This is a genomic window from Cupriavidus neocaledonicus (assembly GCF_000372525.1).
In the GTDB taxonomy this organism is placed as follows: Bacteria; Pseudomonadota; Gammaproteobacteria; order Burkholderiales; family Burkholderiaceae; genus Cupriavidus; species Cupriavidus neocaledonicus.
The window spans coordinates 56,163-112,113 of the sequence record NZ_AQUR01000089.1 but is presented as its reverse complement, the minus strand read 5'-3'; the positions used below and the strand labels follow the sequence as shown (position 1 = coordinate 112,113).

Genomic DNA, 55,951 nt, shown 5'->3' with positions numbered 1-55,951 from the left:
ACAACTGCCTGTACGACTACGTGTGGAAGAACAACCGCCGCCGCCACGCCGAGAAGCTGGCGACGTGGGACCTGCTGCACAAGTACACGCCCGACTACAAGATCATCTTCGTCGGCGACGCCACCATGAGCCCGTACGAGATCCTGCAGCCCGGCGGCTCGGTCGAGTACAACAACGCCGAGGCCGGCGCGGTGTGGCTGAACCGGATGACCGAGCAGTTCCCGCACTTCGTCTGGCTCAACCCCGAACCGGAAGGGCTGTGGCAGTACCGGCAGTCGATCACGGTGATCAACCAGCTGATGAAGGGACGGATGTTCCCGGTCACGCTGGCGGGGCTGGAACAGGCGATGAAGGTGTTGTCGAAGTAACCGCTTGGTTTGCTCCCTCTCCCGCGTGCGGGAGAGGGGAGCACCCCGCCCGCGACTGGAACAATTCACTGGTTTCTGCCGCCTCTCACGCGGGCCGCGCCAGGTCCGCCCCCTCCATCACCCACGCCCTGAACGTGCGCAGCGCCGGCAGGTGCTGCTTCTGCTCCGGATAGCACAGGTAGTAACCCTTCTTGGCCAGCACCTGCGCGGGATGCGCCACCACCAGCGCGCCGCTGGCGAGCTCTGCCTCGATCAGGCAGCGCGGGATCAGCGCGATGCCCAGTCCCGACAGCGCCGCCTGCGTCAGCAGGGAAAACTGATCGAAGCGCGCGCCGCTCCAGGCGTCGCGCGTGGGCAGGCCCAGCGTGGCGAACCAGTCGGGCCAGGCCTCGGGCACGGTGGTGTGGTGCAGCAGCGGATAGCGCAGCAACGCCGCCGGCGTCGGCGCGACGCCATCGCGCTCGGACCCCAGCAGGCCCGGCCGGCATACCGGCAGGACTTCGCGGCCGGTCATGTAGTCGGCCAGGCTGCCGGGCCAGACGCCATCGCCGAAGCGGATCGCGGCATCGAGGTCCGGCTCGGAAAAATCGTAGCCCTGCGCATGCGGCACGAATTCCAGCGTCACCTCCGGATGGCGCGCGAAGAACTGCGGCAGGCGCGGGATCAGCCACTTGGCGCCCAGGGTCGGCATGCTGGCGATATGCAGCACGCCGCCCCGACCCTGTCCCGCCATCAATTCCACCGTGGCGGCCTCGAGCTCCTTCAGACTGGGCGCGATGCGCTCGAGGTAGCGCTCGCCCGCACTGGTCAGCACCAGCCGCTGGCGCACCCGCTGGAACAGCTCGACGCCGAGGTAGGCCTCGAGGCTGCGCACCTGCTTGCTGACCGCGCCCTGCGTGACATGCAGCTCACGGGCGGCTACGGTAAAGCTGTTATGGCGGGCTGCCGCCTCGAAGGCCTGCAACTCGGTCAGCGACGGGCACATACGTCGCATACATCACCTCGACTTCACGACCAAATGGAATGAGCTAGGGATTTTATTTCGTTTGCGAGGGTTCTGCTTGCACGAGCAGAATCGTGAAAACGCCTTTGTCTCTTCCTTGATACCTTTCGCCACAAAGATCATGCAACGTCGCCACCTGCTCCGCGCCCTCGCCGCCACCTCGGCCGCCCTCGCCACCGGCCTGTCGTTCAGCGCCGCCGCCCAGTCCGGCTACCCCACCAAGCCGATCACGCTGGTGGTGCCGTTCCCCGCCGGCGGCACCACCGACATCGTCGCGCGCATCGTCGCCGACAAGCTCGGCCAGCAGCTGGGCCAGGCCGTGGTGGTCGACAACCGCGGCGGCGCCGGCGGCAGCATCGGCACCACCTTCCTGTCCAAGGCCGCGCCGGACGGCTACACGCTGGGCATCGCCACGGCCTCGACCCATGGCATCAATCCGGCGGTCTACCCGCGCCTGTCCTACGATGCCACCAAGGACTTCACTCCCATCACGAACCTGGCCTCGGTGCCGAACGTGATGAGCATCCACCCGTCGGTCAAGGCCACCGACATGAAAGCCTTCATCGCGCTGGCGCAGACGCAGCCGGGCAAGCTGGCCTATGGCTCGGCCGGCAACGGCAGCGTCTCGCACATGATGGGCGAACTGTTCAAGCTGAGCAGCAAGACCGAACTGCTGCACGTGCCGTACAAGGGCGTGGGCCCGGCGCTGAACGACGCGCTGGCCGGCCAGGTGCAGGTGCTGTTCGACAACCTGCCGTCGTCGCTGCCGTTCATCGAGGGCGGCAAGCTGCGCGCGCTCGCGGTGGCCGCGCCCAAGCGCGTGGCCGCGCTGCCCAACGTGCCGACCTTTGCCGAGCTCGGCCTGGGCGAAGTCAACGACGCCGCCTGGTTCGGCCTGATCGCGCCGGCCAACCTGCCGGCCGACCTGCAGAACAAGCTGCATGCCGCCGCGGTCAAGGTGCTGGCGCTGCCGGAGGTCAAGGCCAAGCTGGAAAAACTGGGCGCGACCCCGGTGGGCGACACCCCGGCGCACTTTGCCGCGCAGATCAAGAGCGAAGTGGCCAAGAACAAGCGCGTCGCCGCCGCCGCCAAGATCTCGCTCGACTGAACGCAACGCACACCATGACCGACACCCACCGAACCAGCGCGGACAGTCCGTTCTGCCTGTACCAGCCCGAGGGCGAGCCCGCGGCGCTGTTCCTGGACTCGCCGCACAGCGCGACCACCTACCCGACGGACTTCCGCCCCGATCCGGCGCTGCCGCTGCCGCTGCTGCGCCAGGCCGAGGACACCTTCGTCGACGAGCTCTACGCCGGCGCCCCGGCGCGCGGCATCCCGCTGCTGTGCGCGGGCTTTCCGCGCAGCTACCTCGACGCCAACCGCGCGCTCGAGGAGATCGACGAAGCCCTGCTCGACGCGCCGTGGCCCGGCGCGAAGCAGGAGACCGCCAAGACCCGGCTGGGCAAGGGCCTGGTCTGGCGCGTGCTGGACACCGGCGAAGCCATCTACGACCGCAAGCTGAGCGTGGCCGAGGTGCAGGCGCGCATCGAACGCTGCTACCTGCCGTACTACGCGCAGCTGCAGAAGCTGGCCGAGCGCGCCGTCGCCAGCCATGGCAGCGCCTGGCATATCAACTGCCACTCGATGCCCAGCCACGCCGCGCCGTTCGCGACCGAATTCCCGGGCCTCGAGCACCCGGACTTCGTCGTGGGCGACCGCGACGGCACCACCTGCGACAAGCGCTTCACCGACCGGGTAGAAGGCCTGCTCAAGGAGATGGGTTACGAGGTCTGGCGCAACCACCCGTACAAGGGCGTCGAAATCGTGCGCGTGGTCGGACAGCCGCAGGCCGGCCGCCACAGCCTGCAGCTGGAGGTCAATCGCAAGCTCTACATGGACGAGGCCGGTCTCACGCATACCGCCGGCTTTGCCAAGCTGCGGCACGACCTGAACAGCCTGCTCGATGAACTGCTGCGCTTTACCCGCGCAATGCCGTCGCGCGTGGCCTGAAACCGCCGCGGCGCCAGCCCCGGCGGTGCCGCCGGGCCCCGGCCCGGCGCGTTGCCGCGCGCGCCGGGATCACTTCGTGCGGGCGCTGGCGTGTTGGCCTGGCTTTAGAAGAATGGGTAACAAGATTTAGGAACTTTGGCAGATGGGTTTCCTCTATCATGGCAATCCTTTGCCAACCCATCCTGGCTGCGGGCCCCTGGCGCCGGCAGGCAATCCCAGGCAAGCACACACGCTCACAACGCTAACACCGTGATCCGACGAATCTCCGCAATGCTCGGCAGCCGGCTGCGCATGGTGGCCGCCGCCGTAGCCGGTGCGATCGCGCTGGCAGGCTGCGCCAACCTGCCGGACGAGGCCGCCGGCACCGCCGCGGGCCCGGCGCCGTCCCCCGCTGCCGCCGCACCCGCACCAGCCCGCCCCGCCGCTGCCCCCGCCCCGGCAGCCTCCGCTTCGCCCCCGACCAAGACCATCAACCTGCCCGACCGCGGCCGCGTCAGCCTGTCCGAGTACCGCGCGCGCATGCGCGAGCAGCTGATCAAGACCGAGAACGCCAGCAGCGACGTGGCCGACTGCGCCGCCCACGCCAGCTGGGTGGTGCCGCGCTCGGCCACCTACGATGCACTGAAGATCCCCACCGGCGCGCTCGCCGCGGGACAGGCCACCACCGAACCCTGGAGCGGGCGCTTCTCGCCAGGCAAGCAGGCGGTGCCGGTCAGCTCGGTGGTCACCTTCGCCGCCACCGCGCACAAGCGCAACGGCAGCGACGACTGGCAGCCGGTGAAGGTGCGCTGCGGCTACGACGACGGCATGATGCTGGCCTACGAGCTGCTCGACAGCAGCGGCGCCACCATCAGCGAACCCGCGGCCGCGCCGGCGGTGCCCACCGCCACGCGCACGTCGGCCAGCAAGAGCCGCAAGGGGGCGAAGGGGAAGAGCACGGCGTCGAAGTCGGCCAAGGCTTCGGCATCGAAGTCGGTTAAGTCGGGCTCCGCCAAGTCTACGTCGGCGAAGGCGAGCAGCAAGAGCAAGAAGAAGCAGTAGGGCCTTCGCGCTGGCGCTTGGGTTCTCCCCTCTCCCATTTATGGGAGAGGGGTGGGGGTAAGGGCGGGTGTTCCAACGAAGTGCAAGCGCATTCATGCTTGCCATGCGCCTGCCCTCACCCCCTGCCCCTCTCCCGCAAGCGGGAGAGGGGAGACAACCGCCAGCGTGCCGATCAGCCGAGATAATCCAATATCGCCTGCAGCATCGCCGTCCCCAGCAGCGCACTGCGCGCCCCGTTCCATCCGACCGCCGGATCCGGCAGGTCGGCGTTGTCCTTGAACGGCATCTCCAGCGTCAGCGCCAGGCAGCCGTAGGTATGGCCGATGTACTTCGACGCCAGCTTGAGCGCATCGGCGTTGTACTTGCTGGCGGCATAGCCATGCACGTCCTGGAAGTCCGGCGAGGCCCGCTTGAAGGCCTCGATAAAGCGCTGCTGCTCGCGCCGGCGCGCTTCGGTAAAGCCCGGCAGCATCTCGCTGCCGGCGACGAAGTTGTACGGCAGGCCCTCGTCGCCATGGATATCGAAGAACATGTCGCAGCCGCTGGCCTCGATCGCGCGGCGCACGTGGTAGACCTCGGGGCTGGTATCCGCGCTCGGCGCCATCCACTCGCGGTTCAGGTTGGCGCCCGCGGCGTTGGTGCGCAGGTTGCCGCGCGCCGAGCCGTCGGGGTTCATGTTCGGCACGATATGGAACACCGCGCGCTCGAGCAGCTTGCGCGCGACCGGGTCGCCGGCCCACACGCCGGTGCCGGTCAGCCGCTGCAGCACGCCCTCGACGAACCACTCGGCCATGCTCTCGCCCGGGTGCTGGCGCGCGATCATCCAGATGGTGGACTTGCCCGGGCCGGCCTCGCCGATGGTGACGCGCGTCATGTCGCGCCCGTCGACGGTGCTGCCCAGGTGCGACAGCCGCGCCAGCGGCGAGCGCTGGCAGCTCGCCAGCAACGACAGGTGGCGCTCGTCCGGGTACGGCTCGAAATACGCGAACCAGATGCTGTCGTGCCCGGGCGTGACCTCGACGGTCATCACCTGGCCGTCGAAACGCGTCGGCACGCGGAACCAGTTGGCGCGGTCGTACGACGCCACCGCGCGGTAGTCACGCCAGCCGTCCGGATAGGTGCAGTCGCCCGCGTTCAGGAAATGCATGCGGCAGGCTTGCCCGGCCGCGCCCTGCAAGCGGAAGTGGAACCACTGGCGGAAGTCGGCATGCGAATCGGCACGGATGCGCAGGCGGATATCGTCGGCGCGGTCGAGCGCCTCGACCTCGATGGCACCGGAATCGAAATGCGAAGAGATATGCAGCATGGCGGCGGTCTCGTGGCGATGGGTTCAGGACGCGTGGTCAGTCTTCGAGGCGGCGGCGGAATACCCAGCGGGTCGCGTCCGAGGCGGCCTGGTCGAAGGCATAGCCGTCTTCGGCGAAGCGCTTGAGCTTCTCCGGCTCGGTCACGCGGTGCGTCACGGCGTAGCGCGCCATGGTGCCGCGCGCGCGCTTGGCGTGGAACGAAATGATCTTGTAGCGGCCGCCCTTCCAGTCCTCGAACACCGGCGTGACGATGCGCGCCTGCAACACCTTGGGCCGCACCACCTTGAAATACTCTTCCGAGGCCAGATTGACCAGCACCGGCGCACCCTCCTGCTTGAGCTGCGCCATGTCGGCGTTGAGCAGCTGCGTGACATCGTCGCCCCAGAACGCGTACAGGTCCTTGCCGGCGGCGTTGTCCAGGCGCGTGCCCATTTCGAGCCGGTACGGCTGCATCCAGTCCAGCGGGCGCAGCACGCCGTACAGACCGGACAGGATGCGCAGGTGTTTCTGCGCAAAGCCAAGCTCGTCAGCCGACAGCGATTTCGCGTCGAGGCCGTCGTAGACATCGCCGTTGAAGGCCAGCACCGCCTGCTTGCTGTTGGCCGCGGTGAAGCTCGGCGACCAGTCGGCGTAGCGCGTCACGTTGAGCACCGCGAGCTTGTCGGAGATGTCCATCAGCGCGCCCACGTCCTGCGGCGCGAGCCGGCGCAGGCGCTCGATCAGCGCGGCGGAACGGTCGATGAAGCGCGGCAGCGTGTGGGTCTCGATGCGGGCGGGAGTCTCGTAGTCCAGCGACTTGGCGGGAGACAAAACGATGAGCATGGCAAAATCGCGGCATTAGCCAAGGACAAACAAGCCCAGATTGTAGCGAATGCGCCTCGACACCACCGCAACCATCCCGCCCGCCGGCACCGCCGGGGACGCCGGCCGCCCCGCCGGCATCACATCCGCGCCGCGCGTGGTGCTCGACTCCAATATCTGGGTGGACCTGCTGGTGTTCCGGGACCCGCACGTCGAGCCGATCCGCGCCGCGCTGGAAGCCGGCACCATCGCCCCGGTGATCCGCGCCGACTGCCGCGAGGAACTGCGCCGGGTGCTGGCCTATCCGCAATTTGCCCGTTTTGACATCGATATTGGCGCCGCGCTGGCCACCGTCGACCGCCTCGCCAGCCTGGAGGCGGCACCGCCACAGGCCGACTGCGACGCGCTGCGCCTGCCGCGCTGCAAGGACACCGACGACCAGAAGTTCGTCGAGCTGGCCCACTTTGCCGGCGCCGCGTGCCTGGTGTCGAAGGACAAGGCCGTGCTCAAGCTGCGCGGCCGCCTGCGTCGCAGCAGCGGCGTGGAAGTGATGACGCCGCCGGCGTTCGGCGCCTGGCTGGCCGCGCTGGGCCCGGCCGCTGCCACCGATCCGCTTTAGAATGGCGGCTCGCGGCGCCGCCCTGCGCTTGCCGCACGCCTGACTGCCCAACGTTCCTACCGCATTGACTCGCGCCCTATGTCCGCAGACACCACGCTCGCCCCACTGACGCCGCCGCCGTCGCGCCTGCCCGGCGTCGGCACCACCATCTTCACCGTGATGTCGGCGCTCGCCGCCGAGAAGAACGCGGTCAACCTGGGCCAGGGCTTCCCGGACTTCGACTGCGACCCGAGCATCGTCGATGCCGTGGCCGGCGCCATGCGCGCCGGCCATAACCAGTACCCGCCGATGGCGGGGGTGCCGCGCCTGCGCCAGGCCATCGCCGCCAAGATCGCCAGCCTGTATGGCCACCAGTACAGCTGGGACAGCGAGATCACCGTCACCGCGGGCGCCACCCAGGGCATCCTGACCGCGATCCTGTGCGCGGTGCATCCGGGCGACGAGGTGATCGTGCTGGAGCCGTGCTACGACAGCTACCTGCCCGCGATCGAACTGGCCGGCGCCACCGCGGTGCCGGTCGCGCTGGAAGCGCCGGCGTTCCGCGTGCCGTTCGACAAGCTCGCCGCCGCGATCACGCCGCGTACGCGCATGATCCTCGTCAACACGCCGCACAACCCCACCGGCACGATCTGGCGCGCCGGCGACATGGACCAGCTGGCGCAGATCCTGGCCGGCACCGACATCCTGCTGCTGTCGGACGAGGTCTACGAGCATATGGTCTACGATGGCCAGCAGCATGAATCGGTGTCGCGCCATCCCGAGCTGGCGCGCCGCAGCTTCGTCATCTCCAGCTTCGGCAAGACCTATCACGTGACCGGCTGGAAGGTCGGCTACGTGGCTGCGCCGGCCGCGCTGATGGCCGAGTTCCGCAAGGTGCACCAGTTCAACGTGTTCACGGTGAACACGCCGGTGCAGCACGGCCTGGCCGACTATATGGCCGATGCCGCGCCCTACCTGCAGCTGTCGGCGTTCTACCAGGCCAAGCGCGATTTTTTCCGCGCCGGGCTGGCGGGGTCGCGCTTCAAGCTGCTGCCTTCGGACGGCACGTATTTCCAATGCGTCGATTATTCCGCGATCTCTGACCTGAGCGAGGCCGACTTCGCCATGTGGCTGACGCGCGAGATCGGCGTGGCGGCGATTCCGGTCTCGGCCTTTTACTCGCAGCCGCGCGAATCGGGCGTGGTGCGGTTCTGCTTCGCGAAGAAGGAAGAGACGCTGGCGCTGGCGCTGGAGCGGTTGGGGAAGCTTTAAGCAGAAAACGGAAACGCCCGCAAATTGCGGGCGTTCTTGCAGGTGAGGGCTTTCTCAAATTCGGCGGTTTGCTCGCCTCTCCCGCTTGCGGGAGAGGGGCCGGGGGTGAGGGTGGGCGCCGGCATACCAACGGCTCACTTCGTCGACACTCCGGCCCTCACCCCGACCCTCTCCCGCAAGCGGGAGAGGGAGCACACAAGTGGCAAGTCGAGCCGCTTGGTCGAACCTCTTACTTCCTGTTCCGGCTCATCATCAGCTCGGTATTCGCCTTGCGGTCCGCATTGACCTTCTGCACCGACTCGCGCTGCGACAGCGTCTTCAGGTAGTCCTTGACCGGCAGCTCCGCCAGCATGTCGGTGCCGTAGATGATCTTGGTGCACGACGACACCAGCGGCAGGTGCACCGCGGCGGCGCAATCGGCCAGCGTGAAGCGGTCGCCGGCGATGTACGGCGAGAACTTCGCCAGGCTGGCGAAGGCGGGGATATAGCGGCTCAGCAGCTTGTGCTGGCGCTCCTTGACGCCGTCGCTGACCTTGCCGCCGAAGAAGGCCTCCGGGTACAGCTCGCGCGCGGTCAGCTCCAGGTAGAGCTCCAGGAACACGATGATCTCGCGCACCTTGGCCGCCTGGTACGGGTCGGCCGGCAGCAGCGGCGTCTGCGGAAAGGCCGCTTCCACGTATGCGACGATGGCCTCGGACTCGCATAGCGGGCCGGATTCGGTGATGATGTAGGGCACCTTGCCCGCGGGCGTGGCCGCCGGGTCGGTCTCGCCGATCCAGGCCAGCACCTCTTCGAACGGCACGTTCTTTTCCAGCAGCGCCAGCTTCACTTTGTTGTAGTAGTTGCTGGCGGCAAATCCGCAGAGCTTCAGCATGTCGTCTGTCTCCGTGATGGGATGGGTTCCCGCATCGAATCGCGTGGAACGGGGGATTGTGGACCATCCGGCGTCTGCAGTGAACCGGCTGGCCGATCAGCGCACGCGGCCTGCCCCGCCGGTCTGTCGCCGCAGGTGCAAAAAACGTACGATCGTGCTAATTTAACCACAACTTTTGGGACGAATGATGAGCACTTTCACCATCGATACGCTGGGTATCGTCGGCACCGGCGCCATGGGCCGGGGCATCGCGCAGATCGCCGCGCAGGCAGGCCTGACCGTCAACCTGTACGACGCCAACCCGCAGGCGGTGGAAGCCGCGCGCCAGTACCTGCAGGACACGCTGGCCAAGCTCGCCGACAAGGGCAAGCTCAGCGCCGCCGATGCCGAGGCCGCGCTGGCCCGCGTCAGGCCCTGCGGCGCGCTGGAAGACCTGGCCGGCTGCGACATGGTGCTCGAAGCCATCGTCGAGAAGCTGGAGGTCAAGCGCGATTTGATTGCCAGGCTCGAAGCGATCCTGCGCGAGGACGCCATCATCGCCTCGAACACGTCGTCGCTGTCGATCACCGCGATCGCGGTCGGTTCAAAGCACCCCGGCCGCATCGCCGGCTACCACTTCTTCAACCCGGTGCCGCTGATGAAGGTGGTCGAGGTCATCGACGGCCTGTCCGGCAACCCGGCGGTGGGCGACGCGCTGATGGCGCTGTCGCGCCGCATGGGCCATACGCCGGTGCGCTGCAAGGACATGCCGGGCTTTATCGTCAACCATGCCGGCCGCGGCATGAATATCGAAGGCCTGAAGGCGGCGCAGGAAGGCGTGGCCGGATTCGCCGACATCGACAACATCATGCGCGAGCAGGCCGGCTTCCGCATGGGCCCGTTCGAGCTGATGGACCTGACCGGGCTGGACGTGTCGCACCCGGTGATGGAATCGATCTACAACCAGTTCTACCAGGAGCCGCGCTACCGCCCGTCGCCGATCACCGCGATCCGCGCGGTCGGCGGGCTGATCGGGCGCAAGGCCGGTGCCGGCTTCTATGCCTACGCCGATGGCCAGAAGCAGGTTCCGGCCGCCGCCGCGGTGCCGGCCGCGCGCCCGTCGAGCGTGTGGGTCAGCCACGCCAGCGAGCGCGGCCATGCCATGGTCACCAGGCTGCTGGGCACGCTCGGCGTGACCCCGGAAGGCGGCAACCAGCCCTCGGCCGACGCGCTGATCATCGTCACGCCGCTGGGCCTGGACGCCACCACCAGCGCGCTGCAGCAGGGCCTGGACCCGGCCCGCACCGTGGCCATCGACACGCTGCTGCCGTTCGAGGCCACCAGGCGCCGCACGCTGATGACCACGCCGGCCACCAGCGCCGCCGCGCGCGACGCCGCGCACGGCCTGTTCGCCAGCGACGGCGTGCCGGTCACGGTGATCCGCGACTCCGCCGGCTTCGTTGCCCAGCGCGTGCTCTGCTGCATCATCAACATCGCCAGCGATATCGCGCAGCAGCGCATCGCCACGCCGGCCGACATCGACCTGGCCGTGAACCTGGGCCTGGGCTACCCGAAGGGCCCGCTGGCGCTCGGCGACGCGGTCGGTCCGCAACTGGTGCTGGAAACGCTGCGCAACATGGAAGCGCTGACCGGCGACATGCGCTATCGCCCGAGCCCGTGGCTGTGGCGCCGTGCCGGCCTTGGCCTGTCGCTGCTGGCCGAAGAGCAGTAACCGGACCGTCGTCCGCCTCCGCCCCCACCGAGCCCCCGCCCATGCCCGCACAGCTGCTTTCCCGCCGCGTCGATTCGACGCTGGTACTGACCATCTCGAACCCCGAGGCGCGCAACGCGCTGCACCCGGACATCTACGCGGCCTCGCAGCAGGCGCTGGCACAGGCCGCGGCGGATGACTCGCTGCGCGCGGTCATCATCACCGGCGCCGACGGCATCTTCTGCGCCGGTGGCAACCTGAACCGGCTGCTCGGCAACCGCAGCCAGCTGCCCGAAGTGCAGGCCGCCAGCATCGCGCTGCTGAACGGCTGGATCGAGTCGCTGCATGCCTTTCCCAAGCCGATCATCGCGGCGGTGGAAGGCGCGGCCGCGGGCGCGGGCTTCTCGGTGGTGCTGGCGTGCGACTTCGTGGTGGCGGCCAGCGATGCCAAGTTCGTGATGGCCTACGTCTCGGTGGGCCTGACGCCCGACGGCGGCGGCTCCTACGAGCTCGCGCGCGCCCTGCCGCGGCCGCTGGCGAGCGAGCTGATGATGGAAGGCAAGCCGGTCGACGCCGCCCGGCTGGCGCAGTTCGGGCTGGTCAACCGCGTCACCGAGCCGGGCCAGGCACTGGACGAAGCGCTGCGCCTGGCATCGGGCCTGGCGCGGCAATCGCCGCACGCGGTGGGCCGCATCAAGGCGCTGATCAACCACGCCGCCACCGCGTCGCGCGCCGAGCACCTGCTGGCCGAGCGCGACAGCTTCGTGGCCGCGCTGCACCACCCCGACGGCGGCGAAGGCATCAGCGCCTTCCTGGAGAAGCGCAAGCCGCAATACCGCTGATCCGCACTGGCGGATCATCAGCACGGCAAGCCCGCGCAGAGGGGCATGCCGGCTCAATGCAAGGAGACCACGCATGGAATTGCCGCCGTCCTCGCGTCGCCGCATCTACCTGATGCGGCATGGTGCCGTGTCTTACTTCGACGACGCCGGCCGCCGCACCGCCCTGCCCGAGCTGGTGCCGCTGAACGAGACCGGCCGCATGCAGGCCAGCGCCGCCGGCCGCGCCTTTGCCGCGGAACAGATCCGCTTCGACCGGGTCATCGTCAGCGGGCTGCCGCGCACGGTCGAGACCGCGCAGCGCGTGCTGGCCGAGCTGCCGGAGATGGACGGCATCGCCCCCGAAATCTGGCCGGAACTGCAGGAAATCCGCGGCGGCGACCTGTCCGCGATCGCCGGCGAGGACCTGCGCGACGCCTTCGTCGGCGCCTTCGAAGGCGAGGTGCCGGAACACAAGCGCTTCCTCAACGGCGAAACCATCGGTGCCTTCCTGGACCGGGTGCTGCCCGCGCTGGCGCGCCTGCGCGACGACCCCGACTGGGATACGGTGCTGATGGTGCTGCATGGCGGCACCAACCGCGCCATCCTGTCGCAGGCGATCACCTGCGGGCGGCGCGTGTTCTTCGGCTCGCTGCTGCAGACCGCAGGCTGCATCAATGTGCTCGACATGGGCGACGGCCCGCTCGACTGGGTGGTGCGCATGACCAACTACTCGCCGCCGACGCCCGTGCACAGCGGCTCGCGCCATACCACCATGGAAGTGCTGCTGCACCAGTATTTGCGCGGACGACAGCCGACCGGCTGAGGTTGCCCGCCCGCGATCCCCTCATCGAACCCGAACAGAAACCAACGGAGACAGCATGACCAGCAACGTATCGCACTTCGAAGGCACGCGCCCGGTGGCCGACCAGCAGCGTTTCGACACCGCCGCGCTGGAAGCCTGGATGCGCCAGCACGTGGAGGGCTTTGCCGGCCCGCTGACCGTGGAGCAGTTCAAGGGCGGCCAGTCCAACCCGACCTTCAAGCTGGTCACGCCGGGACAGACCTACGTGATGCGCGCCAAGCCCGGCCCCAAGAGCAAGCTGCTGCCGTCGGCGCACGCGATCGAGCGCGAGTACCGCGTGATGGCCGCGCTGGCCGGCAGCGATGTGCCGGTGGCGCGCATGTACGCGCTGTGCGAGGACGAATCCGTGATCGGGCGCGCCTTCTACATCATGGAATTCGTCGCCGGCCGCGTGCTGTGGGACCAGTCGCTGCCGGGCATGGGCACGGCCGAGCGCAGCGCCATCTACGACGAGATGAACCGCGTCATCGCCGCGCTGCACTCGGTCGACTACAACGCCATCGGCCTGGGCGACTATGGCAAGCCCGGCAACTACTTCCAGCGCCAGATCGAACGCTGGACCAAGCAGTACAAGCTGTCCGAGACCGAGTCGATCCCGGCCATGGACGCGCTGATGGACTGGCTGCCGCAGCACATCCCGCAGGAAGACGCCGACCTGACTTCGATCGTGCATGGCGACTACCGGCTCGACAACCTGATGTTCCACCCGACCGAGCCGCGCGTGCTGGCGGTGCTGGACTGGGAGCTGTCCACGCTGGGCCACCCGATGGCCGACTTCAGCTACCACTGCATGAGCTGGCATATCGCCCCGGGTCAGTTCCGCGGCATCGCCGGCCTCGACTTCGCCGGGCTCGGCATCCCCGACGAAGCCAGCTACCGCCGCCTGTACGAGCAGCGCACCGGCCGCCCTATCACCGGCGACTGGAACTTCTACCTGGCCTTCAGCATGTTCCGCATCGCCGGCATCCTGCAGGGCATCATGAAGCGCGTGGTCGACGGCACCGCCTCGTCGGCGCAGGCCACCGACGCCGGCAAGCGCGCGCGGCCGATGGCCGAGATGGGGTGGGAGTATGCGAAGAAGGCGAAGGGCTGAGGGCTGAGCGACCCCATCGCCACGCCCCTGCAAGCCTGAGGGCTTGCAGGGCGTTTTCTTGTCGGCGCAGCAAAGCCGGCATAATCGCCAGAATCTACTGAAACAGCGAAAGCGCAGGATGTTCTGGCTTTACTACTTGCTCCCGGCCGCCATCGCAGCGGCGATGGTTTGGTCAGACTATGGCGCTCTCGCCGGCTTGGCCGCGCTGATCGTGGTACCGGCCCTGCAGTCAGCCTTGCTGTTCTGGGTTTCGGATCGCGTGACCGGCATGTTCGCTACTGTTCCCGCTGAAGAGACACCACGCCCACGGCCTGAAGTGCCACTCGAGGTCGGAGAGAAGGCGCGCTTCAAGCGGCTGATGCTGACGGATGAGGCCGAAGGCCGTTGCGAAGCCACCCGCCGCTTCTATGAAGACCTGATGGCGACGATAGACAAATACGTTGAAGTCGAGTCAGGCAGCGAGGGTTCCGGTGCCGCGATGGTTTCCAGCATGGAACTGGCCGACCAGCAGGAGGCGGCAACGCATGCGGATGATGCGCTCGTGGTGTTCCGCTCGCGTGACCTCGCCTGGTCCGGATTCCGGTTTGGCAACGACAGTTTCCGCTTCCGCTACTGGATAATCTCTGCAGTGTGCTTCACCGACTTCCTTCCGGCCAAGGGCAGCGGCTACTACGAGGTGGCGCTCGAGTTCAAGGTTTCTGCGAGGGACCGGCCGCCGGGCGCGAACGCCGAACTCTATCGGTCGAGCCGGTTCGAGTTGTTGCTCAGGCGTTCAGACTCGCGCTCAGAGGCCATCGCTGCAGCGCTGACAGAGATCGCCCGAGTTCTCGGCGCGCGGTACGAATACCAGAGCTATATGGACGCATAGCCGGGAATGGTCCGATCCGGACGGTGACGACCGGACCGACGCCATCCAGGATTTCGTCCTGGTGACGTCGTGCGCCAGCGGGCCTCGCTCAATCCCCCAACGCCACCCCCTCACGCCGCGGATCCGCCCCCCCGGCCCACACCATCTTCCCATCCGGCCCCTGGCGGCGCACGATGGCCTGCGTGCCGCTGGTCATCTCGATCGCCGTCACCTGGTGGCCGCGCGCCTGCAGGGCCTGCACCAGCCCCGGCGACACCAGCCCCTGCTCGACTTCGGTCGGGCCGTTGCGGCTGCCGAAGTTGCCCATGCCGATCGCCGCCTGCGGGTCCAGGTTCCAGTCGAGCATGCCGACCAGCGCCTTGGATACGTACTCGATGATCTGCGAGCCGCCCGGCGATCCGACGGTTGCCAGCAGCTGGCCGCTCTCGCGGTCGAACACCAGCGTCGGCGCCATCGATGAGCGCGGGCGCTTGCCCGGCTGCACGCGGTTGGCCACCGGCTTGCCGTTTTCGCTCGGCACGAAGGAGAAATCAGTGAGCTGGTTGTTGAGCATGAAACCGCGCACCATCAGATGCGAACCGAAGTACGACTCGATCGTGGTGGTCATCGAGATGGCGCCGCCGCGGTCGTCGACCGCGACGATCTGCGAGGTCGAAACGCGCGGCGGCGAGCGGTCCGGCGCGTAGGCCACCGTGGCCCCGGGCGGCGTGCCGGGCTGGGCCTTGCCCATGCTCTGCTCGCCGATCAGCTCGGCGCGCGCGGCAAGGTAGGACGGGTTGACCATGCCGCTGACGTCGACCGGAACGAAATCCGCATCGGCGACGTACAGGCCGCGGTCGGCGTAGGCCAGGCGGTCGGCCTCTGCAATCGCATGGACGGCATCGGGGTGGGCTTCCAGCTGCGCCGGCGTGTTCACTGCCTGCGGCTTGAGTGCCGCGAGTGCGTATTTGGGATTTTTGGTTTCCAGCGCCTGGAGCGTACCGAGGATCTGCGCGATGGCGATGCCGCCCGACGACGGCGGCGGCATGCCGCAGACCTTGTAGCGCTTGTAGTCGGTGCACACCGGCACGCGCTGCTTGGCGCGGTAGCTGCCCAGGTCGGCCAGCGACAGCGAGCCGGGATTGCTGCCGTTGTTGACCTTGGCCACGATGTCGCGCGCGATCGGGCCGCCATAGAGCACACCCGCGCCGCGCCGGGCAATGTCGCGCAGCGTCTGCGCCAGCTTAGGGTTCTTCAGCACCGTGCCGGCCGGCTTGGGCTTGCCCTGGGCATCGAGGAAGTACGCCGCCATCTCCGGCGAATTGGCCAGGAACTTGTCGGCCGCCACCTGCGTGTAGAGTCGCTGCGAGATCGGGAAGCCCTTCTCCGCCAGGTCGATGGCGGGCTGGAACAGCCTGGCCCAGGGCAGGCGGCCGTGCTTGCGGTGGACCATCTCCAGCGCGCGCATCACGCCCGGCGTGCCGACCGAGCGCCCGCCGATCTGGGCCTCGCTGAACGGCATCGGCTTGCCGTCCGGGCGCATGAACAGGTTTTCGGTGGCGCCGGCGGGCGCGGTCTCGCGGCCATCGAAGGCCTGCACGTTCTTGCCGTCCCAGTACATGATGAAGGCGCCGCCGCCGATGCCGGTGGCCTGCGGCTCGACCAGTGTCAGCACCGCCTGCATGGCGATGGCGGCGTCGATGGCCGAGCCGCCCTGGCGCAGCATGGCGCGGCCGGCCTCGGTGGCGAGCGGATTGGCCGCGGCTGCCATATGGCGCTGCGCGTAAACGGTCGCCATGCCGGGGCGGTAGCCTGACGCTACTTCCGGCGCAGGTGGCATCACCGCAGGCGGCGTCGCTGCTGCCGGCTGCGTGGAGGCGGACGGGGTGGCCGGGGTGGCCGTGCTTCCGCCCGGGGTAGCGCAGGCACCGAGCAGCGCCGACAGGGCCAGCGCCAGCGCGCCGCGCCAAGCCATCGAAGTGAGGTCAGGGTGAGCCATGCGAGATCTCCGGCAGAAGGATCCAACGATTGTAGTGGCGATCGGGGCATCCCGCGAGGATGGAAGGCCACCCCCGTATCGGACAGCCGGCGGCAAAGAAAATATTTCGCCCGCCTCAACCCCGCCGGGCCGCGTGGCCCGTTACATCGACAGGCCGTCACGCCGGCGCCCTGCCCGCGGCCTTCCAGGAGAACAACATGCAACCACGCGCACCGGTCTTCCTTTCCAGCCTTGCCGCCGCGCTGGCGCTTGCGCTGGCCGCATGCGGCGGCCCGTCGCGGCCGCTGCCCGAGCAGACTTCCCCGCCGGTGTCCCCGGCGATGGCCCCGGCTCCGCGCCCCGACCACGCCGCCAGGGCAGCGCAGTCCAAATCCGTCGCGGAAACGCACAGCATCGAACCGCACGCCACACTGGCAATGCCGCACCCTTACCCGTTGCCGGCACCCGCGCCGGAGGAGCGCGAACGCTACGGCGCCATCGACGAGAACGGTGTCCGGCTGGTGGCACAGGCACCGGTCTCCACCTTCAGCATCGACGTCGATACCGGCAGCTACAGCAACGTGCGGCGCCTGCTCAATGCCGGCCACGTGCCGCCGGCCGATGCGGTGCGCGTGGAAGAACTGCTGAACTACTTCCCCTACGACTACGCCCAGCCCGCCGATGGCCGACCCTTCGCCGTGCACACCGCGCTGGCGCCGGCGCCCTGGCACCCGTCCAATGTGCTGCTGCGCATCGGCATCAAGGGCAAGGATGTGGCCAGCGGCGCGCTGCCCGCCGCCAACCTGGTGTTCCTGGTCGACGTGTCGGGCTCGATGAACGCGCCGGACAAGCTGCCGCTGCTGAAGTCCTCGCTCAAGCTGCTGGTGAACCAGCTGCGCGCGCAGGACCGCATCACGCTGGTCACCTACGCCGGCAGCACGCGCGTGGCGTTGCCGCCCACGCCGGGCAGCGACAAGGCCGTTATCGTCGCCGCCATCGACCAGCTGGTGGCGGGCGGCAGCACCGCCGGCGCCAGCGGCATTGCGCTGGCCTACCAGGCCGCGCAGCAGAGCTACATCGCCGGCGGCATCAACCGCGTGCTGCTGGCCACCGACGGCGACTTCAACGTGGGCGTGACCGACTTTCGCCAGCTCAAGAGCATGGTCGAGGACAAGCGCAAGTCGGGGGTGTCGCTGTCGACGCTGGGCTTCGGCACCGGCAACTACAACGAGCAGCTGATGGAGCAGCTGGCCGATGCCGGCGACGGCGCGTACTCCTATATCGACAACCTGATGGAAGGCAACAAGGTGCTGGTCAGCGAGATCAGCTCGACGCTGGCGACGATTGCGCGCGACGTGAAGATCCAGGTCGAGTTCAACCCGGCCACGGTGACCGAGTACCGGCTGATCGGCTATGAGAACCGCATGCTGGCGCGCGAGGATTTCAACAACGACAAGGTCGATGCCGGCGATATCGGCGCGGGCCATACCGTGACCGCGCTGTATGAACTGACGCTGGCGGGGCAGCCCGGGCTGGTCGACCCGCTGCGCTACCAGCGCGCGGCGCCGGCGCCGGGGCGCGATGGCGAGCTGGCGCATGTGCGGCTGCGCTACAAGCTGCCGGCGGCCAGCACCAGCCAGTCGCTCGATGTCACCGTGGCGCGGCAGGCGCTGCGCCCGCTGGCACAGGGGGACGTCGACTTCCGCTTTGCCGCGGCGGTGGCCGGGTTCGGCCAGGTGCTGCGCGGCGGCAAGTTCACCGGTGACTGGCGCTACGCCGACGCGCGCGCACTGGCGCAAGGCGCGCGCGGCGCCGACCGCTTCGGCTACCGCGGCGAGTTCGTCAAGCTGGTGGACCTGGCCCAGAGCCTGGCCACCGCAACGCCGGCCGCCTCTCATGGCGGCGCACCGGCCGGGCATGCGACGCGCTGAGCCGCACCGCGGCGCGCGGCCGGCGCAGGGAGGCGCGGACTGTCGCGCCGGCCGGCGCTCTCCTATACTCGGGCGCATGCAGGCCTCCGCTCCATCCTCTGCTCCCGCCGACGCGCTGCGCACGCTGGCGGACCACGACCTGATGCTGCTGGTCGCCGGCGGCATCATCGAGCAGCCGGTCACCGAGCTGTTCCGCCGGCATAACGCCGGCCTCTACAACTACCTGGCCTGGCTGTGCCAGGGCGATACCGGCGAAGCCGAGGACCTCGCGCAGAAGACCTGGGTCAAGCTGATGACCCGCTGCGGCGACTACCAGCCGAGCGCGGCGTTCCGCACCTTCCTGTTCCAGATCGCGCGCAATGCGTGGCTAGACCAGGTGCGCAGCGCCGATGCGCGCCAGCGCGACGTGCTGGACGAACACCTGCCCGAGCTGCCCGCCGACGACCTGTCGCCGGAAGCCGAACTGCAGTTGCGCCAGCACGCGCACCATGTCCACCGCGCGCTGCTGCAGCTGCCGGTCATGCAGCGCGAAGTCGTGGTGCTGCGCTTCTTCAGCAATATGAGCGTCGAAGAGATTGCCGCGATGCTGGGCGAGAAGTTCGAGACCGTGAAGAGCCGGCTGCGCTATGCGTTCGCGCGCCTGCGCGCGGACCTGGCCGGCAGCGTGCCGGAGTCGTGGCCATGAGCGCGGGCAACGCCGCCTCGCACGCTGCCGACCGTTTCATCGCGGGCGAGGACCGGCTCGCGGCTCTGTTGAAAGCGCTGCCGGCCTACCCGGTGCCGGCCACGCTGGAAGCCTCGGTGCTTGCCGCCGCGCGCGCCGCGCAGCAGGACGCCGCGCGCCAACAGCGCGGTGCCGAAGCCCTGCCCTTTGCCGCGCCGCCGGCGCTGGCCGCGGCCGTGCTGGAAGAAGCTGCGCGCGTGCAAGCGGCCCAGGCGGCGCGGCGCGATGCGGTGCTGGCCCGAGTCGCCGCCGGCGCGGCGGCGGAGGACGTGCTCGGCGTGCGGCTCGGTCCGGATGCGGCGGCGTGGCTGCGGGCGCAGGCTGCTGATTCGACACGAAACGCCGCGCCACCCTCCACGATGGAGTCGTCCACGCATGCCGCGCGTGCGCGCCGGTGGTGGCGTTCGCTCGGACTGGTCGCCGGCGTCGCGGCGGTGGCCGGGCTGACCACCAGCATCGTGCTGCGGCAGATCGACGATGGCGCGCTGATGCCGGTGGGGACGGCCGAGATGGCGGCGACCGAGATGGCTGCGCCTGCGCCTGCGCCTGCGGTGTCGACTGCACCATCGCCGCCCTTGCCGGAAACCGCCACCGGCGCGCCTTCCCCCAGACCCGCACCGCCAGCCGCCAAGGCGGCTCCGCCTGCGGCACGCCCGGCACCCGGCACCGGGGCGACCCGAAGCGTTCCGCGCGAACCCGCGCTCGACAGCCAGGCCCCGGCACAAGCGAGCCCGGCCGCGCCGGCGATCGCTGCCGTGCCGCAAGCGCCCGCTGACGTAGCCATCGCCGAAGCCGCGCCATCGGCGCCTGCCGCACCGTCCGCCTATGCACGCAAGGCCGCCCCCGCCGCGATGGCTGCGCGCGCACCGGCGGCGGCGTCCGCCCTGACCGTCTCGACCCAGGACGATCCCGCAGCCATCGCGGCGCGCCTGGGCACGGCAGCGCCGCTCAGGCTGTGGGCAGCCGAGCCCGACCATGTCGAGATCCGGGAATGGGCGCAACGGCTGTGGCAGGCGATGCCGGCGGGACAGCGCCCGCCCGTGCCGGTTGCGGTGCAGGCCGATGCCACGCTGGCGCCTGGCCAGGTACGCATCGAGCTGCGTGGAGAGGTGCCGCCGGGCGCGCCGCAGTGAGCGCGCCCCGGCGCGATGGTCAGCGCGTGGTGAACGACCAGCTCAGGTCCACCGGCTGTGCGCCGAGCCGGCCCGTGACCCGCACGGTATAGCGCTGCTGGCTGGCCAGCGGCGCCACCGGCGTGCACACCGCCAGGCCGCGCGCCGCGCTGCTCAGGCCCGCGGCACGGCTGTCGACCTTGATGCAGTCGACGTTGGCGCCTTGCGCATCGGTGATGACGAAGTTGTCGGCATCGAACTGCAGCGAGGCATTGATCGCCTGCAGCGACACCGGGTAGCCCATGGTGCGGTTTTCATAGCCCGGCGCCGGATTGGGGCTTTCGGTGTTGACCCAGTTCACCGGCACGTCGCTCTGGCCGTCGAACGGATAGGCCACCATCTGGTTGTCGTTGCCGCCCTTGACCCGGTCGGCGAGGTCGACGGTCTGGTAGTAGCTGGCCGAGGTGCCGCTGCCGTTGGCGCCCACGCGCTCGGCAAAGCCGCTGCCGGCCGAGCCATAGCTGCCCAGCAGCGCGGCGCGGTGGAACGGCGCGTCGACCAGGTCAGAGACCAGCGCGTCCTTGGGCGACATCGACAGCTGCGCATTGGCCACCGAGGTCCAGCGGTTGGCGCCGGCCACCACTTCGGCGGTGGCATCGGTCGGATAGGCGGCCTGGATGCGCTCGTGGGCGGTGGCGCCGGTGTAGCCCGGATTGCCGCTGCTTTCGTCGTGCGTCAGCGTGGCGTTGGCCAGCATGTAGTCGGTATGCGCCTGCGCGGCGGCATTGAGCGGGTCGCGCGCCGCCAGCGGGGCCAGTCCCACCTGCTCGCGGCGATAGTTGGCGTAGCACAGGCCGGCGCTGCGCGGCTCGTCCAGCACGCGGTAGTTGCTGACCGCGCCGCCGCGCGCCGGCAGCAGCGAGATGCCGCTGCCCGGCGCGCCAGCGGGCGCCGCACCGCTGACGGTGTAGCAGGCGCCAACGGTAATGGTGGTGGCGCCGTTCGGGGATGTCGGCGAGGTGGACCCGGCCTGGCCGCCGCCCGGCGCGCTGGTTTGCCCGCCGGCCGGGGCCGATGCGCCGGGCGCGGCACTGGCGGTCGTGCCACCGTCGCCGCCATCGCCGCCGCCGCAGGCGGCCAGCGCCAGCGCCGCGGCGGTACAGAGCGTGGTCAGGGCCAGCGTGGTGTGCCGCGCGCGGCGCGGCGGCATGGAAGGGCAATCGACAGGCAAGCGTTTCCCAAGCATCGGTCTGAGTCGTCGTGGTGGAGTTCGGCGAAGGTGTCTGCCCGGGGGATCCGCGAGCGCGGACAGCCGGCGCGACAAACCAATCGCGGCACCGTGCAGGACGGGCGCATTGTGGCTCTGCCGGGGGCAGAAGGACCGCACGATGGTATGGGCCGTGACCGCGAGGGTCTAGCCCGCGAACAATTGCTTACGTGTGACCCGCGCGCGCCGCACCTGAGCGAGATTCAGGCCCCACGGCGTGCATTGAGCGCCGTCACCCCGCCGCGGCCACATCGGCCATGCCGCTGCCGAGCGAGGCCATCACCGCCATCAGCTGCTCGCGCAGCCAGCGGTTGGCACCGTCGTTCTCGCCGCCCGCGTGCCAGTAGAGGTGCAGCTCCAGCGACGGTACCTTGAACGGCAGCGACAGCAGCCGGTTGGCATAGGGCTCGTTGGCGATGCGCGCGTAGCGCAGCGGCAGCGTGGCCAGCAGGTCGGTGCAGCTGACCACGCGGCACGCCGCGGCGTAATGCTGGCAGCGCAGCCGCACCCGCCGCGTCAGGCCCATCCTGTGCAAGGCCTGGTCTTCGAGTCCGGCGCCGCGGCGGCGCGACGACACGTGGACGTGCTCGGCCGCCAGGTAACGCTCCAGCGTCAGCTCTTTCTTCACCAGCGGATGGTCGCGCCGCGCCAGCACCACCATCGGGTCGGCCATGAACGGCGCATGATGGATCGCCGGCGACACCGGCAGCAGGATGTCGAGCGCGGCATCGAGCGTGCCGGCCAGCAACTCCGATTCCATCTCGCGCCGGTCGAAGCGGATCGCGGCAATCTCCACCTGCGGCGCCATCGCCGTGACGCGGCTCATCAGCGGCGGCAGCAGCGTCGACTCGAGCGCGTCGCGCATGCCGATGGTGAAGCGGCGCACGGTGTTGGTGGGATCGAAATGCGGCGTGTCCTGCAGCGTGCGCGCAAACGACTGCAGCGCGCTGCGCACCTCGGCCGCCAGCGAACGGGCCAGCGGCGTGGGCGCCATGCCCTGCCCGCGCCGCTCGAACAGCGGATCGTCGAACAGTGTGCGCAGCCGTCCCAGCGCGTGGCTCACCGCGGGCTGCGTCAGGTTGAGCTGGCGCGCGGCCGCGGTGATGCTGCCTTCGCTGTAGATGGCGTCGAACACGACGAAAAGGTTGAGGTCGATGCGGGAGAGCTGCATGCTGTTGATTCTGGCACGGAATGCAGGGAATTGATACTGGCAAATCCAGAAAATTCATTTTTCTAATTACCGGCTTTCAGATAGAGTGCATTCCATCGGCAAGGGCAGTCACCCCGAGAGCCCCAAGACCCAGCCAACCGGCGCCGGCGGCCGCCCGCGCCCCCCGATTCCGTAGCGAGGAGACCACATGGATTTCGAATACAGCCCGAAGGTCAAGGAGATGCAGGCCAAGCTGCTGGCCTTCTTCGACCAGCACATCTATCCGAACGAAAAGCGCTTCGCCGAGGAGATCGACGCCAACCGCCGCGCCGGCAATGCCTGGATCCCAACCAGGGTGATCGAGGAACTGAAGCCGCTGGCGCGCGAAGCCGGCCTGTGGAACCTGTTCCTGCCGCGCTCGCCGCGCGCGCCGCAGGGCCTGTCGAACCTGGAATACGCCACGCTGTGCGAGATCATGGGCCGCGTGCCCTGGTCGGCCGAGGTGTTCAACTGCGCGGCCCCGGACACCGGCAACATGGAGACGCTGGAGCGCTACGCGTCGGAAGAACTGAAGGACCAGTGGCTCGAGCCGCTGCTGGCCGGCGAGATCCGCTCGGCCTTCCTGATGACCGAGCCGGCAGTGGCCTCGTCGGACGCGACCAATATCGAATGCCGCATCGAGCGCGATGGCGACCACTACGTGATCAACGGCACCAAGTGGTGGTCGTCGGGTGCCGGCGACCCGCGCTGCAAGGTCTACATCGTGATGGGCAAGACCGATCCCGAGGCCGGCCGCCATGAGCAGCAGTCGATGATCGTGGTGCCGGCCGATACCCCGGGCATCACCATCAAGCGCTTCCTGCCGGTGTTCGGCTACGACGACGCGCCGCACGGCCATATGGAGATCGAGCTGAAGAACGTGCGCGTGCCGGCGTCGAACATCCTGCTGGGCGAAGGCCGCGGCTTCGAGATCGCGCAGGGCCGCCTCGGGCCGGGCCGCATCCACCACTGCATGCGCAGCATCGGCGTGGCCGAGCGCGCGCTGGAACTGCTGTGCAAGCGCGCGCTGTCGCGGGTGGCGTTCGGCAAGCCGGTGTCGGCCCAGGGCGTGACCCAGGAGCGCATCGCCGAAGCCCGTTGCGAGATCGAGATGGCGCGCCTGCTGACGCTGAAGGCCGCGTACATGATGGACACGGTCGGCAACAAGGTGGCCAAGGCCGAGATCGCCATGATCAAGGTGGTGGCCCCCAACGTGGCGCTGAAGGTGATCGACTGGGCCATCCAGGTCCACGGCGCCGCCGGCGTTTCCAGCGACTTCCCGCTGGCCAGCTGGTGGGCGCACCAGCGCACGCTGCGCCTGGCCGACGGTCCGGACGAGGTGCACCGCAACGCCATCGCCAAGCTGGAACTGGCCAAGCACATGAACGTCAATCCGGACACCATCAAGATGCCGGTGGCGCGCGGCTTCTGAGCGCACTGGATTGCCCGGGAGCGCTGGCGGGGCCCGCCCCTGCCGGCATTGTGGAAAACGCGCAGCCTGCCTGCGCGTTTTTTTCTTCTGTGCTTAAATCGCGCGGTTCGCCACGTCGGTGGTCGATGTGGCCGTTCCCATGAATGCAGCCAGGAGATCCCTGCAATGATCGACGTCTACACCTGGGCCACGCCCAATGGCCACAAAGTCCACATCATGCTGGAGGAGTGCGGACTGGAGTACCGGGTCCATCCGATCAACATCGGCGCCGGCGACCAGTTCGGCGCGGACTTCCTGAAGATCAGCCCCAACAACAAGATTCCCGCCATCGTCGACCCGGACGGCCCCGACGGCAAGCCGATCTCGCTGTTCGAATCGGGCGCGATCCTGCTCTACCTGGCGGGCAAGACCGGCAAGTTCCTGCCCGAGGACGTGCGCGGCAAGTACGAGACGCTGCAGTGGCTGATGTTCCAGATGGGCGGCGTGGGCCCGATGCTGGGCCAGGCGCACCACTTCCGCATCTACGCGCCCGAGCAGATCGAGTACGCGGTCAACCGCTATACCAACGAAGCCAGGCGCCTGTACGGCGTGATCGACACGCAGCTGTCGAAGCACGAATGGCTGGCCGGCGACCAGTACACCATCGCCGACATCGCCACCTTTCCGTGGCTGCGCAGCTGGCAGAACCAGGGCGTGGACCTGGACGACTACCCGCACCTGAAGCGCTGGTTCAACCAGATCGCCGAGCGCCCCGCGGTCAAGCGCGGCGTCGAGGTGCTGGCCAGCGCGCGCAAGGCGCTGCAGGACGACAAGGCGCGCGAAGTGCTGTTCGGCGCCACGCAGTACAAGCGCCACTGAAGGGCGCGCGGCCATCACGCGAGCGCCGGCGCGGCGCGCGCCACGGCGTGGCCGTCCGCGCGCCGGCCGCCGCGTGCGCCCACGCCATCGTGCGGGGCATCGCCCGCGCCGAAGCAGCACAGCAGGCCGGCGCCCGGCACCAGCACGTCGAGCCGGCATGACTCGTGCGCGTCCGGCGCATAGAGCGCGCCGGGCTGCAGGAAGGCCATGTCACCGCCGCTGCGCACCCGGGCGCCATGCCAGTGCAGCGCAAGCGCGCCCCGGTAACACAGCGCCCAGCGCAATCCGCGCGCCCGCAGGTGCCGGCCCCAGTCATCCACCGAGCCATCCAGCTGGACAAACTCCGGGCGCATAGCCGGCTGCGCCTGCCAGCCATCCGCCTCCGGCACCTCCGCCAGCGCCGGCGGGGCGGCCACGCCATCGGCATCGACCCCGGCACCGACCGAAGCAAGGGCGCCCAGCGCGCACTGCCACGCGCCCGCGGGCATGGCCACGGGGCGCGAAGCCTCGGCCTGGCCTTGCGGCACCGCGCGCACCAGGATGGTATCGGCGACCGCCTGCACCTGCATCGGCACGCCCGGCGCGGGTGCGAACAGCTCGCCCCCTCCCACCAGCAAGCTGCCGCGGCCGGGCGAAGCCAGCCGCAGGCCACCGCGCAGGCAACCCCACCATTCATGGCAATCCGCTGAAAATTCGGGCTGGCGCTCGCCGGCGCAGAGAAAGATGTAGTCGCAGGTGCAGCCGAGACCGGCTGCGGCGGCAAGCAGGCGTGGCTGGAATCCGGGAAGGAAATCCGACGGCGCGCGGCGGTCGGCATCGACGGCGCGCATGCGCGCCTCGAACAGCGTGAAGATCTGCATGGCAATCCCCCTGCAGGGCGACAGGCGCGCTGCGCCCGTCCGCGCAGCCGGCGCACGCGTGGCGGCGTGACACCCGGTCTTGCGCAATAACCCGTCTGGCGCGGCGCTGCGATGCAGGCCGCCCGGTTGATGCCATCGTGCCGCGCCATGGCCTGGCGCGCCCCTCAATTTGCGGATCGGACACCGATAGTGAGGATGAGGATAAGTTGTCGTGGCCTCAAGGTCAAACCCTTAGCCTCAGACCACTCCGAACTTTTGTTGATCCCAATGACCTCTCGAAATCTCAGACTTTTCGGATTGCATCTCGCCTGGCTACGCAAGCAAAGAGGCTGGTCCCAGGAGACGCTTTCGCTCGAAAGCGGGCTGTCGCGCTCGTACCTGAGCGGCATTGAAAGCGGCAAGCGCAACCTCGCGCTGGCCAACATCTGCAGGCTTGCCGAGACCCTCGCCGTGCCCACCGCCGAGATGCTCGACTTCAGCCGCCACGACGCCAGCCAGCTGCAGGTCGAGCAATCGCGCGCGCCCTTCGGCAACCGCCAGCGCGCGGCGATCGAGGCCACGGTGCACCATATGGCCGAGCTGAGCGAGCCCGAGCTGAACCTGGTGGCCGCGGTGGCGCGGGCGCTGGCGGGCAAGGGCAGCTTCCGCCCGGCACTCGGGCATGGCAGTCCCGGCCCCAGGCCGGCACCCGATGCCGATGCCGGCCCCGAAGGCTAGAGCGCCAGCATGCCCTGCCGTTCGATGAAGCGGATCACCTCGTCCAGGCCCTCGCCGGACTTGACGCTGCCCATCACGAACGGCCGGCTGCCGCGCATCTTGCGCGCATCGCTTTCCATCACCGGCAACGATGCGCCCACATACGGCGCCAGGTCGGTCTTGTTGATCACCAGCAGGTCGGACTTGGTGATGCCCGGCCCGCCCTTCCTGGGAATTTTCTCGCCGCCGGCGACGTCGATGACGTAGATCGTCAGATCAGAAAGTTCTGGGCTGAAGGTCGCGGCCAGGTTGTCACCGCCGGACTCGATGAAGACCACGTCGGCATCCGGGAAGCGCGCCAGCATGCGGTCCACCGCTTCCAGATTGATCGATGCGTCCTCGCGGATCGCGGTGTGCGGGCAGCCGCCGGTCTCCACGCCCAGGATGCGCTCGGCCGGCAGCGCGCCGGAGATCGTCAGCAGGCGCTGGTCTTCCTTGGTGTAGATGTCGTTGGTGATCGCGACCAGGTCATAGCGGTCGCGCATCGCCTTGCACAGCATTTCCAGCAATGTGGTCTTGCCGGAGCCGACGGGGCCGCCGACGCCGACGCGCAGCGGAGGGTTCTTCTTGGTACGGGCGTGATTCATGGTGCGGTATCGGTTCAGGATCGGAACAGCCGGGAGTACTGCGTTTCGTGGCGTGCGCACAGCAGGCCCAGCATCGGGGAAAACGTCGACAGCTGCGGCGGCGAGGCGTCGGCGCGGCGTTCGGCTTCATCGACGGTATCGAGTACGGCGCCATGCAGCCGGCGCAGCATGTGCTGCCCCGCCACCTGGCCCAGCGGCACCGCCTTGATCGCCGCGGCCACCTGGTTCTCGGCCCAGTTGAAGCAGTAGGCCGCCAGGCCATCGCGCGCACCGATCTCCAGCGCCACGCAGGCGGCCGTGAACGCGGTCGGCAGGCACACGGGCGACAGCGTGGCCAGCGTGTCGCGCAACGCCGGCGTGCCCCACTCCATCTGCGCGATCAGCCGGGCCAGCGACCAACCCATCTGCTCGGTCTCCAGCCGCAACTCGGAGGTCTCGCGGGTGGCGTGGAACCAGTCGTTCCAGGTCCGCACTGCCGCCATGTCGCCGGCCCGCCAGTGGCGGTGCAACAGCAGCCACAACGGCGCCTCGCATTGCGACTGGACATGCCGCAGGTTGTCGTGAATCCAGCGCTCGGCGGTCCGGGCGTCATGCACGCTGCCGCACTCGATCGCGGACTCCAGACCTTGCGAATAGCTGAAGCCGCCGATGGGCAAGGCGGGGGATGCGAGGTGCAGAAGCGAGATGAGTTGGTGGAGGTGGTTCATCACACCACGCCTCGCATTGCGATAGTTTGCTCCCCTCGCCCGCTTGCGGGAGAGGGGAGCGCGGTGTCGGTATTGGTATGGTTCTCAGCCAGACTCACAATTGCGCCTTCATGTCTTAAGCATCATTGGCAATCAATGCTTATGCATGCAGTCCGCATCGTCAGCATGATGCACGTCGCCATGCCCATGCCCATGTCCATGCCCATGATGCTCATGAAACACCGCCTGGGCCGCCGCATAATCCTCCGCGAACGTCGCGTCGTGGCCATGCTTGTGCCCGCCACCATAAGCCCCCGCTTCCGGCTCGAACGGCAGTTCGGCGCGTTCCGCCTGCACGCCCAGCCGCCGCAGCATGTCGGCCAGCACCGCGTCGTATTCCAGCCGCAGGTAGTCGCGCCCGATCTCCACCGGTGTATGACGGTTGCCGAGGTGGTAGGCCGCGCGCATCAGCGCGTGCGGGTCTTGCGCGCGCACTTCCAGCACGGACTCGGCGGCGGCCCGGACCTCGATGAAACTGCCGTCTTCGGCCACCAGCAGGTCGCCGCCGCGCAGCACGGTGCCGCGCGGCAGGAACAGCGCGGCGTCGGCGCCGTTGTCGAGCACCGCGCGCAGGCGGCTCTTGCTGCGGTCGGCGAACGGCAGCACCAGCTTGGGGGCGCGGCGCACCAGCACGCTGGCAATGCCGTGCGGGGCGGTCAGGTGTTTATCGATCTTCAGCATGGCAATTCCACGGCCAATCAGAACAGGAAGTAGCGCTGCGCCATCGGCAGCTCGGTGGCGGGCTCGCAGGTCAGCAGCTGGCCGTCGGCGACGACCTGGTAGGTCTCGGGATCGACCGTGACATGCGGTTGCCAGTCGTTGTGGATCATGTCGCGCTTGCTGACGGTGCGGGTGCCGCGCACCGCGGCAAGGGTCTTGGCCAACCCGTAGCGTTCACCGATGCCCGCCGCCAGCGCCGCCTGCGAGACGAAGGTCAGCGAGGAGCGATGCAAGGCGCCGCCGGCCGCGGCAAACATCGGCCGGTAGTGCACCGGCTGCGGCGTCGGGATCGAGGCATTAGGATCGCCCATCGCGGCCGCGGCGATCATGCCGCCCTTCAGGATCAGGCTGGGCTTGACACCGAAGAACGCGGGCCGCCACAGCACCAGGTCGGCCCACTTGCCGACTTCGACCGAGCCCACCTCATGCGCGATGCCATGGGTCAGCGCCGGGTTGATGGTGTACTTGGCGACATAGCGCCGGACGCGGAAGTTGTCGTGCCCGCCGCGCGCATCATGCGGATCGCCCGGCAGCTTGCCGCGCTGCGCCGCCATCTTGTGCGCGGTCTGCCAGGTTCGGATGATCACTTCGCCCACGCGCCCCATCGCCTGCGAATCGCTCGAGATCATCGAGAACGCACCGAGGTCGTGCAGGATGTCCTCGGCGGCAATGGTCTCGCGGCGGATGCGGCTCTCGGCGAAGGCGATGTCCTCGGCGATCGACGGGTCCAGGTGGTGGCACACCATCAGCATGTCGAGATGCTCGTCCAGCGTGTTGACGGTGTACGGGCGCGTCGGGTTGGTCGACGACGGCAGCACGTTGGCCTCGCCGCACACCTTGATGATGTCCGGCGCGTGGCCGCCGCCGGCGCCTTCAGTGTGGTAGGTATGGATGGTGCGGCCCTTGAACGCGGCGATGGTGGCCTCGACGAAGCCGGCTTCGTTGAGCGTATCGGTGTGGATCGCCACCTGGGTGTCGGTCGCGTCGGCCACCGCCAGGCAGGTGTCGATCGCCGCCGGCGTGGTGCCCCAGTCCTCATGCAGCTTCAGGCCGATGGCGCCGGCTTCGACCTGCTCCAGGATCGGCCCCGGCTGGCTGGCGTTGCCCTTGCCCAGCAGGCCGATATTCATCGGGTAGGCGTCGGCCGCCTGCAGCATGCGCTCCATGTACCATGGCCCCGGCGTCACCGTGGTGGCGAAGGTGCCGGTGGCGGGGCCGGTGCCGCCGCCGATCATGGTGGTGACGCCGCTCATCAGCGCCTCGTCGATCTGCTGCGGGCAGATGAAGTGGATATGGCTGTCGATGCCGCCGGCGGTGACGATCATGCCCTCGGCCGCGATCACTTCGGTGCCGGGGCCGACCACGATGGTGACGCCAGGCTGGATGTCGGGATTGCCGGCCTTGCCGATCGCCGCGATGCGCCCGTGCTTGAGGCCGATATCGGCCTTGACGATGCCCCAGTGGTCGACGATCAGCGCATTGGTGATCACGGTGTCGACGCAGTCCTGCGCCATGCGCTGGCTCTGCCCCATGCCGTCGCGGATCACCTTGCCGCCGCCGAACTTGACTTCCTCGCCGTAGACGGTGAAGTCCTTCTCGACTTCGATGATCAGCCCGGTATCGGCCAGCCGCAGGCGGTCGCCGGTGGTGGGGCCGAACATCTCGGCATAGGCCTGCCTGGAGATCGATGCCATCACAGCGCTCCCATGATCTTGCCGTTGAAGCCGTAGACGATGCGGTCGCCCGCCAGCGCCACCAGTTCCACGGTGCGGGTCTGCCCGGGCTCGAACCGCACCGCGGTGCCCGCGGCGATGTTCAGGCGGAAGCCGCGCGCGGCCTCGCGCTCGAACGCGAGCGCCGCGTTGGTTTCGTAGAAGTGGAAATGCGAGCCGACCTGGATTGGCCGGTCGCCGGTATTGGCCACCGTCACGCTGACGGTGGCGCGGCCGACATTGAGTGCGATCTCGCCAGCGGCGGGCATCAGTTCACCGGGGATCATGGCGGTCCTCCTCAGGCCACCAGCAGGCCGGCGCCGTACAGCGCCACGCCCGCTCCGGCCGCGCGCGCGAGCCACCCGGCGCGGCGGCGCAGCAGCGTGCCGGCGCCGATGCCCAGCAAGTGCAGCGCCATGGTGGCCGCGGCAAACCCGCCCACGTAGGCCAGCACCGCGGGCAACGCGCCGGCGCTGGCGGGCAGTTCCGCGCCATGCGCATAGCCGTGGAACACGGCGAAGCCGCCCACCAGCAGCGTGCCGGCCCACGCCGGCAGCCTGGCGCGCAGCGCCAGCAGCAGCCCGAGCACCAGCAGCGAAGCGGCGATCATCGGCTCCACCGCGGGCAGGGCCATGCCGGCGAGGCCGAGCGCGGCGCCCGCCAGCATCAAGCCCACGAAAGCCAGCGGCAAGCGCAACGTGTCGGCGGCGGAGCGCGCCACCAGCGCGCTCCATGCGCCCACCGCGGCCATTGCCAGCAGGTGGTCGGCGCCGGTGAACGGGTGCGCCAGGCCGGCCCACAGGCTGGCACCGACGGTGGCGGCATCGTGGCCGGGGTGCGCCAGCGCGGCGCCGGCGGCTACGGTCAGGGAAGCGCCCAGGGCAAGGCGCAGGCAAGCGGTACGGGTCATCGCGGTCATTGGATTGGCGGGTTGTCGGTTCGGTGATCGATGCGTTTCAGACAATGGGATGGTGGACGGTGACCAGCTTGGTGCCGTCCGGGAAGGTAGCCTCGACCTGGATCTCGGGGATCATCTCCGCGATGCCGTCCATCACGTCGTCGCGCGTCAGCACCGTGGTGCCTTCGTGCATCAGCTCCGCCACGGTGCGGCCGTCGCGCGCGCCTTCCATGATGGCGGCGGTGATCAGCGCCACCGCTTCCGGGTAGTTCAGCTTCAGGCCGCGGGCCTTGCGCCGCTCGGCCAGCAGCGCGGCGGTGAAGATCAGCAGCTTGTCTTTCTCTCGCGGCGTCAGTTCCATCTCTCTTCCTGTTTGATGTTCGGTTGCGTATTGACGCGCTACGTCGCCCACAGCCGCAGCGGCCGCGCCGCAACGCCGTGGAGCGGCATGCGCAGCGCCTGCCAGGTGTCGGTCATGACGTGGCGCACCGCTTCCATGTGCCGGCCCAGCACGCGCAGCAGCAGCATCGACTGGCCGTTGGCGGCGAGGCAGGTCACGCCGGCGCGCAACGCCGGCGTATAGGGCAGCCGCTCGGCCAGCGCTTCGGCAAGGTCTTGCGTGGCGCCTGCGCCGACGGCCCACAGCGTGCCCAGCACGTTCAGCCCGTCCAGCCCGGGCACGGCATGGCGCAGCGGCGATGCCGCGTCGATCTGCGCTTGTTCGATCCACAGCGCACGCTCGCCGGCACCGATGCGGGTATCCAGCCACAGCGCGCCGCGCGCCCACTGCTCGCCCGATGCCTGGCGCCCGAGCACCACGGCGTCCCAGCCGATCGCGCTGCCGCCCGGCGCGACGTCGAGCACGGTCGAAATCCGCGCGCGCGCGTCGTCGAAGACGATGTTCTCCTGCGGCAGCCAGTCCAGCCGCGCGCCCTCGCCCACCGCCAGCCGCACCCGCTGGGCCGCGTCGCGGCCCAGCGACTTGTACCACTTGGTGGCACCCGGCGTGGCCAGCACCGCATGCGCGCCGGCCTCCACAGTGACGTCGATCTCCAGGCTGTCGCCGCCGGCCACGCCGGCCGGGGGATGCAGGATCACCGCGTGGCAGATGCCGCCTTCCGGGTACAGCGGCTTCTGCACCAGCAGCGGGCCGCGATGGCGCCGCTCGGTCAGCGCGGTGCGCTCGCCGCGCCGCGCAAAGCGCAGCTGCAGCGTGGCCTGCCAGGCCGCCGGCAGGGCGAGGGACGAAGGGAAATCGGGATGGCGCATCGCGGGCGAATGGAACAAGCGTGCGTGCTACACCGCGATCAGCTCGCGCACGCCGTCCTGCTCCATGCTGGCGCCGGCGCCGCGCGCCACCACTTCGCCGCGGCTCATCACCACATAGTGGTCGGCAATATGCCGCGCGAACTCGTAGTACTGCTCGACCAGCAGCACGGTCATGCCGAATTCGTCGACCAGCAGCCGCAACGCGCGGCCGATGTCCTGGATGATCGAGGGCTGGATGCCTTCGGTCGGCTCGTCGAGGATCAGCAGTTGCGGCGCGCTCATCAGCGCGCGCCCGATCGCCAGTTGCTGCTGCTGGCCGCCGGACAGGTCGCCGCCGCGGCGCAGGCGCATGGTGCGCAGCACCGGGAACAGCTGGTAGATGCGGTCCGGCACGCCGGCCGGCCGCGCGCGGCTGGCGGCGCCGATCAGCAGGTTCTCCTCGACCGTGAGCCGCGGGAAGATCTCGCGCCCCTGCGGCACATAGGCCAGGCCGGCCGAGACGCGCTCGTACGGCGCCTTCTTCTCCAGCGGCTTGCCGTCCCAGTGGATGCTGCCGCTGCGCGTCGGCACCACGCCCATCAGGCATTTCAGCAGCGTGCTCTTGCCGACGCCGTTGCGGCCGAGCAGCGTGGTCAGCTTGCCCGCCGGCACCTCGAAGCTGACGTTGCGCAGGATATGGCTGCCGCCGTAGTACTGGTTCAGTGCGTTGACCTGCAGCATGCCTATCTCCCCAGGTAGGATTCGATCACGCGTTCGTCGCGCTTGACGCTGTCGAGCGTGCCTTCGGCCAGCACGCTGCCCTCGGCCAGCACCGTGACCTTGCCGGCCGCGCCCGCCAGCGCGGCGACGAACTCCATGTCGTGTTCCACCACCATCATCGAGCAGCTGCCGCGCAGGCCGTTGAGCAGGCTGGCGAGCTGCATGGTCTCTTCATCGGTCATGCCGGCGACGGGTTCGTCGAGCAGCAACAGCTGCGGCCGCTGCATCAGCAGCATGCCGATCTCCAGCCGCTGTTTCTGCCCGTGCGACAGCAGCCCGGCGGGCCGGTAGGCCTCGGCCTCGAGGCCGGTCAGCGCCAGCGTCTCCTCGATGCGGCGATGCCCCGTTGCGGTCAGCCGCGCGCGCAGCGACGACCACCAGCGCTTGTCGGCCTGCATCGCCAGCTCCAGGTTCTCCCACACCGCGTGCTGTTCGAACACGGTGGGCTTCTGGAACTTGCGGCCGATGCCCACCTGCGCGATACGCGGCTCGGTCATGCGCATCAGGTCGATGGTCTGGCCGAGGAACACGCGCCCGCTGACATTGGCGTTGCGCGGCCCGGTCTTGCCGGTGATGACATCCATCATGGTAGTCTTGCCGGCGCCGTTAGGGCCGATCACGCAGCGCAATTCGCCATGGTCGATCGACAGGTTCAGCTGGTTGAGCGCGCGGAAGCCGTCGAACTGCACGGTGACGTCTTCGAGGTAAAGGATCGGGCCGTGCGACACGTCGATGGTGCCCGGCTCGACGATGCGGCCCAGGCCGGTGGCATCACCGCTTTCGGCCTGGCCGTGTTCCAGTGCGGCGTTCATGCTTCACCTCCGCTGCGGCCGGCAACCGCCGGCGCAGCCACCGGCTCCTGCGCGGCCGGGCGCGCGCGGCGCTCGCGCCAGCGCTGCCACAGGCCGGTCACGCCGTCGGGCAGGTACAGCGTCACCAGCACGAACATCGCGCCCAGCAGGAACAGCCAGTATTCGGCAAAGTGCGCGGTGAACAGCGTCTTGGCGCCGTTGACCAGAAACGCGCCGATCACCGGCCCGACCAGCGTGCCGCGTCCGCCCACGGCGACCCATACCGCCATCTCGATCGAGTTGCCGGGCGACATCTCGCCCGGGTTGATGATGCCGACCTGCGGCACGTAGAGCGCGCCGGCGATGCCGCACAGCACCGCCGAGAAGGTCCACACGAAAAGCTTGTAGCCGAGCGGGTTGTAGCCCGAGAACATCACGCGCATCTCTGCATCGCGCACTGCGGTGACGACGCGGCCGAGCTTCGAGGTGACGATGTAGCGGCAGGCGATGAAGCCGGCCAGCAGCGCCATGAAGGTCAGCACGAACAGCGCCGTGCGCGTCTGCGGCGCGGCAATGGCAAAGCCGGCGATGCGCTTGAAGTCGGTGAAGCCGTTGTTGCCGCCGAAGCCGGTCTCGTTGCGGAAGAACAGCAGCATCGCCGCATACGTCATCGCCTGCGTGATGATGGACAGGTAGACGCCCTTGATGCGCGAGCGGAAGGCAAAGAAGCCGAACAGCCACGCCAGCACGCCCGGCACCAGCACCACCAGCAGCAGCGCATAGCCAAGGTGGTCGGTGCCGTGCCAGAACCACGGCAGCTCCTTCCAGTCGAGGAACACCATGAAATCCGGCAGGTCGCTCTGGTACACGCCTTCGCGCCCGATCGAACGCATCAGGTACATGCCCATGGCATAGCCGCCCAGCGCGAAGAACAACCCATGGCCGAGGCTGAGGATGCCGCAGTAGCCCCACACCAGGTCGAGCGCGATCGCCGCCAGCGCAAAGCACATGATCTTGCCGACCAGCGTCAGCGCATACGCCGACAGGTGCAGCGGATGGCCCTCCGGCACCAGCAGCGCGCACACCGGCACGCCGATGCCGACGATCACCGCCAGCACCACCAGCGCGGTCCAGCCGCGCGGCGAGAACAGCGACTGGCGTTCCGGCACGGCCAGCCGGAACGGTGCCGCGGAAGAATCGGGTTGGTATCGCTGCATCATGCCTCCGCGCTGCGCCCCTTGAGCGCGAACAGTCCCTGCGGCCGCTTCTGGATAAACAGCACGATCAGCACCAGGACCAGGATCTTGGCCAGTACCGCGCCATAGAAGGGTTCGATGAACTTGTTGAGAATGCCCAGGCCGAAGGCACCGACGATGGTGCCGGCCAGCTGCCCCACCCCACCCAGCACCACCACCATGAACGAATCGATGATGTAGGCCTGGCCCAGGTCGGGACCGACATTGCCGATCTGCGACAGCGCGCAGCCGCCGAGCCCGGCGATGCCGGCGCCGAAGGCAAAGGCGTAGCTGTCGACCTGCCAGGTACGCACGCCGACGCACGCCGCCATGGTGCGGTTCTGCGTGGTCGCGCGCACGAACAGCCCCAGCCGCGTGCGGTTGAGCACCGCCCACGCCACCGCCACCACCGCCAGCGCGAACAGGATGATGACCACGCGGTTGTACGGGATCACCAGCCCGGGCAGCCATTCGAAGCCGCCGCTCATCCAGGCGGGATTGGATACTTCCACGTTCTGCGCGCCGAACAGCGTGCGCACCGCCTGCATCAGCAGCAGGCTCACGCCGAAGGTGGCCAGCAGCGTTTCCAGCGGGCGGCCGTACAGATGGCGCAGCACCAGCCGTTCCAGCACGAAGCCCACCACCGCGGCTGCCAGGAACGAAGCCGGCAGCGCCGCGGGCAGATACCAGTCGAGCGCGCCAGGCGCATGGGCGCGGAACAGCGACTGCACCATGTAGGTGGCATACGCGCCGATCATCAGGAATTCGCCATGCGCCATGTTGATCACGCCGATCAGGCCATAGGTGATGGCCAGGCCGAGCGCGGCCAGCAGCAGCACGCTGCCCAGGCTCAGCCCTGCGAACAGGTTGCCGATCACTTCGGCGCGGCGCTGGTCGCCCTGCAGCGTGTCCAGCGCCTGCTGCGCGGCCTGGCGCACGCCGCCGTCGGGCTCGCGGTAGCGGCCGGCGCTGTCGCGTTCCACCAGCGGCGCCAGCTTCTGGCGGCTCTGCGGGTTGCTGTCGCGGCCCAGGATGCGGATGGCTTCGAGGCGCGCGTCGCGCGCGGCAGGCTCGGGCGTGGCGGCCAGCACCAGGTTGGCCCAGATCACGTCGAGGCTGGCGCGCAGGCCGGCATCGGCCTCGGTCTTGCGCGCGGCTTCCACTGCCGCCAGCGACGCGCTTTCCGGCTGGTCGCGCAGCGTGGCCACCGCCTGCGCGCGCACGGCAATGTCCGGCGACTGCAGCAGCAGGCTGCTGGCGGCGCTGTCGACCAGCGCGCGCAGGCTGTTGTTCAGGGTCAGCGACTCGAGTTCGTCGGCCTTGACCGTGACCGGCTTGCCGGTGATCGCATCGACCAGCTTGTCGCCGTCCTGGCGCACCATGCCGACCGACGGTGCGTATTGCAGGGCGTCGTCCTGCAGCGCCTTCAGGATCGGGCCGGCTTCGGACGGCGCGGCCTTGGCCAGGGCTGACAGCGCGGCGGTCTTGGCGTCGAAGTCGTCTTCGGCCAGCGGCTTGAGGTCGGCCTGCGTCAGTGCCGCGGCCCAGGGCGCCGAGGCCAGCAGCAGCGCTGCCAGCAAGGCGCGCAACCAGGGTGTGGCGGGAAGGGATATCGAATGGCGCATGAGAGCGGGCAGTGACGAAAGTGAATGACCAAGCTGCGGGTGTGCTCCCCTCTCCCACACAGTGGGAGAGGGCGGGGGTGAGGGCCGGCATCTATGACGAAGTGAGCGCCGTCGCAATTGCCAGCGCCCGCCCTCACCCCCTGCCCCTCTCCCGCAAGCGGGAGAGGGGAGAAAACCAGCAGTAGGCGACAGCCCCTTACATCACCTTGTCCGGCTTGCCTTCATTGCCCGCGATGAACGGGCTCCACGGCTGCGCGCGCACCGCCTTCGGCGTCTTCCACACCACCGCGAACTGGCCGTCGGCCTTGACCTCGCCGATCATCACCGGCTTGTACAGGTGGTGGTTCTCGCCCATGGTCAGCGTGAAGCCGTCCGGCGCCTTGAAGGTCTGGCCGTACATGGCGGCGCGCACCTTGTTGGTGTCGGTGCTGCCGGCCTTCTTCACCGCCTGCGCCCACATGTGGATGCCGACGTAGGTGGCTTCCATCGGGTCGTTGGTCACGCGCTTGTCGCCGCCGGGCAGGTTGTTGGCCTTGACCCAGGCCGCCCACTGCTTGCGGAACGCGTCGTTCTCGGGGTTCTTGACCGACATGAAGTAGTTCCACGCGGCCAGGTGGCCCACCAGCGGCTTGGTGTCGATGCCGCGCAGTTCCTCTTCGCCGACCGAGAACGCCACCACCGGCACGTCCTTGGCCTTGAGCCCGGCGTTGCCCAGCTCCTTGTAGAACGGCACGTTGGAATCGCCGTTGATGGTGGAGATCACCGCGGTCTTGCCGCCCTGCGAGAACTTCTTGATATTGGCGACGATGGTCTGGTAGTCGCTGTGGCCGAACGGGGTGTAGACCTCTTCGATGTCCTTGTCGGCCACGCCCTTGCTCTTCAGGAAGGCGCGCAGGATCTTGTTGGTGGTGCGCGGGTAGACGTAGTCGGTACCGAGCAGGAAGAAGCGCCTGGCGCCGCCGCCCTCCTTGCTCATCAGGTACTCCACCGCCGGGATCGCCTGCTGGTTGGGCGCCGCGCCGGTGTAGAAGACGTTCTTCGACATCTCCTCGCCTTCATACTGGACCGGGTAGAACAGCAGCGAGTTGAGCTCTTCATAAACCGGCAGCACCGACTTGCGCGACACCGAGGTCCAGCAACCGAAGGTCACCGCGACCTTGTCCTTGCTGACGAGCTGGCGCGCCTTCTCGGCGAACAGCGGCCAGTTCGATGCCGGGTCCACCACCACCGGCTCCAGCTTGCGCCCGAGCACGCCGCCGCTCTTGTTGATCTCGTCGATGGTCATCAGCGCCACGTCCTTCAGCGACGTCTCGGAGATCGCCATGGTGCCGGACAGCGAATGCAGGATGCCGACCTTGATCGGCTCCTTGGACTGCGCCAGCGCCAGCGGGCTGGTACCGATCATCGCCGCGGCGGCTATCGCCGACAGCTTCAGCATGTCACGTCGTTGCATTTGCAGCTCCCGTTTGTGGTGTTGGTCAGGGACTACGCTCCCCGGGGTGATGCATCTGCAACTAGCGTGCCACGCCGATATCGTGCCCGCGGCGCGGCCACAGGCGGTGCGCGGGCCCGGACGCCACCTGCCGGACGCGTCCGCACCATCACCGTGCAGCGCCACGGCGCACTGCGACAGTGCGTACCGGCCCCCGCGTCCGATCCCGGTGCATGGCGCACAGCGCCGGAACCGGCTTGCGCCACCGTGGCGCCATTGGCATGTGCCGGGCGTACTGGCGGCGCCGATTAAGCAAGCGCTTAAACCCGGATTCGAATGCGTGTAAATCCGTACATTCAATGATTAAGGCCGGCTCGCCGCGGCACTACGGTAGAAGCTGGCCGCGGTCCCGCCTGGCGACCCGGCCGTGGCATTTCCCGGACCCACATAAAAGGAAGGAGAAACGATGCCGTACGCTGCCGACCCCCACGCATCCCCCACCGAGCCGCAGCCGCGGCGGCGCGCCATCCCGTACTGGCGCCCGCGCCGCGGCAAGCTGGCCCTGGCGGCTCTGGCGCTGTCCCTGGGCGCGTGCGGCGGCGGCGACGATCCCCCGCCGCCGCCGCCGCCGGTCACGCCCACCGCCGGCTGCGAGCTCGACGGCAGCACCGGCGGCCAGGCCGTGGTGCTGCCGGGCGACCCCAACGCGCCGGAGCAGGCGACCGGCTATGCGCCCAAGGTCACGGTCTACAGCAAGACCTATATGGCGGTGACCAATAACCCGGTCTCGACCAAGGCGGCGTGCGACGTGCTGAAGGCCGGCGGCACCGCCATCGATGCCGCGGTGGCGGCGCAGATGGTGCTGAACCTGGTCGAGCCGCAGTCGTCCGGCATCGGCGGCGGCGCCTTCATCCTGCATTACGACGCGGCGACCCGGCAGCTCACCGCCTACGACGGCCGCGAGACCGCGCCCGCCGGCGCCGACGAGAACTACCTGCGCTGGAAGTCCGCGGCCGACCCGACCGCGCCGCTGCCCAATGCCCAGCGCAGCGGCCGCTCGATCGGCACCCCGGGCACGCTGCGCGTGCTCGAGCTGGCCCACCGCGACTACGGCAAGACCGCCTGGAAGGAGCTGTTCGCACCGGCGATCAAGCTGGCCACCGACGGCTTCGCGATCCCGCCGCGCATGGCCGCCGCGATCTCCGACAGCGCCACCGTCGCCAATATCAAGCGCGATCCGGAGATGGCCGCGTACTTCCTGAATCCCGACGGCACCCCGCGCGCGGTCAACACCCTGCTGCGCAACCCCGCGCTGGCAACGGTCTTCGGCGCCGTCGCCGAGGGCGGCGCCGATGCCTTCTACAAGAACGGGCCGATCGCGCAGGCCATCGTCGCCAAGATCCAGACCACCTACGACGGCAACACTACGCCGGGCGTGACCACGCTCGACGACCTCGCCAACTACCAGGCCAAGAAGCGCACGCCGGTATGCACCACCTACCGGCAGTACGAGGTGTGCGGCATGCCGCCGCCGTCGTCGGGCGGGATCGCGGTGGCGCAGATCCTGGGCATCGTCGAGAACTTCGACATGGCGGCGCACAAGCCCACGCTGGTCGACCAGAACGGCGGGCGGCCGAGCGTGCTGGGCGCCCACCTGATGGGCGAAGCCGGCCACCTGGCCTATGCCGACCGCAACAAGTACCTGGCCGACACCGACTTCATTCCGTTGCCCGGCGGCACCTGGGATACCATGCTGAACAAGCCCTACCTGAGCCAGCGCGCCAGCCTGATCAGCACCACCGGCTCGATGGTCACGCCGGTGGCGGCGGGCAATCTCGGCGACGTGCCGCTGGCGCCGTCGATGGTGGAGGAGCGCGGCACCACGCACCTGTCGCTGCATGACAAGTACGGCAACGTGGTGGCGATGACGACCACCATCGAGGCCGGCCTGGGCTCGTACCACATGACCAACGGCTTCCTGCTCAACAACGAGCTGACCGACTTCAGTGCCGACCCGGCGCCGGGCGGCGTGCTGGTGGCGAACCGGCTGCAGCCGGGCAAGCGCCCGCGCAGCTCGATGGCGCCGACGGTGGTGTTCCGGCGCAACAGCGACGGCTCGCGCGGCGCCTTCTACATGACCACCGGCTCGCCGGGCGGCGCCACCATCATCCAGTTCGTCGCCAAGACCCTGGTGGCTTCGCTGGACTGGGGGCTGGATGCGCAGCAGGCAGTGTCGATGATCGACTTCGGCGGCAATAACGCGAGCGCGGGCTCGCCCATGATCGTCGGCGGCGAGCATCCCAATGTCGACACCAGCACGCCGGCCGGCGGCCTGCCGGGCGACAACGACCCGCTGGTCAGGGGCCTGCGCAACCTCGGCCACACCGTCAACACCGCGGCGCAGTCGAGCGGGCTGAGCGCGATCATCCGCACCACCATCGGCGGCTCGGCGGTGCTGGTGGGCGGCGCCGACCCGCGGCGCGAGGGCGTGGTGCTGGGGGACACGTTCAGGCCCTGACGGACGAAGTGCGGCAATGAAAAAGGGGCCCCCGCGGGGCCCCTCTTTTTCGATGCCAGGACGCCGGTCCTTACATCACCATCATGTTGGCGTTCAGGTTGTGCATGATCCACAGCGAACCCGCCACCACGATCACCAGGATCAGCGCCGTGAACAGCAGCGCGATCACGTTGCTGCGCTGTTCGGACGACGAGTCCAGGTGCAGGAAGTACTTCAGGTGCACGATCATCTGGACCACGGCCATGCCCAGGATGGTCCACAGGATGGTGGCCTTGTCCATGGTGCCGTCCATCACGATCTTGAACGGGATCACGGTCAGGATCACGGCCAGGATGAAGCCGATCGCGTAGCCCTTGAAGCTGGCGTGGCCGCCAGCGTGGCTGTCGTGCGCGTGCGAGTCGTGGGCGCCGTGCGCCGCCGGTGCGTTGTGTTGTGCCATCACAGATGTCCCATCAGGTAGACCACGGTAAACACGCCGATCCAGACCACGTCCAGGAAGTGCCAGAACAGCGACAGGCACATCAGGCGCTTGCTCAGCGTCGGGGTGATGCCCTTCTTGCCGAGCTGCCACATCAGCACGATCATCCACAGCATGCCGCTGGCGACGTGCAGGCCGTGGGTGCCGACCAGCGTGAAGAACGACGACAGGAATGCGCTGCGGCCGGGGCCCGCGCCTTCGGCGATCAGGTGGTGGAATTCGTTGATTTCCATCGCCATGAACGCCAGGCCCAGCAGGAAGGTGATGCCGAGCCAGGTCTGCACGTGCTTGAGGCTGCGGTTCTGCAGCGAGATCATCGCCATGCCGTACGTGATCGAGGAGAACAGCAGGATGAAGGTCTCCACCAGCACGTAGTTGAGCTCGAACAGCTCCTTCGCCGACGGGCCGCCTGCCAGTTCGCCGCGCAGCACGGCAAAGGCCGCGAACAGTCCGGCGAAGATGATGCAGTCGCTCATCAGGTAGATCCAGAAGCCATACACCGTATTGGCACTGGTATCGTGGTGCGCATGGTCATGGCCGTGCGCACCGGCGTGAGCCGGGGCGCCTGCCTGCGCGGGGATGCGGTCTAGGACTTGAGTCGACATGGTTCTCAGGCTTGCGAAGCAATGCGCTGCAGATGGCGCGTTTCGATCTGCTCGACCTCGGTGGCCGGCACGTAGTAGTCGATGTGGTCGTCGTTGCTGCGGTGGATGAACGCCCAGATCATGCCCACCAGGCCAACGATGGCCAGCCACCAGATATGCCAGGTCAGGGCGAAGCCGAACACCAGGCTGAAGGCGCCGATGATGAAGCCCGCGCCCGTGTTCTTGGGCATGTGGATCTTCTCGTAGCCTTCGGTCGGCAGGGTCTCGCCGCGCGCCTTCATGTCGGCGAACGCGTCCAGGTCACGCACCACCGGGGTGTGCGCGAAGTTGTAGAACGGCGGCGGCGACGAAGTGGCCCACTCCAGCGTGCGGCCGCCCCACGGGTCGCCGGTGACGTCGGCCAGCTTTTTGCGGTCGCGGATCGACACCACGATCTGCAGCACCTGGAAGAAGATGCCCAGCGCGACGAACACCACGCCCACCACGGCCAGGTACAGCCACGGCGTCCAGGCCGGGTTGTCGGTGTGGTTCAGGCGGCGGGTCATGCCCATCAGGCCCAGCACGTACAGCGGCATGAAGGCGAAGTAGAAGCCCACCAGCCAGCACCAGAACGAAGCCTTGCCCAGGCGCTCGTTCAGCTTGAAGCCGAACGCCTTCGGCCACCAGTAGGTGATGCCGGCCAGGTAGCCGAACAGCACGCCGCCGATGATCACGTTGTGGAAGTGGGCGATCAGGAACAGGCTGTTGTGCAGCACGAAGTCGGCCGCCGGCACCGCCATCAGCACGCCGGTCATGCCGCCGATCACGAAGGTGATCATGAAGCCCAGCGTCCACAGCACCGGCGAGGTCATCTGCACGCGGCCGCGGTACATGGTGAACAGCCAGTTGAAGATCTTCACCCCGGTCGGGATGGAGATGATCATGGTGGTGATGCCGAAGAACGCGTTGACGTTGGCGCCCGAGCCCATCGTGAAGAAGTGGTGCAGCCACACGATGAACGACAGCACCATGATCGCGGCGGTCGCGTACACCATGCCCTTGTAGCCGAACAGCTTCTTGCCCGAGAACGTGGCGATGACTTCAGAGAAGATGCCGAACGCCGGCAGGATCAGGATGTACACCTCGGGGTGGCCCCAGATCCAGATCAGGTTCACGTACATCATGGCGTTGCCGCCACCGTCGTTCGTGAAGAAGTGCATGCCGAGGTAGCGGTCCAGGCCCAGCAGCGCCAGGGTTACGGTCAGCACCGGGAACGCGGCGACGATCAGCACGTTGGTGCACAGCGCGGTCCAGGTGAACACCGGCATGCGCATCAGCGTCATGCCAGGCGCGCGCATGCGCAGGATCGTCACCAGGAAGTTCACGCCGGTCAGCAAGGTGCCCAGCCCCGAGATCTGCAAGCTCCAGAGGTAATAGTCCACCCCCACGCCCGGGCTGTAGTCCAGGCCCGACAGCGGCGGGTAGGCCAGCCAGCCGGTCTTGGCGAATTCACCGACGCCCAGCGAGATGTTGACCAGCATGGCGCCCGCCACGAACAGCCAGAACGACAGCGTGTTCAGGAACGGGAAGGCCACGTCGCGCGCGCCGATCTGCAGCGGCACGACCAGGTTCATCAGGCCGGTCATCAGCGGCATGGCCACGAAGAAGATCATGATCACGCCGTGGGCGGTGAAGATCTGGTCGTAGTGCTCGGGCGGCAGCACGCCGGTCGCGCCATTGGTGGCCAGCGCCAGCTGGGTGCGCATCATGACCGCGTCGGCAAAGCCGCGCAGCAGCATGATCAGCGCCACCAGGCAGTACATCACGCCGATCTTCTTGTGATCGACGGAGGTGAACCACTCGTTCCAGAGATAGCCCCACTTCTTGAAATAGGTGATCGCGCCCAGCAGCGCGGCACCGCCCAGGGCGACACCGGCCAGCACGACCATGATGATCGGCTCATGAAACGGAATCGCCGACAAACTCAACTTGCCAAACATCATTGCTCCCAGGATTACGCGCCTGCCGGCAGCGCGGCCGGCGTGGTCAAGGACAGCTGCTCTTCACCGAGGGTGTTGCGCGACGTGCAGATCGGGCCGCCCTTGAACCCGTCGGCGGCCAGTGCGGCGCCGCCGTGGCCCATGTACTTGTGCAGGATGTGGCGGAACAGCTGGTCTTCCACCTTGCCGTAGTACGCGACCGGCTCCTTCTCGCTGGGTTGTGCCAGCGTCTGGTAGCCTTCGGCGCCCAGTTCGGTCGACGAGGCGCGAACCTTGGCCACCCACTGGTCGAACTCGTAGTTCGACATGGCGATGGCCTTGAACTTCATGCCCGAGAAGCCGCCGCCGCTGTAGTTGGCGGAGACGCCGTCATAGCTGCCGGCTTCGTTGGCGATCAGGTGGAGCTTGGTTTCCATCCCGGCCATCGCGTACACCTGGCTGCCCAGTTGCGGGATGAAGAACGAATTCATGATCGAATCCGAGGTGATCTTGAAGTTCACCGGGGTGTCGACCGGGAAGGCGATCTGGTTGACGGTGGCGATCTTCAGTTCCGGATAGATGAACAGCCACTTCCAGTTCAGCGCCACCACCTCGACCGTGACCGGCTTCTTGCTGGATTCCAGCGGCTTGTACGGGTCCAGGTCGTGCGAGGACTTCCAGGTGATGATGCCCAGCGCAATGATGATCAGGCAGGGGATCAGCCACACCACCACTTCGATCGCGGTCGAGTGCGACCAGTCGGGTTCATAGCGTGCCGAGGTATTGCTGGCGCGGTACTTCCAGGCGAACACCAGCGTCAGCACGATCACCGGCACCACCACCAGCAGCATCAGCCAGGTGGCGATCAGGATGATGCCTTTGATGTCGACGCCGACCTGTCCCTTCGGGTCGAGCAGCGTCATGTTGCAGCCGGCGAGCAGGAGCAGGCCAAGGCAAGGCAGGAACCGCGTCCACCGCGGCAGTATGGGTTTCTTCATGTCACGACTGGTTTGGTTACACCGCGCTTCGGGCAAAAGCGCGGCTAAACCGCCTGATGCTTGCGCAAGAGGCGTGGGGCTGAGGGAAAACCGGAAGGACGTGTCCTTAGCTGGCGTTGCGGTCTGGGGGCGGATCCTGCGCCCGGGGACCATGCGGCCTTGCAACGCCATGAACACGGAAGGACTGACTGCGCGCGCTGCAGGCCCTGTGGGGCCTTGCCGGCGCTGCGGCACCTGGCCGAAACCGCGAACGGTCCCGGCTCAGTACAGCGGCCGGGTAGCGTTGGAATACGAGGCTTTTGCGCCTCCCGACGGACCTGCCTTCAGAACTGACCTGCGGGCGGGCGCGGTTTTCGGCCGGGGAGCGCAACACGTAAAACATCGTGGGCGCGACTGTACCGCAACGCAACATTAGGGGTAAACCCAACGTTACGGAACACACTGTTCATTTAAACGGACAATCAGTACATTGGTGCACCGCGCTGTGCTTGACCCACGTCAACATCACAAAAACGCACTTAAATATGCAGAAAGCCGCGCTTTGCGCGGCCTTCCGGGGTGCGACATCGCGCTGTGGCATATTGTCGCAGTGCCGCATGCGACGCCGCGGCTCAGCCGTAACGGCGCGTGATCGACTCGGCGATGCACACCGGGCGCTCGCTGCCCTCGCGCTCCACCGTGACCTCCCAGGTGGACTGCGCGCCGACCAGCTCGGGCGAGTTGGGCAGCGGATCCAGGCGCTCGACCTTGAGCAGCCTGATGCGCGCGCGCAGCTTGCTGCCGACCGGCACCGGTGCGGTAAAGCGCACGCGGTTCAGCCCGTAGTTGACCCCGATCTTGGACGGCATGCTGAGCGCGTTGTGCATGAACTTGGGCAGCAGCGACAGCGTCAGGAAGCCATGCGCGATCGGGCCGCCATAGGGCGATTCCTTTTTCGCACGCTCCACGTCGATGTGGATCCACTGGTGGTCGCCGGTGGCCTCGGCAAACTGGTTGACCTGCTGCTGGGTCACCTCGATCCAGTCGCTGACCGCGACTTCCTGCCCCTGCAGCCCTTCCAGTTCTTCCAGCGTTGCGATGGTACGCATGTCGATCGTCTCCTCGTGACGGTTAAATGGGGTTACGCGGGCCGGCGGCCGTACATGCCCATGCCCTTGACGGTGCACACCAGTTCGCCGCGCTGGTTGGTGGCCTCCCACTGGGTATGGACCACGCCGCGGTCCGGCTTGGACTGCGACGGCCGGCTGTCGAGCACGTTCAGCACCACCGTCAGCGTGTCGCCGGCATACACCGGCCTGAGCCAGCGGATCTCGTCGACGCCGGGCGAGCCCATGCTGGCCGACTTGCCGGTGGTGCTCAGCACCAGCAGGCGCATCATGATCGAGCACGTCATCCAGCCGCTCGAGATCAGCCCGCCGTAGATGCTGTTGGCGGCGGCTTCCTTGTCGATATGGAACGGCTGCGGATCGTACTGGCGCGCGAAGCTCAGGATCTCTTCCTCGGTGACGAGGTAGGAGCCCAGCTCGCGGCGGCTGCCGACTTCAAAATCCTCGAAATACAGCATGGGGGTGCCTCCGTTGTGAATGCGGTTGACTGGTCCGCACGATGATGGCATGGCAGGCCGGCGCGCGCGTCCGTATTTGCCGAACCCGCCCCTAACAGCGCGCAAAGAAAAAAACCGCGCCTGGACTGCAGCGCGGTTTTGACTGGACTGACGGGATCAGGCAGCTTCCTGGAACCCGGGCTGGGCGGCGAACCGGCCCAGGTGATGATCGACGTCGCCGAAGGTGGTGTTGATCATCGTCAGCCGCTTGAACATGTGCGCGGCCGGCAGTTCGTTGGTGACGCCCATGCCGCCGTGGATCTGCACCGCCTCCTGGCCCACCGTGCGCGCGGCCTGGCCCACGCGCGCCTTGGCGGCGGAGACGTAGCGGCGGCGCTGTTCCGGCGTGGCCTCCTCGAAGCGCGCCGCGGCCAGCAGCGTGATCGAGCGCGACTGCTCGGCGTGGATGAACATCTCGACCATGCGATGCTGCAGCGCCTGGAAGCGCGCGATCGGCTGGCCGAACTGCTGGCGCGTCTTGGCGTATTCCAGCGTCGCGGCGTTGAGCATGTCCATCACGCCGACGGCCTCGGCGCACAGCAGCACCGCGGCGTAGTCGGCCACCTGCTCGACCAGCGCGAAACCCTTGCCGGCTTCGCCCAGCAATTGCGCGGGCGCATCCTGGAAGGTGATATCGGCAGCGCGCAGGTTGTCGATGGTGCGGTAGTCCTTGACGCTGACGCCGGCGCCCCTGGCATCGACCAGGAACAGCGAGATGCCATCCTGGTCGACCTCGGCGCCGCTGCTGCGCGCCGATACGATCAACTGGTCGGCCTGGCCGCCGTGCACCACCACGGTCTTGCGGCCGTTGAGCTTGCCATCGCGGGCGCTGACGCGCACGTGGTTCAGCTCATAGCGCGCCTGCGGCTCGTTGAATGCCACCGCCAGCTTCAGCTCGCCGCCGGCCACCTGTTCCAGCAGCGCGTCCTGGCCACCGGCCAGGCCCAGCGCGTAGGCGCCCACCACGGTGGCCAGGTACGGCTCGACGATCAGGCCGCGGCCCAGTTCCTGCTGCACCACCATCATGTCCAGGGCCTTGCCGGCAAAGCCGCCCTGCGCTTCGGGCACCGGCAGCGCGGTCAGGCCCAGTTCGGCCAGCGCACCCCATGCGGTCTCGCCGTAGCCGGCGGCGCTTTCATAGCGCTGCTTGCGCGCTTCGAAACCGTAGTCCTTGTCGATGAAACGGCGCACGGCGTCGGCCAGCTGCTTCTGTTCGTCGCTGAGATTGAAGTTCATGATGCGTGTCTCCTCACAGCCCCAGAATCATCTGGCTGATGATGTTCTTCTGAATTTCGTTGGACCCGCCATAGATGGAGGTCTTGCGATAGTTGAAGTAATACGCGGCCAGCGGCGCGGCGTCGTCGTAGCCGGTCACGGCGTGCTCGGTCTCGCACTCCAGGTAGGCGGTGTCGAACGGCTGCGCATACGGGCCAACGGCTTCGACCATCAGCTCGGTCAGCAACTGCTGGATCTCCGTGCCCTTGATCTTCAGCATCGAGGCCTCGGGGCCGGGGCCCTTGCCCGCCGCTTCGCTCGACACCACGCGCAGCACGGTGATCTCCAGCGCCATCAGCTCGATTTCCAGCGCGGCGACCTTGGCGCCGAACACCGGATCCTCCAGCAGCGGCTTGCCGTTCTTCTGCTGCTGGCGCGCCACGCGCTTGAGGAAGCCCAGCTCGCGCTTGGAATTGCCGACGCGGGCAATGCCGGTGCGCTCATGGCCGAGCAGGTACTTGGCGTAGGTCCAGCCCTTGTTTTCTTCGCCGACGCGGTTCTCGACCGGCACCTTGACGTTGTCGAAGAAGACCTCGTTCACTTCATGCTCTTCGTCGAGCATGATGATCGGGCGCACGGTGATGCCCGGGGTCTTCATGTCGATCAGCAGGAACGAGATGCCCTCCTGCTTCTTGGCCTCGGGGTCGGTCCGCACCAGGCAGAAGATCATGTCGGCGTGCTGGCCGAGCGTGGTCCAGGTCTTCTGGCCGTTGACGATGTAGTGCTTGCCGTCCGCGCTCAGTTCGGCGCGGGTCTTCAGCGAAGCCAGGTCCGAACCCGAGCCCGGCTCCGAATAGCCCTGGCACCACCAGTCGGTGCAGTCGAGGATGCGCGGCAGGTAGTACGACTTCTGCTGCTCGTTGCCGTACTTCATGATCACCGGCGCGACCATCGCCACGCCGAACGGCAGCACGCCGGGCGCGCCGACGCGGGCATTCTCTTCGTCCCAGATATGGCGCTGGGTGGCGTTCCAGCCGGTGCCGCCGTACTGCACCGGCCAGTGCGGCGCCGACCAGCCCTTGCCGGCCAGAATCTTGTGCCAGCGCACCAGGTCGTCGCGGTTCGGACGGCGGTGGTTGAGAATTTTGCTGCGGATGTCCGCCGGCAAGTTGGCTTCGAGCCAGCTACGCACTTCCTCGCGGAAGGCGTCGTCGGACGCCGAGTAGTTGAGATCCATGCCCGTCTCCAGTGGTGCCGGCATGGCGCGGGCCGCCGGCGGTTTGTTCTGCCTGCGCGTCATGCGCCGACAGCAACGGGCACAGGACGCAATTCAGTGAGCCGTCTGCTTCAGCGCATCCGGCACCACGAGCGGAAAGGTCTCGATGCCCTCCTCGGCCAGCGCCTGCACCTCCTCCGGCGAGGCCGAACCGCGAATGCCGCGTTCCGGCGCCTCGTCATAGTGCATGCGCCTTGCCTCCTCGGCAAAGCGGTCGCCAACATCCTCGGTCTGCGCCAGCACCTGCTTCACTGCCTTCATATAGAGCGCTTGCAGTGTCACCGGGGCGGCCGCTGGCGCCGCCGGCCTGGCCTTGCCTTCACGCGTGGTCGCGCCCGACAGGTTCAGGCGCGGCGCGCTGGGCAGCCGGGTCACGGCGTGGTCGCCACAGACCGGGCATTGGACCAGGTCACGCGAAATTTGCGACTGCGCCTCTTCCTCCGAGGCAAACCAGCCCTCGAAACGATGGTCATGCGCGCAGCGCAGGTCGAGCACCTTCATGATCTTTCCAGCCCGTCAAAAGCTATATTATCCGCGAATCCAAATTTTGTGAACGGTCGTGCTAAATTTTTTAGAACGACCGTTCGGAACTGAGTGGCGAGACCGCCAGCGCCGTTCACCGTGATGGCGCCCCGTATGCCGGCATGGGCTGTTCACCGGGTTCCCAAGCACCGGAGATCACTTTTTCCAGCCAGAACGCGCCGATGATCGTCTTCACATCGGTGATGCGGCCGCTGCGTACCCAGTCTATTACCTGCCCGGCCGGCGCGATGAAGGTTTCCAGGAATTCGCCGTCGTCGAGCTGCGCCTCGCCATGCGTCAGGTCGCGCGCCAGCAGGATATCGATGAACTCGGTCGAATACGAAATGACGGGATGGATACGCGTCAGGTAGTCCCAGCGCGCGGCGCGGTAGCCGGTTTCCTCGAGCAGTTCGCGCTCGCCGCAGCGCTGCGCGCCCTCCTCGGGATCGAGCTTGCCCGCGGGGAATTCCAGCATCACCTCGCCCACCGGATAGCGGAACTGGCGTTCCAACAGCACCGTGCCGTCGTCGAACAGCGGGATCATCATCACCGCGCCGGGATGGACCACGTACTCGCGCCCGGTCTGCTTGCCGTCGGGCAGCCTGACGATGTCCTGCTTGAGGGTAAGGAACTTGCCGCGATGGACCGTCGCCGACGCCACGCACACTTCCTTCAGTGCGTCGTCGTTCTCGGGCAGGCCGGCGGAAGCGGCGGGAAGTTGGGTACCGCGTTGGATCTTGTCGGTCATGGACGCTCCGGATCAGGCAGGGCCCGGCGCCGACAAGACCGGCTTCAGGCCGTGCGGTGTTTGACGAGGTATTGCCAGGTGAAGCCCGGGAAGGCAAACACCAGCATCATGCAGGCGGTGATGGCGTAGAACTGCCAGCCCTGCGCAAACGTGCCGCCCAGGTTGGCTTCCACCGCGAAGCCGGCTGCGCCCGCCACCCCGAACCAGACGATCAGTTCGAGCAGGCGCAGCCACAGCGGCTTGCGCGCCGGCCGCAGCGGGATCACCACGAACAGGCGCTGGTTGACGAACGGCAGGTTCGCACAGACCAGTGCCAGCAGGATGACAAACCAGCCGCTCGCGGAGGCGCTCATGTTGCGAGGCGGATCAGGAGCCCAGGGTCGAGCGGATGGCCTGGTAGCACAGGTTCATCAGCGCGGCCGGGAACAGGCCCAGCAGGATCACCGCGGCGCCGTTGACGCTGAGCATCGAGCGCAGGCCGAAGGTGGCTTCCAGCTGCTCTTCGCCGGCGGGGGCATCGAAGTACATCAGCTTGACGATGCGCAGGTAGTAGAACGCGCCGATCAGCGAGAACAGCACCGCCACCACCGCCAGCCAGGTCATGCCGGCCTTGACCACCGCGTCGAGCACGGCCAGCTTGGCATAGAAGCCCACGGTCGGCGGGATGCCCGCCAGCGAGAACATCATCACCAGCATCAGGAAGGCAAACCACGGGTTGCGGCGCGACATGCCCTTCAGGTCTTCCAGGGTTTCGGCCTCGAAGCCCTTGCTGGTGCGCAGCAGGATGATGCCGAAGGTGCCCAGCGTGGTCAGCAGGTAGGTGACCGAGTAGAACATCGCCGAGCTGTAGGCATCGGCGGCGCCGTCCGCCTTGTTGGCGACCACGCCCGAGAGCAGGCCCAGCAGCACGAAACCCATGTGCGAGATGGTCGAGTACGCCAGCATCCGCTTCAGGTTGCTCTGCACGATGGCGGTCAGGTTGCCGATCGCCAGCGAGATGATCGACAGCACCACCAGCATCATCTGCCAGTCGCTGGCCAGCGGCAGCAGGCCTTCCACCAGCACGCGGATGAACAGCGCGAACGCCGCCACCTTCGGACCGCCGGCGATCAGCAGCGTCACCGCGGTCGGCGAGCCCTGGTAGATGTCCGGAATCCACATGTGGAACGGCGCGGCGCCCAGCTTGAACGACAGGCCGGCGACGATGAAGACCACGCCGAAGGCCAGCATGGTGGTGTTGATGCGCCCGGACTCGACCGCGCGGAACACCTCGCCCAGGTTCAGCGAACCGGTGGCGCCGTACATCATCGAGATGCCGTACAGCAGGAAGCCCGAGGCCAGCGCGCCCAGCACGAAGTACTTCATCGCGGATTCAGACGTCACGCGCGACTCGCGGCGCAGCGCCACCAGCGCGTACGACGACAGCGACAGCAGTTCCAGGCCCAGGTACAGGGTCAGGAAGTTGTTGCCGGTGATCATCACGATCTGGCCGCCCAGCGTGAACAGCGCCAGCATGTAGAACTCGCCGGCGAACATGTCGCGCTCGGCCAGGTAGCGGCGCGTATAGACCAGCGTGACGAACAGGCCGGCGGCGCAGAACGCCGACAGCACGTTGGCCATCGGGTCGATCACGACCAGGTTGGCGAACGCGTAGTGGGTCTCGCCGGTGGCGGCGTTCATGCCGAACCAGGCGGTCAGCACCAGCGTGGTCAGCAGCGACAGCGGATAGGCCACGCTCTGCTTGCCCTTGCCACGGGCCAGGTCGATCCAGTTGATCGCGGCGATGGCGATCGCCAGGAAAATGATCGGCGCCACGGGGGCGAGTGTCGAGGACGGTTGCATGTTGATATCTCTCCCCGATTACAGCTTCGACTGCGCCGCGTGCTGCAGCAGGTTGACCACGGACGGGTGCATCACGTCGGTAAAGGGCTTCGGGTGCAGGCCCATGTACAGCGTCATCAGGGCCAGCAGGCCGAGCATGACGAACTCACGCTTGTTCAGGTCGGCCAGTTCGCGCACATGCTGGTGCACGACGTCGCCGAAGATCACGCGCTTGACCATCCACAGCGAATAGGCGGCGCCCAGGATCAGCGCGGTGGCGGCCAGCAGGCCAATCCAGAAGTTGAACTTGACCGCGCCCAGGATCACCATGAACTCGCCGACGAAACCCGAGGTGGCCGGCAGGCCGCAGTTGGCCATGGCGAAGAACACCGACAGCGCGGCGAACTTGGGCATGGTATTGACCACGCCGCCGTAGTCGGCGATCTGGCGCGAGTGCACGCGGTCGTACAGCACGCCGATGCACAGGAACATCGCGCCCGAGATAAAGCCGTGCGAGATCATCTGCACGATGCCGCCTTCGACGCCGATGTCGCTGAAGATGAAGAAGCCCAGCGTGACGAAGCCCATGTGGGCGATCGACGAATACGCCACCAGCTTCTTCATGTCGGCCTGCACCAGCGCCACCAGGCCGATGTAGATCACCGCGATCAGCGAGATGGTGATGATGAACGGGGCCAGATAGTGGCTGGCGTCAGGCGCGATCGGCAGCGAGAAGCGCAGGAAGCCGTAGGCACCCAGCTTCAGCATGATCGCGGCCAGCACCACCGAGCCGCCGGTCGGCGCCTCGACGTGGGCGTCGGGCAGCCAGGTGTGCACCGGCCACATCGGCACCTTGACCGCGAAGGCGACGAAGAAGGCCAGGAACAGCGCGATCTGCTCGTTCATCGACAGCTTGGCCTGGTGCCATTGCAGGATGTCGAAGGTGCCGGTCTTGTTGTACAGGTACAGCAGCGCGACCAGCGTCAGCAGCGAGCCCAGCAGCGTGTACAGGAAGAACTTGAAGGCCGCGTAGACGCGGTTCGGGCCGCCCCAGACGCCGATGATGATGTACATCGGGATCAGCGTGGCCTCGAAGAACACGTAGAACAGCATGCCGTCGAGCGCGCAGAACACGCCCACCATCAGGCCCGACAGGATCAGGAACGAGGCCATGTACTCGGCCACGCGCTCGGTGATCACTTCCCAGGCCGAGATCACCACGATCACGGTGATGAAGGCGGTCAGCACCACGAACCACATCGACAGCCCGTCAACGCCCAGCAGGTAGTGGATGTTGAAGCGTTCGATCCAGCTCGCCTTCTCGACGAACTGCATCGCCGCGGTGGCGCGGTCGAAGTGGAACACCAGCGGCAGCGTGACGACGAAGCTGGCGATCGAGCCGAACAGCGACATCCAGCGCACGAAGCCGGGGCTGCGGTCCGAGCCGAAGGCCAGGATCAGCAGGCCGAAAAAGACAGGCAGCCAGATTGAGAAAGACAGAACCATTTCTATGTTTTCCTTACTTGGTGCCTATCACTTGGTGCCGATCACGCCCGTGATCGTCAGCGTCAGCAGCACCAGCATGCCGACGATCATCGCGAACGCGTAGTGGTAGATGTAGCCCGACTGCAGGTAGCGGCTGGCCGAAGCAAACGATGCCACCACGCGCGCCGCGCCGTTGACGAACAGGCCGTCGATCAGGCTCTGGTCGCCGCCCTTCCACAGGCCGGTACCGAGCAGGCGTGCGCCGCGGGCGAACACGGCCTGGTTGATGGCGTCCATGTAGTACTTGTTGTCCAGCAGCTTGTACAGGCCCGAGAAGCGATTGGCGATGGCCTCGGGGATATCCGGGCGCTTCATGTAGAAGAACCACGACAGCACCACACCGGCGATCGCCAGCCACAGCACGGGCGTGGTCAGCGAGTGCTGCGCCATCGCCACCCAGCCGTGGAAGGCTTCCTTCAGCTCGGCCATGGCGTGGTGGTTCTCGCCGACGAAGATCACGTCCTTGAAGGCGATGCCGTTCTTGAAGAAGTTGCCGAACAGCATCGGCTCGATCGCGATCGCGCCGATCACCACCGACGGGATCGCCAGCAGCACCAGCGGCAGCGTCACCACCCACGGCGACTCGTGCGGCGTCTCGCCGGCGGCCAGGCCATGGTGATGGTCGTGCGAGACTTCCTCGTCCTCGTGGTCGCCCTCATGGTGCTGGTGCGCGTGGTTCTGGCCCCAGCGCGACTTGCCATGGAACACCAGGAAGTACATGCGGAACGAGTAGAACGCGGTGACGAACACGCCCGCCAGCACGGCGAAGTAGGCAAAGCCCGAACCGGCGATATGCGACTCGGCCACGGCCTCGATGATCGAGTCCTTGGAGTAGAAGCCCGCGAAGAACGGCGTGCCGATCAGCGCCAGCGAACCCACCAGCGAGGTGATCCAGGTGATCGGCATGTACTTGCGCAGGCCGCCCATGTTGCGGATGTCCTGGTCGTGGTGCATGCCGATGATGACCGAGCCCGCGCCCAGGAACAGCAGTGCCTTGAAGAACGCGTGGGTCATCAGGTGGAACACCGCCACCGAGTAGGCCGAGGCGCCCAGCGCCACGGTCATGTAGCCCAGCTGCGACAGCGTCGAGTACGCGACCACGCGCTTGATGTCGTTCTGGATGATGCCCAGGAAGCCCATGAACAGCGCCGTGATGGCGCCGATCACCAGCACGAACGACAGCGCGGTGTCCGACAGCTCGAACAGCGGCGACATGCGCGCGACCATGAAGATGCCGGCGGTCACCATGGTGGCCGCGTGGATCAGTGCCGAAATCGGGGTCGGGCCTTCCATCGAGTCAGGCAGCCACACGTGCAGCGGGAACTGCGCCGACTTGCCCATCGCGCCGATGAACAGGCAGATGCACGCCACGGTGATCATCATCCAGTCGGTGCCCGGGAAAACCACGGTAGCCAGCTGGTCGCGCGCGGCGAATACTTCGGTGTAGTTCATGCTGCCGGCGTAGGCCAGCAGCAGGCCGATGCCGAGGATGAAGCCGAAATCGCCGACGCGGTTGACCAGGAACGCCTTCATATTGGCGAAGATCGCCGTCGGGCGGGTGTACCAGAAGCCGATCAGCAGGTACGACACCAGGCCCACCGCTTCCCAGCCGAAGAACAGCTGCAGGAAGTTGTTGCTCATCACCAGCATCAGCATCGAGAAGGTGAACAGCGAGATGTACGCGAAGAAGCGGTTGTAGCCGGGGTCCCCGTCCATGTAGCCGACGGTGTAGATATGCACCATCAGCGAGACGAAGGTCACCACGACCATCATCATCGCGGTCAGCGAGTCGACCAGGAAGCCGACCTCCATCTTCAGGCTGCCGATGGCCATCCACTCGTAGACGGTGCCGTTGTAGCCCGCGCCGTTCATCACGTCGAGCAGCACCATCACCGACAGCACGCAGGCAATGGCCACGCCGAGGATGGTCGAGCTGTGGGCCACGATCCGGCCGCCGCGCGACTCCGAGGAAAACAGGCCAAAGAACTTGGTACCGAACAGGCCGGCGATCGCGGAGCCGACTAGCGGCGCCAGCGGGATCGCAAGCAGCAGGTTGGGGTTGAGCGTGGTTGCCATAGGACGCTTAGTGGTGTGCGGTCGGTGAGTCTTGGGTATCTGCGTGGTGCGCCACGGCTCAGCCCTTGAGGGTGTCCAGGTCGTCCACGTTGATCGTATCCAGGTTGCGGAACAGCACAA

The 55,951-nt window shown here is 67.7% G+C and carries 54 protein-coding genes (2 of these 54 only partly in view); 18 read left to right on the top strand and 36 right to left on the bottom strand.

Annotated features, from left to right (window positions below; genetic code table 11):
- On the top strand, positions 1-368 hold the 3' portion of the coding sequence (locus A3AG_RS0111290) for a vWA domain-containing protein (protein WP_018005499.1). It extends 808 nt beyond the left edge of the window; the window shows 368 of its 1,176 coding nt (coding positions 809-1,176); its start codon lies off the left edge, out of view; it ends in the stop codon at positions 366-368.
- Between the two features lie 85 nt (positions 369-453).
- Here A3AG_RS0111290 and A3AG_RS0111285 read toward each other — a convergent pair whose 3' ends face one another.
- Positions 454-1,362, bottom strand: a complete 909-nt coding sequence (locus tag A3AG_RS0111285) for a LysR substrate-binding domain-containing protein (RefSeq protein WP_018005498.1) — start codon at positions 1,360-1,362, stop codon at positions 454-456.
- A 130-nt stretch (positions 1,363-1,492) separates the two neighbouring features.
- Between A3AG_RS0111285 and A3AG_RS0111280 the strand changes: the two genes are divergently transcribed.
- The 3 genes from A3AG_RS0111280 (at position 1,493) to A3AG_RS0111270 (ending at position 4,422) form a co-directional block, all read left to right on the top strand.
- Positions 1,493-2,479: a tripartite tricarboxylate transporter substrate binding protein BugE gene (locus A3AG_RS0111280; RefSeq protein ID WP_018005497.1), complete on the top strand. Its 987-nt coding sequence runs from the start codon at positions 1,493-1,495 to the stop codon at positions 2,477-2,479.
- Between the two features lie 14 nt (positions 2,480-2,493).
- A complete protein-coding gene (locus A3AG_RS0111275) occupies positions 2,494-3,381 on the top strand; it encodes an N-formylglutamate amidohydrolase (RefSeq protein WP_018005496.1) in 888 nt (295 codons plus the stop codon).
- A gap of 249 nt (positions 3,382-3,630) precedes the next feature.
- Entirely contained in the window at positions 3,631-4,422 is a 792-nt protein-coding gene (locus A3AG_RS0111270; protein WP_368013933.1) for a BspC domain-containing protein, read from the top strand.
- A gap of 172 nt (positions 4,423-4,594) precedes the next feature.
- Here the strand turns inward: A3AG_RS0111270 and A3AG_RS0111265 are convergent, their stop codons facing one another.
- Together A3AG_RS0111265 and yaaA are read right to left on the bottom strand one after the other, a co-directional pair.
- A complete protein-coding gene (locus A3AG_RS0111265; protein WP_018005494.1) occupies positions 4,595-5,728 on the bottom strand; it encodes a M14 family metallopeptidase in 1,134 nt (377 codons plus the stop codon).
- Between the two features lie 37 nt (positions 5,729-5,765).
- Positions 5,766-6,551 carry a peroxide stress protein YaaA gene (gene yaaA / locus A3AG_RS0111260; protein WP_026164108.1) on the bottom strand — a complete coding sequence of 262 codons (786 nt, stop codon included), beginning with the start codon at positions 6,549-6,551 and terminating at the stop codon, positions 5,766-5,768.
- Positions 6,552-6,600: 49 nt separating this feature from the next.
- Here yaaA and A3AG_RS0111255 point away from each other — a divergent pair, with 49 nt between their 5' ends.
- Together A3AG_RS0111255 and A3AG_RS0111250 are read left to right on the top strand one after the other, a co-directional pair.
- Positions 6,601-7,149: a PIN domain-containing protein gene (locus A3AG_RS0111255; protein ID WP_018005504.1), complete on the top strand. Its 549-nt coding sequence runs from the start codon at positions 6,601-6,603 to the stop codon at positions 7,147-7,149.
- Between the two features lie 78 nt (positions 7,150-7,227).
- On the top strand, positions 7,228-8,400 hold the full coding sequence (locus A3AG_RS0111250) for a pyridoxal phosphate-dependent aminotransferase (RefSeq protein WP_018005493.1): 1,173 nt from the start codon (positions 7,228-7,230) through the stop codon (positions 8,398-8,400).
- A gap of 229 nt (positions 8,401-8,629) precedes the next feature.
- Here the strand turns inward: A3AG_RS0111250 and A3AG_RS0111245 are convergent, their stop codons facing one another.
- Complete coding sequence (locus tag A3AG_RS0111245; RefSeq protein WP_018005492.1) at positions 8,630-9,274, bottom strand: glutathione S-transferase; 645 nt, start codon at positions 9,272-9,274, stop codon at positions 8,630-8,632.
- A 187-nt stretch (positions 9,275-9,461) separates the two neighbouring features.
- Here A3AG_RS0111245 and A3AG_RS0111240 point away from each other — a divergent pair, with 187 nt between their 5' ends.
- The 5 genes from A3AG_RS0111240 to A3AG_RS0111220 all read left to right on the top strand — a co-directional run bounded on the left by A3AG_RS0111240 (position 9,462) and on the right by A3AG_RS0111220 (position 14,608).
- Positions 9,462-10,985: a 3-hydroxyacyl-CoA dehydrogenase gene (locus A3AG_RS0111240; protein ID WP_018005491.1), complete on the top strand. Its 1,524-nt coding sequence runs from the start codon at positions 9,462-9,464 to the stop codon at positions 10,983-10,985.
- A gap of 41 nt (positions 10,986-11,026) precedes the next feature.
- A complete protein-coding gene (locus tag A3AG_RS0111235) occupies positions 11,027-11,806 on the top strand; it encodes an oxepin-CoA hydrolase, alternative type (protein WP_018005490.1) in 780 nt (259 codons plus the stop codon).
- A gap of 73 nt (positions 11,807-11,879) precedes the next feature.
- Complete coding sequence (locus A3AG_RS0111230) at positions 11,880-12,608, top strand: histidine phosphatase family protein (RefSeq protein WP_018005489.1); 729 nt, start codon at positions 11,880-11,882, stop codon at positions 12,606-12,608.
- A gap of 55 nt (positions 12,609-12,663) precedes the next feature.
- On the top strand, positions 12,664-13,740 hold the full coding sequence (locus A3AG_RS0111225; RefSeq protein ID WP_018005488.1) for a phosphotransferase: 1,077 nt from the start codon (positions 12,664-12,666) through the stop codon (positions 13,738-13,740).
- A 58-nt stretch (positions 13,741-13,798) separates the two neighbouring features.
- Positions 13,799-14,608: a hypothetical protein gene (locus tag A3AG_RS0111220; RefSeq protein WP_240619825.1), complete on the top strand. Its 810-nt coding sequence runs from the start codon at positions 13,799-13,801 to the stop codon at positions 14,606-14,608.
- Positions 14,609-14,696: 88 nt separating this feature from the next.
- Here A3AG_RS0111220 and ggt read toward each other — a convergent pair whose 3' ends face one another.
- Positions 14,697-16,586 (bottom strand): gamma-glutamyltransferase, encoded by a 1,890-nt coding sequence (gene ggt, locus A3AG_RS0111215; RefSeq protein ID WP_018005486.1) that lies wholly within the window; start codon positions 16,584-16,586, stop codon positions 14,697-14,699.
- A gap of 197 nt (positions 16,587-16,783) precedes the next feature.
- On the opposite strand from ggt, the gene A3AG_RS0111210 reads away from it, so the two are divergent.
- The 3 genes from A3AG_RS0111210 to A3AG_RS0111200 all read left to right on the top strand — a co-directional run bounded on the left by A3AG_RS0111210 (position 16,784) and on the right by A3AG_RS0111200 (position 20,353).
- The gene (locus A3AG_RS0111210) at positions 16,784-18,496 is read left to right on the top strand and encodes a vWA domain-containing protein (RefSeq protein WP_018005485.1); all 1,713 of its coding nucleotides are present in this window, start codon (positions 16,784-16,786) and stop codon (positions 18,494-18,496) included.
- A 76-nt stretch (positions 18,497-18,572) separates the two neighbouring features.
- Complete coding sequence (locus A3AG_RS0111205; protein ID WP_018005484.1) at positions 18,573-19,181, top strand: sigma-70 family RNA polymerase sigma factor; 609 nt, start codon at positions 18,573-18,575, stop codon at positions 19,179-19,181.
- Positions 19,178-20,353, top strand: coding sequence for a hypothetical protein (locus A3AG_RS0111200; RefSeq protein WP_018005483.1), 1,176 nt, complete (start codon positions 19,178-19,180; stop codon positions 20,351-20,353). The genes A3AG_RS0111205 and A3AG_RS0111200 overlap by 4 nt, the downstream gene beginning before the upstream one ends.
- Positions 20,354-20,372: 19 nt before the next feature.
- On the opposite strand, the gene A3AG_RS0111195 is transcribed toward A3AG_RS0111200, so the two are convergent.
- On the bottom strand, positions 20,373-21,542 hold the full coding sequence (locus A3AG_RS0111195) for a CAP domain-containing protein (RefSeq protein ID WP_115678317.1): 1,170 nt from the start codon (positions 21,540-21,542) through the stop codon (positions 20,373-20,375).
- Between the two features lie 289 nt (positions 21,543-21,831).
- Positions 21,832-22,770 (bottom strand): LysR family transcriptional regulator, encoded by a 939-nt coding sequence (locus A3AG_RS0111190; RefSeq protein WP_012352371.1) that lies wholly within the window; start codon positions 22,768-22,770, stop codon positions 21,832-21,834.
- A 187-nt stretch (positions 22,771-22,957) separates the two neighbouring features.
- Between A3AG_RS0111190 and A3AG_RS0111185 the strand changes: the two genes are divergently transcribed.
- Both A3AG_RS0111185 and A3AG_RS0111180 read left to right on the top strand, forming a co-directional pair.
- Positions 22,958-24,220 carry an acyl-CoA dehydrogenase family protein gene (locus tag A3AG_RS0111185; protein WP_012352370.1) on the top strand — a complete coding sequence of 421 codons (1,263 nt, stop codon included), beginning with the start codon at positions 22,958-22,960 and terminating at the stop codon, positions 24,218-24,220.
- 165 nt (positions 24,221-24,385) lie between these two features.
- Positions 24,386-25,078, top strand: a complete 693-nt coding sequence (locus A3AG_RS0111180; RefSeq protein ID WP_018005481.1) for a glutathione binding-like protein — start codon at positions 24,386-24,388, stop codon at positions 25,076-25,078.
- 14 nt (positions 25,079-25,092) lie between these two features.
- On the opposite strand, the gene A3AG_RS0111175 is transcribed toward A3AG_RS0111180, so the two are convergent.
- Positions 25,093-25,938, bottom strand: coding sequence for a hypothetical protein (locus A3AG_RS0111175; RefSeq protein WP_018005480.1), 846 nt, complete (start codon positions 25,936-25,938; stop codon positions 25,093-25,095).
- 297 nt (positions 25,939-26,235) lie between these two features.
- Here A3AG_RS0111175 and A3AG_RS0111170 point away from each other — a divergent pair, with 297 nt between their 5' ends.
- The gene (locus A3AG_RS0111170; protein WP_018005479.1) at positions 26,236-26,655 is read left to right on the top strand and encodes a helix-turn-helix domain-containing protein; all 420 of its coding nucleotides are present in this window, start codon (positions 26,236-26,238) and stop codon (positions 26,653-26,655) included.
- Here A3AG_RS0111170 and ureG read toward each other — a convergent pair.
- The 13 genes from ureG to urtA all read right to left on the bottom strand — a co-directional run bounded on the left by ureG (position 26,652) and on the right by urtA (position 38,489).
- Entirely contained in the window at positions 26,652-27,281 is a 630-nt protein-coding gene (ureG, locus tag A3AG_RS0111165; protein ID WP_018005478.1) for an urease accessory protein UreG, read from the bottom strand. The genes A3AG_RS0111170 and ureG overlap by 4 nt on opposite strands.
- Positions 27,282-27,295: 14 nt before the next feature.
- On the bottom strand, positions 27,296-27,988 hold the full coding sequence (locus tag A3AG_RS0111160; protein ID WP_018005477.1) for an urease accessory protein UreF: 693 nt from the start codon (positions 27,986-27,988) through the stop codon (positions 27,296-27,298).
- Between the two features lie 132 nt (positions 27,989-28,120).
- A complete protein-coding gene (ureE, locus tag A3AG_RS0111155; RefSeq protein ID WP_018005476.1) occupies positions 28,121-28,708 on the bottom strand; it encodes an urease accessory protein UreE in 588 nt (195 codons plus the stop codon).
- A gap of 17 nt (positions 28,709-28,725) precedes the next feature.
- A complete protein-coding gene (gene ureC, locus A3AG_RS0111150) occupies positions 28,726-30,441 on the bottom strand; it encodes an urease subunit alpha (protein ID WP_018005475.1) in 1,716 nt (571 codons plus the stop codon).
- Entirely contained in the window at positions 30,441-30,746 is a 306-nt protein-coding gene (locus A3AG_RS0111145) for an urease subunit beta (protein WP_018005474.1), read from the bottom strand. Before A3AG_RS0111145 ends, ureC begins: the two co-directional genes overlap by 1 nt.
- Positions 30,747-30,757: 11 nt before the next feature.
- Positions 30,758-31,369, bottom strand: coding sequence for a HupE/UreJ family protein (locus A3AG_RS0111140; RefSeq protein ID WP_026164105.1), 612 nt, complete (start codon positions 31,367-31,369; stop codon positions 30,758-30,760).
- A gap of 46 nt (positions 31,370-31,415) precedes the next feature.
- Positions 31,416-31,718 carry an urease subunit gamma gene (locus A3AG_RS0111135; protein WP_018005472.1) on the bottom strand — a complete coding sequence of 101 codons (303 nt, stop codon included), beginning with the start codon at positions 31,716-31,718 and terminating at the stop codon, positions 31,416-31,418.
- A gap of 38 nt (positions 31,719-31,756) precedes the next feature.
- Entirely contained in the window at positions 31,757-32,626 is an 870-nt protein-coding gene (locus tag A3AG_RS0111130; protein WP_026164104.1) for an urease accessory protein UreD, read from the bottom strand.
- 27 nt (positions 32,627-32,653) lie between these two features.
- Complete coding sequence (gene urtE / locus A3AG_RS0111125) at positions 32,654-33,346, bottom strand: urea ABC transporter ATP-binding subunit UrtE (protein ID WP_018005470.1); 693 nt, start codon at positions 33,344-33,346, stop codon at positions 32,654-32,656.
- Between the two features lie 2 nt (positions 33,347-33,348).
- Positions 33,349-34,197, bottom strand: coding sequence for an urea ABC transporter ATP-binding protein UrtD (gene urtD, locus A3AG_RS0111120; protein ID WP_018005469.1), 849 nt, complete (start codon positions 34,195-34,197; stop codon positions 33,349-33,351).
- Positions 34,194-35,393 carry an urea ABC transporter permease subunit UrtC gene (gene urtC / locus A3AG_RS0111115; RefSeq protein WP_018005468.1) on the bottom strand — a complete coding sequence of 400 codons (1,200 nt, stop codon included), beginning with the start codon at positions 35,391-35,393 and terminating at the stop codon, positions 34,194-34,196. Before urtC ends, urtD begins: the two co-directional genes overlap by 4 nt.
- Positions 35,393-37,036: an urea ABC transporter permease subunit UrtB gene (gene urtB / locus A3AG_RS0111110; protein WP_018005467.1), complete on the bottom strand. Its 1,644-nt coding sequence runs from the start codon at positions 37,034-37,036 to the stop codon at positions 35,393-35,395. Before urtB ends, urtC begins: the two co-directional genes overlap by 1 nt.
- Positions 37,037-37,232: 196 nt before the next feature.
- The gene (urtA, locus tag A3AG_RS0111105; RefSeq protein WP_018005466.1) at positions 37,233-38,489 is read right to left on the bottom strand and encodes an urea ABC transporter substrate-binding protein; all 1,257 of its coding nucleotides are present in this window, start codon (positions 38,487-38,489) and stop codon (positions 37,233-37,235) included.
- Positions 38,490-38,934: 445 nt separating this feature from the next.
- Here urtA and A3AG_RS0111100 point away from each other — a divergent pair, with 445 nt between their 5' ends.
- Positions 38,935-40,986 (top strand): gamma-glutamyltransferase family protein, encoded by a 2,052-nt coding sequence (locus tag A3AG_RS0111100; RefSeq protein ID WP_018005465.1) that lies wholly within the window; start codon positions 38,935-38,937, stop codon positions 40,984-40,986.
- A 70-nt stretch (positions 40,987-41,056) separates the two neighbouring features.
- On the opposite strand, the gene cyoD is transcribed toward A3AG_RS0111100, so the two are convergent.
- From cyoD to nuoK, 15 genes are all read right to left on the bottom strand, one after another.
- Complete coding sequence (gene cyoD, locus A3AG_RS0111095; RefSeq protein ID WP_018005464.1) at positions 41,057-41,425, bottom strand: cytochrome o ubiquinol oxidase subunit IV; 369 nt, start codon at positions 41,423-41,425, stop codon at positions 41,057-41,059.
- A complete protein-coding gene (gene cyoC, locus A3AG_RS0111090; RefSeq protein WP_018005463.1) occupies positions 41,425-42,069 on the bottom strand; it encodes a cytochrome o ubiquinol oxidase subunit III in 645 nt (214 codons plus the stop codon). Before cyoC ends, cyoD begins: the two co-directional genes overlap by 1 nt.
- A 5-nt stretch (positions 42,070-42,074) precedes the next feature.
- The gene (gene cyoB, locus A3AG_RS0111085; protein ID WP_012352350.1) at positions 42,075-44,048 is read right to left on the bottom strand and encodes a cytochrome o ubiquinol oxidase subunit I; all 1,974 of its coding nucleotides are present in this window, start codon (positions 44,046-44,048) and stop codon (positions 42,075-42,077) included.
- A 14-nt stretch (positions 44,049-44,062) separates the two neighbouring features.
- A complete protein-coding gene (gene cyoA / locus A3AG_RS0111080) occupies positions 44,063-45,025 on the bottom strand; it encodes a ubiquinol oxidase subunit II (RefSeq protein WP_018005461.1) in 963 nt (320 codons plus the stop codon).
- 611 nt (positions 45,026-45,636) lie between these two features.
- A complete protein-coding gene (locus tag A3AG_RS0111075; protein ID WP_018005460.1) occupies positions 45,637-46,113 on the bottom strand; it encodes a MaoC family dehydratase in 477 nt (158 codons plus the stop codon).
- A 32-nt stretch (positions 46,114-46,145) separates the two neighbouring features.
- Positions 46,146-46,589, bottom strand: a complete 444-nt coding sequence (locus tag A3AG_RS0111070; RefSeq protein WP_018005459.1) for a MaoC family dehydratase — start codon at positions 46,587-46,589, stop codon at positions 46,146-46,148.
- A gap of 156 nt (positions 46,590-46,745) precedes the next feature.
- Entirely contained in the window at positions 46,746-47,864 is a 1,119-nt protein-coding gene (locus A3AG_RS0111065) for an acyl-CoA dehydrogenase family protein (RefSeq protein ID WP_018005458.1), read from the bottom strand.
- Positions 47,865-47,877: 13 nt separating this feature from the next.
- A complete protein-coding gene (locus tag A3AG_RS0111060; protein ID WP_018005457.1) occupies positions 47,878-49,080 on the bottom strand; it encodes an acyl-CoA dehydrogenase family protein in 1,203 nt (400 codons plus the stop codon).
- A 93-nt stretch (positions 49,081-49,173) separates the two neighbouring features.
- Positions 49,174-49,620, bottom strand: a complete 447-nt coding sequence (locus tag A3AG_RS0111055; protein WP_018005456.1) for a DUF1178 family protein — start codon at positions 49,618-49,620, stop codon at positions 49,174-49,176.
- Between the two features lie 115 nt (positions 49,621-49,735).
- Positions 49,736-50,389, bottom strand: a complete 654-nt coding sequence (locus A3AG_RS0111050; RefSeq protein ID WP_018005455.1) for an NUDIX domain-containing protein — start codon at positions 50,387-50,389, stop codon at positions 49,736-49,738.
- 44 nt (positions 50,390-50,433) lie between these two features.
- A complete protein-coding gene (locus A3AG_RS0111045; protein WP_018005454.1) occupies positions 50,434-50,742 on the bottom strand; it encodes a DUF2818 family protein in 309 nt (102 codons plus the stop codon).
- 13 nt (positions 50,743-50,755) lie between these two features.
- Positions 50,756-52,231, bottom strand: coding sequence for an NADH-quinone oxidoreductase subunit NuoN (gene nuoN, locus A3AG_RS0111040; protein WP_018005453.1), 1,476 nt, complete (start codon positions 52,229-52,231; stop codon positions 50,756-50,758).
- 18 nt (positions 52,232-52,249) lie between these two features.
- On the bottom strand, positions 52,250-53,716 hold the full coding sequence (locus A3AG_RS0111035) for an NADH-quinone oxidoreductase subunit M (protein ID WP_018005452.1): 1,467 nt from the start codon (positions 53,714-53,716) through the stop codon (positions 52,250-52,252).
- 27 nt (positions 53,717-53,743) lie between these two features.
- Positions 53,744-55,831 (bottom strand): NADH-quinone oxidoreductase subunit L, encoded by a 2,088-nt coding sequence (gene nuoL / locus A3AG_RS0111030; RefSeq protein ID WP_018005451.1) that lies wholly within the window; start codon positions 55,829-55,831, stop codon positions 53,744-53,746.
- A 58-nt stretch (positions 55,832-55,889) separates the two neighbouring features.
- Positions 55,890-55,951, bottom strand: partial view of an NADH-quinone oxidoreductase subunit NuoK gene (gene nuoK / locus A3AG_RS0111025; protein ID WP_018005450.1) — the 3' end only. 244 nt of this gene lie beyond the right edge of the window; 62 of the gene's 306 nt are visible here — the last part of the coding sequence; the start codon falls outside the window, past its right edge; its stop codon occupies positions 55,890-55,892.

Excerpts from the sequence above, each read along its gene's own strand:
- A3AG_RS0111285 (WP_018005498.1), bottom strand. The coding sequence starts at position 1,362 with ATGCGACGTATGTGCCCGTCGCTGACCGAGTTGCAGGCCTTCGAGGCG.
- A3AG_RS0111280 (WP_018005497.1), top strand. The coding sequence starts at position 1,493 with ATGCAACGTCGCCACCTGCTCCGCGCCCTCGCCGCCACCTCGGCCGCC.
- A3AG_RS0111275 (WP_018005496.1), top strand. The coding sequence starts at position 2,494 with ATGACCGACACCCACCGAACCAGCGCGGACAGTCCGTTCTGCCTGTAC.
- A3AG_RS0111265 (WP_018005494.1), bottom strand. The coding sequence starts at position 5,728 with ATGCTGCATATCTCTTCGCATTTCGATTCCGGTGCCATCGAGGTCGAG.
- yaaA (WP_026164108.1), bottom strand. The coding sequence starts at position 6,551 with ATGCTCATCGTTTTGTCTCCCGCCAAGTCGCTGGACTACGAGACTCCC.
- A3AG_RS0111255 (WP_018005504.1), top strand. The coding sequence starts at position 6,601 with ATGCGCCTCGACACCACCGCAACCATCCCGCCCGCCGGCACCGCCGGG.
- A3AG_RS0111250 (WP_018005493.1), top strand. The coding sequence starts at position 7,228 with ATGTCCGCAGACACCACGCTCGCCCCACTGACGCCGCCGCCGTCGCGC.
- A3AG_RS0111245 (WP_018005492.1), bottom strand. The coding sequence starts at position 9,274 with ATGCTGAAGCTCTGCGGATTTGCCGCCAGCAACTACTACAACAAAGTG.
- A3AG_RS0111240 (WP_018005491.1), top strand. The coding sequence starts at position 9,462 with ATGAGCACTTTCACCATCGATACGCTGGGTATCGTCGGCACCGGCGCC.
- A3AG_RS0111235 (WP_018005490.1), top strand. The coding sequence starts at position 11,027 with ATGCCCGCACAGCTGCTTTCCCGCCGCGTCGATTCGACGCTGGTACTG.
- A3AG_RS0111230 (WP_018005489.1), top strand. The coding sequence starts at position 11,880 with ATGGAATTGCCGCCGTCCTCGCGTCGCCGCATCTACCTGATGCGGCAT.
- A3AG_RS0111225 (WP_018005488.1), top strand. The coding sequence starts at position 12,664 with ATGACCAGCAACGTATCGCACTTCGAAGGCACGCGCCCGGTGGCCGAC.
- ggt (WP_018005486.1), bottom strand. The coding sequence starts at position 16,586 with ATGGCTCACCCTGACCTCACTTCGATGGCTTGGCGCGGCGCGCTGGCG.
- A3AG_RS0111210 (WP_018005485.1), top strand. The coding sequence starts at position 16,784 with ATGCAACCACGCGCACCGGTCTTCCTTTCCAGCCTTGCCGCCGCGCTG.
- A3AG_RS0111205 (WP_018005484.1), top strand. The coding sequence starts at position 18,573 with ATGCAGGCCTCCGCTCCATCCTCTGCTCCCGCCGACGCGCTGCGCACG.
- A3AG_RS0111200 (WP_018005483.1), top strand. The coding sequence starts at position 19,178 with ATGAGCGCGGGCAACGCCGCCTCGCACGCTGCCGACCGTTTCATCGCG.
- A3AG_RS0111195 (WP_115678317.1), bottom strand. The coding sequence starts at position 21,542 with ATGCCGCCGCGCCGCGCGCGGCACACCACGCTGGCCCTGACCACGCTC.
- A3AG_RS0111190 (WP_012352371.1), bottom strand. The coding sequence starts at position 22,770 with ATGCAGCTCTCCCGCATCGACCTCAACCTTTTCGTCGTGTTCGACGCC.
- A3AG_RS0111185 (WP_012352370.1), top strand. The coding sequence starts at position 22,958 with ATGGATTTCGAATACAGCCCGAAGGTCAAGGAGATGCAGGCCAAGCTG.
- A3AG_RS0111180 (WP_018005481.1), top strand. The coding sequence starts at position 24,386 with ATGATCGACGTCTACACCTGGGCCACGCCCAATGGCCACAAAGTCCAC.
- A3AG_RS0111175 (WP_018005480.1), bottom strand. The coding sequence starts at position 25,938 with ATGCAGATCTTCACGCTGTTCGAGGCGCGCATGCGCGCCGTCGATGCC.
- ureG (WP_018005478.1), bottom strand. The coding sequence starts at position 27,281 with ATGAATCACGCCCGTACCAAGAAGAACCCTCCGCTGCGCGTCGGCGTC.
- A3AG_RS0111160 (WP_018005477.1), bottom strand. The coding sequence starts at position 27,988 with ATGAACCACCTCCACCAACTCATCTCGCTTCTGCACCTCGCATCCCCC.
- ureE (WP_018005476.1), bottom strand. The coding sequence starts at position 28,708 with ATGCTGAAGATCGATAAACACCTGACCGCCCCGCACGGCATTGCCAGC.
- ureC (WP_018005475.1), bottom strand. The coding sequence starts at position 30,441 with ATGGCATCGATCTCCAGGCAGGCCTATGCCGAGATGTTCGGCCCCACC.
- A3AG_RS0111145 (WP_018005474.1), bottom strand. The coding sequence starts at position 30,746 with ATGATCCCCGGTGAACTGATGCCCGCCGCTGGCGAGATCGCACTCAAT.
- A3AG_RS0111140 (WP_026164105.1), bottom strand. The coding sequence starts at position 31,369 with ATGACCCGTACCGCTTGCCTGCGCCTTGCCCTGGGCGCTTCCCTGACC.
- A3AG_RS0111135 (WP_018005472.1), bottom strand. The coding sequence starts at position 31,718 with ATGGAACTGACGCCGCGAGAGAAAGACAAGCTGCTGATCTTCACCGCC.
- A3AG_RS0111130 (WP_026164104.1), bottom strand. The coding sequence starts at position 32,626 with ATGCGCCATCCCGATTTCCCTTCGTCCCTCGCCCTGCCGGCGGCCTGG.
- urtE (WP_018005470.1), bottom strand. The coding sequence starts at position 33,346 with ATGCTGCAGGTCAACGCACTGAACCAGTACTACGGCGGCAGCCATATC.
- urtD (WP_018005469.1), bottom strand. The coding sequence starts at position 34,197 with ATGAACGCCGCACTGGAACACGGCCAGGCCGAAAGCGGTGATGCCACC.
- urtC (WP_018005468.1), bottom strand. The coding sequence starts at position 35,393 with ATGCAGCGATACCAACCCGATTCTTCCGCGGCACCGTTCCGGCTGGCC.
- urtB (WP_018005467.1), bottom strand. The coding sequence starts at position 37,036 with ATGCGCCATTCGATATCCCTTCCCGCCACACCCTGGTTGCGCGCCTTG.
- urtA (WP_018005466.1), bottom strand. The coding sequence starts at position 38,489 with ATGCAACGACGTGACATGCTGAAGCTGTCGGCGATAGCCGCCGCGGCG.
- A3AG_RS0111100 (WP_018005465.1), top strand. The coding sequence starts at position 38,935 with ATGCCGTACGCTGCCGACCCCCACGCATCCCCCACCGAGCCGCAGCCG.
- cyoD (WP_018005464.1), bottom strand. The coding sequence starts at position 41,425 with ATGGCACAACACAACGCACCGGCGGCGCACGGCGCCCACGACTCGCAC.
- cyoC (WP_018005463.1), bottom strand. The coding sequence starts at position 42,069 with ATGTCGACTCAAGTCCTAGACCGCATCCCCGCGCAGGCAGGCGCCCCG.
- cyoB (WP_012352350.1), bottom strand. The coding sequence starts at position 44,048 with ATGTTTGGCAAGTTGAGTTTGTCGGCGATTCCGTTTCATGAGCCGATC.
- cyoA (WP_018005461.1), bottom strand. The coding sequence starts at position 45,025 with ATGAAGAAACCCATACTGCCGCGGTGGACGCGGTTCCTGCCTTGCCTT.
- A3AG_RS0111075 (WP_018005460.1), bottom strand. The coding sequence starts at position 46,113 with ATGCGTACCATCGCAACGCTGGAAGAACTGGAAGGGCTGCAGGGGCAG.
- A3AG_RS0111070 (WP_018005459.1), bottom strand. The coding sequence starts at position 46,589 with ATGCTGTATTTCGAGGATTTTGAAGTCGGCAGCCGCCGCGAGCTGGGC.
- A3AG_RS0111065 (WP_018005458.1), bottom strand. The coding sequence starts at position 47,864 with ATGAACTTCAATCTCAGCGACGAACAGAAGCAGCTGGCCGACGCCGTG.
- A3AG_RS0111060 (WP_018005457.1), bottom strand. The coding sequence starts at position 49,080 with ATGGATCTCAACTACTCGGCGTCCGACGACGCCTTCCGCGAGGAAGTG.
- A3AG_RS0111055 (WP_018005456.1), bottom strand. The coding sequence starts at position 49,620 with ATGAAGGTGCTCGACCTGCGCTGCGCGCATGACCATCGTTTCGAGGGC.
- A3AG_RS0111050 (WP_018005455.1), bottom strand. The coding sequence starts at position 50,389 with ATGACCGACAAGATCCAACGCGGTACCCAACTTCCCGCCGCTTCCGCC.
- A3AG_RS0111045 (WP_018005454.1), bottom strand. The coding sequence starts at position 50,742 with ATGAGCGCCTCCGCGAGCGGCTGGTTTGTCATCCTGCTGGCACTGGTC.
- nuoN (WP_018005453.1), bottom strand. The coding sequence starts at position 52,231 with ATGCAACCGTCCTCGACACTCGCCCCCGTGGCGCCGATCATTTTCCTG.
- A3AG_RS0111035 (WP_018005452.1), bottom strand. The coding sequence starts at position 53,716 with ATGGTTCTGTCTTTCTCAATCTGGCTGCCTGTCTTTTTCGGCCTGCTG.
- nuoL (WP_018005451.1), bottom strand. The coding sequence starts at position 55,831 with ATGGCAACCACGCTCAACCCCAACCTGCTGCTTGCGATCCCGCTGGCG.